The 54754-nt window shown below is 58.3% G+C and carries 60 protein-coding genes and 2 tRNA genes (1 of these 62 cut by a window edge); 33 read left to right on the top strand and 29 right to left on the bottom strand.

The window, feature by feature from the left end; translation table 11 throughout:
* The 3 genes from DI396_RS13660 to DI396_RS13650 form a co-directional block, all read right to left on the bottom strand.
* On the bottom strand, positions 1-1158 hold the 5' end (the start) of the coding sequence (locus DI396_RS13660) for a hypothetical protein (protein WP_110796763.1). Its footprint begins 1545 nt before the window's first position; 1158 of the gene's 2703 nt are visible here — the first part of the coding sequence; it begins with the start codon at positions 1156-1158; its stop codon lies beyond the left edge, outside the window.
* A gap of 143 nt (positions 1159-1301) precedes the next feature.
* Positions 1302-2582 carry an O-acetylhomoserine aminocarboxypropyltransferase/cysteine synthase family protein gene (locus DI396_RS13655; protein WP_110796762.1) on the bottom strand — a complete coding sequence of 427 codons (1281 nt, stop codon included), beginning with the start codon at positions 2580-2582 and terminating at the stop codon, positions 1302-1304.
* A gap of 492 nt (positions 2583-3074) precedes the next feature.
* Complete coding sequence (locus DI396_RS13650; RefSeq protein ID WP_110796761.1) at positions 3075-4082, bottom strand: hypothetical protein; 1008 nt, start codon at positions 4080-4082, stop codon at positions 3075-3077.
* 127 nt (positions 4083-4209) lie between these two features.
* Here DI396_RS13650 and DI396_RS13645 point away from each other — a divergent pair, with 127 nt between their 5' ends.
* Positions 4210-4656: a hypothetical protein gene (locus DI396_RS13645; protein WP_110796760.1), complete on the top strand. Its 447-nt coding sequence runs from the start codon at positions 4210-4212 to the stop codon at positions 4654-4656.
* 80 nt (positions 4657-4736) lie between these two features.
* Here DI396_RS13645 and DI396_RS16450 read toward each other — a convergent pair.
* A tRNA-Tyr gene (locus DI396_RS16450) sits at positions 4737-4820 on the bottom strand.
* Between the two features lie 153 nt (positions 4821-4973).
* On the opposite strand from DI396_RS16450, the gene rlmB reads away from it, so the two are divergent.
* Together rlmB and DI396_RS13635 are read left to right on the top strand one after the other, a co-directional pair.
* On the top strand, positions 4974-5750 hold the full coding sequence (rlmB, locus tag DI396_RS13640) for a 23S rRNA (guanosine(2251)-2'-O)-methyltransferase RlmB (RefSeq protein WP_110796759.1): 777 nt from the start codon (positions 4974-4976) through the stop codon (positions 5748-5750).
* A gap of 242 nt (positions 5751-5992) precedes the next feature.
* Positions 5993-6466, top strand: a complete 474-nt coding sequence (locus DI396_RS13635; RefSeq protein ID WP_110796758.1) for a CoA-binding protein — start codon at positions 5993-5995, stop codon at positions 6464-6466.
* Between the two features lies 1 nt (position 6467).
* On the opposite strand, the gene DI396_RS13630 is transcribed toward DI396_RS13635, so the two are convergent.
* Genes DI396_RS13630 through hisA form a run of 3 tightly spaced genes read right to left on the bottom strand, consistent with a single transcriptional unit; the run spans position 6468 to position 8312 of the window.
* Positions 6468-6779, bottom strand: coding sequence for a phosphoribosyl-ATP diphosphatase (locus tag DI396_RS13630; RefSeq protein ID WP_110796757.1), 312 nt, complete (start codon positions 6777-6779; stop codon positions 6468-6470).
* 10 nt (positions 6780-6789) lie between these two features.
* Positions 6790-7554, bottom strand: coding sequence for an imidazole glycerol phosphate synthase subunit HisF (gene hisF / locus DI396_RS13625; RefSeq protein ID WP_110796756.1), 765 nt, complete (start codon positions 7552-7554; stop codon positions 6790-6792).
* A 35-nt stretch (positions 7555-7589) separates the two neighbouring features.
* The gene (hisA, locus tag DI396_RS13620; RefSeq protein ID WP_110796824.1) at positions 7590-8312 is read right to left on the bottom strand and encodes a 1-(5-phosphoribosyl)-5-[(5-phosphoribosylamino)methylideneamino]imidazole-4-carboxamide isomerase; all 723 of its coding nucleotides are present in this window, start codon (positions 8310-8312) and stop codon (positions 7590-7592) included.
* 240 nt (positions 8313-8552) lie between these two features.
* On the opposite strand from hisA, the gene DI396_RS13615 reads away from it, so the two are divergent.
* Complete coding sequence (locus DI396_RS13615; protein ID WP_162617229.1) at positions 8553-8933, top strand: DUF2147 domain-containing protein; 381 nt, start codon at positions 8553-8555, stop codon at positions 8931-8933.
* A 76-nt stretch (positions 8934-9009) separates the two neighbouring features.
* Here DI396_RS13615 and hisH read toward each other — a convergent pair whose 3' ends face one another.
* The 5 genes from hisH to DI396_RS13590 all read right to left on the bottom strand — a co-directional run bounded on the left by hisH (position 9010) and on the right by DI396_RS13590 (position 12477).
* Positions 9010-9648 carry an imidazole glycerol phosphate synthase subunit HisH gene (gene hisH, locus DI396_RS13610; protein ID WP_110796755.1) on the bottom strand — a complete coding sequence of 213 codons (639 nt, stop codon included), beginning with the start codon at positions 9646-9648 and terminating at the stop codon, positions 9010-9012.
* Positions 9649-9669: 21 nt separating this feature from the next.
* The gene (gene hisB, locus DI396_RS13605) at positions 9670-10257 is read right to left on the bottom strand and encodes an imidazoleglycerol-phosphate dehydratase HisB (protein WP_110796754.1); all 588 of its coding nucleotides are present in this window, start codon (positions 10255-10257) and stop codon (positions 9670-9672) included.
* Positions 10258-10422: 165 nt separating this feature from the next.
* Positions 10423-11481, bottom strand: coding sequence for a YeeE/YedE family protein (locus DI396_RS13600; protein WP_110796753.1), 1059 nt, complete (start codon positions 11479-11481; stop codon positions 10423-10425).
* A gap of 56 nt (positions 11482-11537) precedes the next feature.
* On the bottom strand, positions 11538-11879 hold the full coding sequence (locus DI396_RS13595; RefSeq protein WP_110796822.1) for an ArsR/SmtB family transcription factor: 342 nt from the start codon (positions 11877-11879) through the stop codon (positions 11538-11540).
* 166 nt (positions 11880-12045) lie between these two features.
* Positions 12046-12477, bottom strand: a complete 432-nt coding sequence (locus DI396_RS13590) for a thioredoxin domain-containing protein (RefSeq protein ID WP_235851877.1) — start codon at positions 12475-12477, stop codon at positions 12046-12048.
* Positions 12478-12568: 91 nt separating this feature from the next.
* Between DI396_RS13590 and DI396_RS13585 the strand changes: the two genes are divergently transcribed.
* From DI396_RS13585 to DI396_RS13515, 15 genes are all read left to right on the top strand, one after another.
* On the top strand, positions 12569-13306 hold the full coding sequence (locus DI396_RS13585) for a cytochrome c biogenesis CcdA family protein (RefSeq protein WP_110796752.1): 738 nt from the start codon (positions 12569-12571) through the stop codon (positions 13304-13306).
* Between the two features lie 51 nt (positions 13307-13357).
* A complete protein-coding gene (locus DI396_RS13580; RefSeq protein ID WP_110796820.1) occupies positions 13358-13921 on the top strand; it encodes a thioredoxin family protein in 564 nt (187 codons plus the stop codon).
* 234 nt (positions 13922-14155) lie between these two features.
* On the top strand, positions 14156-14632 hold the full coding sequence (gene soxX, locus DI396_RS13575) for a sulfur oxidation c-type cytochrome SoxX (protein ID WP_110796751.1): 477 nt from the start codon (positions 14156-14158) through the stop codon (positions 14630-14632).
* A 29-nt stretch (positions 14633-14661) separates the two neighbouring features.
* Positions 14662-15078 (top strand): thiosulfate oxidation carrier protein SoxY, encoded by a 417-nt coding sequence (gene soxY / locus DI396_RS13570; protein ID WP_110796750.1) that lies wholly within the window; start codon positions 14662-14664, stop codon positions 15076-15078.
* An 18-nt stretch (positions 15079-15096) separates the two neighbouring features.
* Complete coding sequence (gene soxZ / locus DI396_RS13565) at positions 15097-15426, top strand: thiosulfate oxidation carrier complex protein SoxZ (protein WP_110796749.1); 330 nt, start codon at positions 15097-15099, stop codon at positions 15424-15426.
* Between the two features lie 25 nt (positions 15427-15451).
* The gene (gene soxA, locus DI396_RS13560; protein WP_110796748.1) at positions 15452-16321 is read left to right on the top strand and encodes a sulfur oxidation c-type cytochrome SoxA; all 870 of its coding nucleotides are present in this window, start codon (positions 15452-15454) and stop codon (positions 16319-16321) included.
* A gap of 188 nt (positions 16322-16509) precedes the next feature.
* Complete coding sequence (soxB, locus tag DI396_RS13555) at positions 16510-18207, top strand: thiosulfohydrolase SoxB (protein ID WP_110796819.1); 1698 nt, start codon at positions 16510-16512, stop codon at positions 18205-18207.
* Between the two features lie 92 nt (positions 18208-18299).
* Positions 18300-19580 (top strand): sulfite dehydrogenase, encoded by a 1281-nt coding sequence (soxC, locus tag DI396_RS13550; protein WP_110796747.1) that lies wholly within the window; start codon positions 18300-18302, stop codon positions 19578-19580.
* Positions 19564-20631, top strand: coding sequence for a c-type cytochrome (locus DI396_RS13545; protein WP_110796746.1), 1068 nt, complete (start codon positions 19564-19566; stop codon positions 20629-20631). Before soxC ends, DI396_RS13545 begins: the two co-directional genes overlap by 17 nt.
* A 271-nt stretch (positions 20632-20902) precedes the next feature.
* Positions 20903-21532, top strand: a complete 630-nt coding sequence (locus DI396_RS13540) for an ATP-dependent Clp protease proteolytic subunit (protein ID WP_110796745.1) — start codon at positions 20903-20905, stop codon at positions 21530-21532.
* A gap of 144 nt (positions 21533-21676) precedes the next feature.
* Positions 21677-22942, top strand: a complete 1266-nt coding sequence (gene clpX / locus DI396_RS13535; RefSeq protein ID WP_110796744.1) for an ATP-dependent Clp protease ATP-binding subunit ClpX — start codon at positions 21677-21679, stop codon at positions 22940-22942.
* Between the two features lie 169 nt (positions 22943-23111).
* A complete protein-coding gene (locus DI396_RS13530; protein ID WP_110796743.1) occupies positions 23112-23465 on the top strand; it encodes a RidA family protein in 354 nt (117 codons plus the stop codon).
* 90 nt (positions 23466-23555) lie between these two features.
* On the top strand, positions 23556-23939 hold the full coding sequence (locus DI396_RS13525) for an NADH:ubiquinone oxidoreductase subunit NDUFA12 (protein WP_110796742.1): 384 nt from the start codon (positions 23556-23558) through the stop codon (positions 23937-23939).
* Between the two features lie 54 nt (positions 23940-23993).
* The gene (gene mlaD, locus DI396_RS13520; RefSeq protein ID WP_110796818.1) at positions 23994-24461 is read left to right on the top strand and encodes an outer membrane lipid asymmetry maintenance protein MlaD; all 468 of its coding nucleotides are present in this window, start codon (positions 23994-23996) and stop codon (positions 24459-24461) included.
* On the top strand, positions 24458-24829 hold the full coding sequence (locus tag DI396_RS13515) for a DUF2155 domain-containing protein (RefSeq protein WP_110796741.1): 372 nt from the start codon (positions 24458-24460) through the stop codon (positions 24827-24829). Before mlaD ends, DI396_RS13515 begins: the two co-directional genes overlap by 4 nt.
* Here the strand turns inward: DI396_RS13515 and aat are convergent.
* Entirely contained in the window at positions 24793-25440 is a 648-nt protein-coding gene (aat, locus tag DI396_RS13510) for a leucyl/phenylalanyl-tRNA--protein transferase (protein ID WP_110796740.1), read from the bottom strand. The genes DI396_RS13515 and aat overlap by 37 nt on opposite strands.
* A gap of 105 nt (positions 25441-25545) precedes the next feature.
* On the opposite strand from aat, the gene DI396_RS13505 reads away from it, so the two are divergent.
* Positions 25546-26226, top strand: a complete 681-nt coding sequence (locus DI396_RS13505; protein WP_110796739.1) for a class I SAM-dependent methyltransferase — start codon at positions 25546-25548, stop codon at positions 26224-26226.
* A gap of 76 nt (positions 26227-26302) precedes the next feature.
* Here the strand turns inward: DI396_RS13505 and accC are convergent, their stop codons facing one another.
* From accC to DI396_RS13455, 10 genes are all read right to left on the bottom strand, one after another.
* The gene (accC, locus tag DI396_RS13500) at positions 26303-27655 is read right to left on the bottom strand and encodes an acetyl-CoA carboxylase biotin carboxylase subunit (RefSeq protein ID WP_110796738.1); all 1353 of its coding nucleotides are present in this window, start codon (positions 27653-27655) and stop codon (positions 26303-26305) included.
* 10 nt (positions 27656-27665) lie between these two features.
* Complete coding sequence (gene accB / locus DI396_RS13495) at positions 27666-28154, bottom strand: acetyl-CoA carboxylase biotin carboxyl carrier protein (RefSeq protein WP_110796737.1); 489 nt, start codon at positions 28152-28154, stop codon at positions 27666-27668.
* 179 nt (positions 28155-28333) lie between these two features.
* Positions 28334-28948 (bottom strand): LuxR C-terminal-related transcriptional regulator, encoded by a 615-nt coding sequence (locus DI396_RS13490; RefSeq protein ID WP_110796736.1) that lies wholly within the window; start codon positions 28946-28948, stop codon positions 28334-28336.
* A 79-nt stretch (positions 28949-29027) separates the two neighbouring features.
* Positions 29028-29864, bottom strand: a complete 837-nt coding sequence (locus tag DI396_RS13485) for a hypothetical protein (RefSeq protein ID WP_110796735.1) — start codon at positions 29862-29864, stop codon at positions 29028-29030.
* A gap of 328 nt (positions 29865-30192) precedes the next feature.
* Positions 30193-32142, bottom strand: a complete 1950-nt coding sequence (gene acs, locus DI396_RS13480) for an acetate--CoA ligase (RefSeq protein WP_110796734.1) — start codon at positions 32140-32142, stop codon at positions 30193-30195.
* A gap of 91 nt (positions 32143-32233) precedes the next feature.
* A complete protein-coding gene (locus DI396_RS13475; protein ID WP_110796733.1) occupies positions 32234-32989 on the bottom strand; it encodes an ABC transporter ATP-binding protein in 756 nt (251 codons plus the stop codon).
* Positions 32990-33003: 14 nt separating this feature from the next.
* The gene (locus tag DI396_RS13470) at positions 33004-33759 is read right to left on the bottom strand and encodes an ABC transporter ATP-binding protein (protein WP_110796732.1); all 756 of its coding nucleotides are present in this window, start codon (positions 33757-33759) and stop codon (positions 33004-33006) included.
* Between the two features lie 12 nt (positions 33760-33771).
* Positions 33772-34974: a branched-chain amino acid ABC transporter permease gene (locus DI396_RS13465; protein ID WP_110796731.1), complete on the bottom strand. Its 1203-nt coding sequence runs from the start codon at positions 34972-34974 to the stop codon at positions 33772-33774.
* Positions 34975-34977: 3 nt separating this feature from the next.
* Positions 34978-36009 carry a branched-chain amino acid ABC transporter permease gene (locus tag DI396_RS13460; protein WP_110796730.1) on the bottom strand — a complete coding sequence of 344 codons (1032 nt, stop codon included), beginning with the start codon at positions 36007-36009 and terminating at the stop codon, positions 34978-34980.
* A 140-nt stretch (positions 36010-36149) separates the two neighbouring features.
* Positions 36150-37496, bottom strand: coding sequence for a substrate-binding protein (locus DI396_RS13455; RefSeq protein WP_110796729.1), 1347 nt, complete (start codon positions 37494-37496; stop codon positions 36150-36152).
* A gap of 218 nt (positions 37497-37714) precedes the next feature.
* On the opposite strand from DI396_RS13455, the gene DI396_RS13450 reads away from it, so the two are divergent.
* The 5 genes from DI396_RS13450 to DI396_RS13430 all read left to right on the top strand — a co-directional run bounded on the left by DI396_RS13450 (position 37715) and on the right by DI396_RS13430 (position 43882).
* Positions 37715-39055: a helix-turn-helix transcriptional regulator gene (locus tag DI396_RS13450; RefSeq protein ID WP_110796728.1), complete on the top strand. Its 1341-nt coding sequence runs from the start codon at positions 37715-37717 to the stop codon at positions 39053-39055.
* 71 nt (positions 39056-39126) lie between these two features.
* Entirely contained in the window at positions 39127-39495 is a 369-nt protein-coding gene (locus tag DI396_RS13445) for a response regulator transcription factor (RefSeq protein WP_110796727.1), read from the top strand.
* Positions 39492-39872 carry a hypothetical protein gene (locus DI396_RS16785; RefSeq protein ID WP_235851876.1) on the top strand — a complete coding sequence of 127 codons (381 nt, stop codon included), beginning with the start codon at positions 39492-39494 and terminating at the stop codon, positions 39870-39872. Before DI396_RS13445 ends, DI396_RS16785 begins: the two co-directional genes overlap by 4 nt.
* Before the next feature lie 4 nt (positions 39873-39876).
* Positions 39877-42579: a sensor histidine kinase gene (locus DI396_RS13435; protein ID WP_110796726.1), complete on the top strand. Its 2703-nt coding sequence runs from the start codon at positions 39877-39879 to the stop codon at positions 42577-42579.
* A 67-nt stretch (positions 42580-42646) separates the two neighbouring features.
* Positions 42647-43882 carry a FliM/FliN family flagellar motor switch protein gene (locus tag DI396_RS13430; RefSeq protein WP_162617228.1) on the top strand — a complete coding sequence of 412 codons (1236 nt, stop codon included), beginning with the start codon at positions 42647-42649 and terminating at the stop codon, positions 43880-43882.
* A gap of 99 nt (positions 43883-43981) precedes the next feature.
* Here DI396_RS13430 and DI396_RS13425 read toward each other — a convergent pair whose 3' ends face one another.
* From DI396_RS13425 to DI396_RS13410, 4 genes are all read right to left on the bottom strand, one after another.
* The gene (locus DI396_RS13425) at positions 43982-44410 is read right to left on the bottom strand and encodes a protein tyrosine phosphatase family protein (protein ID WP_110796724.1); all 429 of its coding nucleotides are present in this window, start codon (positions 44408-44410) and stop codon (positions 43982-43984) included.
* Between the two features lie 9 nt (positions 44411-44419).
* Positions 44420-44851, bottom strand: a complete 432-nt coding sequence (locus DI396_RS13420; RefSeq protein WP_110796723.1) for a DUF6691 family protein — start codon at positions 44849-44851, stop codon at positions 44420-44422.
* Positions 44851-45276 carry a YeeE/YedE family protein gene (locus DI396_RS13415; protein ID WP_110796722.1) on the bottom strand — a complete coding sequence of 142 codons (426 nt, stop codon included), beginning with the start codon at positions 45274-45276 and terminating at the stop codon, positions 44851-44853. The genes DI396_RS13420 and DI396_RS13415 overlap by 1 nt, the downstream gene beginning before the upstream one ends.
* Positions 45277-45391: 115 nt before the next feature.
* Positions 45392-46255 carry an MBL fold metallo-hydrolase gene (locus tag DI396_RS13410; RefSeq protein ID WP_110796817.1) on the bottom strand — a complete coding sequence of 288 codons (864 nt, stop codon included), beginning with the start codon at positions 46253-46255 and terminating at the stop codon, positions 45392-45394.
* Between the two features lie 130 nt (positions 46256-46385).
* On the opposite strand from DI396_RS13410, the gene DI396_RS13405 reads away from it, so the two are divergent.
* The 3 genes from DI396_RS13405 (at position 46386) to DI396_RS13395 (ending at position 49567) form a co-directional block, all read left to right on the top strand.
* Positions 46386-46703: a TraR/DksA family transcriptional regulator gene (locus tag DI396_RS13405; protein WP_110796721.1), complete on the top strand. Its 318-nt coding sequence runs from the start codon at positions 46386-46388 to the stop codon at positions 46701-46703.
* Positions 46704-46866: 163 nt separating this feature from the next.
* Positions 46867-47082, top strand: a complete 216-nt coding sequence (locus DI396_RS13400) for a hypothetical protein (RefSeq protein WP_110796720.1) — start codon at positions 46867-46869, stop codon at positions 47080-47082.
* Positions 47083-47467: 385 nt separating this feature from the next.
* The gene (locus DI396_RS13395; protein WP_110796719.1) at positions 47468-49567 is read left to right on the top strand and encodes an enoyl-CoA hydratase/isomerase family protein; all 2100 of its coding nucleotides are present in this window, start codon (positions 47468-47470) and stop codon (positions 49565-49567) included.
* A 48-nt stretch (positions 49568-49615) separates the two neighbouring features.
* Here DI396_RS13395 and DI396_RS13390 read toward each other — a convergent pair whose 3' ends face one another.
* Positions 49616-49831, bottom strand: a complete 216-nt coding sequence (locus tag DI396_RS13390) for a hypothetical protein (RefSeq protein ID WP_110796718.1) — start codon at positions 49829-49831, stop codon at positions 49616-49618.
* 198 nt (positions 49832-50029) lie between these two features.
* Between DI396_RS13390 and DI396_RS13385 the strand changes: the two genes are divergently transcribed.
* Positions 50030-50290 carry a DUF2312 domain-containing protein gene (locus DI396_RS13385; RefSeq protein ID WP_110796717.1) on the top strand — a complete coding sequence of 87 codons (261 nt, stop codon included), beginning with the start codon at positions 50030-50032 and terminating at the stop codon, positions 50288-50290.
* Positions 50291-50445: 155 nt separating this feature from the next.
* Here DI396_RS13385 and DI396_RS13380 read toward each other — a convergent pair whose 3' ends face one another.
* Positions 50446-51321, bottom strand: coding sequence for a hypothetical protein (locus DI396_RS13380; protein WP_110796716.1), 876 nt, complete (start codon positions 51319-51321; stop codon positions 50446-50448).
* Positions 51322-51414: 93 nt separating this feature from the next.
* Here DI396_RS13380 and DI396_RS13375 point away from each other — a divergent pair, with 93 nt between their 5' ends.
* The 4 genes from DI396_RS13375 (at position 51415) to DI396_RS16950 (ending at position 54611) form a co-directional block, all read left to right on the top strand.
* Positions 51415-53058 carry an ABC transporter permease gene (locus tag DI396_RS13375; RefSeq protein WP_110796816.1) on the top strand — a complete coding sequence of 548 codons (1644 nt, stop codon included), beginning with the start codon at positions 51415-51417 and terminating at the stop codon, positions 53056-53058.
* A 61-nt stretch (positions 53059-53119) separates the two neighbouring features.
* Positions 53120-53195 (top strand) — tRNA-Thr (locus DI396_RS13370).
* A gap of 91 nt (positions 53196-53286) precedes the next feature.
* Entirely contained in the window at positions 53287-54318 is a 1032-nt protein-coding gene (locus tag DI396_RS13365) for a site-specific integrase (protein ID WP_110796715.1), read from the top strand.
* The gene (locus DI396_RS16950) at positions 54294-54611 is read left to right on the top strand and encodes a tyrosine-type recombinase/integrase (protein WP_110796714.1); all 318 of its coding nucleotides are present in this window, start codon (positions 54294-54296) and stop codon (positions 54609-54611) included. The genes DI396_RS13365 and DI396_RS16950 overlap by 25 nt, the downstream gene beginning before the upstream one ends.
* Positions 54612-54754 lie beyond the last annotated feature (143 nt).

Genomic DNA, 54754 nt, shown 5'->3' with positions numbered 1-54754 from the left:
GCCCAATGGGGGTACGGGTGTGCGTCCCTCTTCGGCGGTGGCGCTGCCGTCTTGGGATGCGGCGGCTGCTTCCGGCAAAGACAAATGCAACGGCCCGCGTTGCGGGCGCGGCGTGTCGGTTTGCGAGGCGGGGATCGGGATCGAGGCGGCCGTGGTGCCGCTGACGTCTCGGGAGACGCCTGAAAGTCGCGGCGCGGCGGAAATGCTGTCACGGGGTGTTTGCCCGTCGTCTGTGTGCCGTACGGTGGAAAAGGATACGGCAGGGGCGGTGCGCCGATCCTCTTTGTGGATGTCTTCGGAAGTTAAGGTCGGCTTTGCGGCTTTGCCGGTGTCGGTGCCCGTAGGCGCAGCACTCTGCCGCGCGTCGGCGGCGGAGGGATTTATATCCGGCGTCTCCGTGACCTGTACTGGCGCGCCGGGATCTGGTGCGGTGGTTGCTCCGGTGACGGGAACGTCATCGACAGGGGCGCGCGCGGGGTCGAGGCTGTGGACGGCCTTTGCAGATGGCTGTGCGGTCGGCGCGGTCTCCGGCTGTGGGGCGGGCGCCGTGTCGGCATGGGGCATGGCTTCGGCGGCGCGCGCAAGAGGCGGCGGCGTGGCGGTGCCGATGATGCGGATCGGGTTGGTGTCCCGGACAACCGTGTCCCCGTCATCAAGCAAAGCCGCCACGCGTGCAGGGGTGCCAAAGAACGGCTCGCCAAGGAAGGCGCTGGCAGGTGCGGTGGCGACAAAACTGAAGGGGGCAAACCCATGCATCTGCGCGAAACTTTCGGCCTCTTCCAAGGTCTCAAGCGCCACGGCGGCGATATGGGTCAATTCGCCTTCGGCCGACCAATCAAAAGCCAGTTCATCGACGGGATAGGGGGTTTGCCCGTCCAATGCATCGCGCGCCAAATTGGCCCGTTGAAATCCGGGCACCTCGCCGGTCTGGATGGTTTGATAGCGGATTTGCTCGTTGGGCAGCACCAGCTTGCACGCGATGTCGCCCGCCGGCTCCGCACCCAGCGCGGCGGCCATATCACGCAGCTCACGCAGCGCATCTGCAAGATCGGGTCTCTCCAAGGACACGGTTTCGCCCACGCGCAACCAGCCGGGGAAACTGCGCTGAAGCAGTCCGATCCCGTCAAATGACAGCGTAAGGGCAAAATTGGGTTTCATCGCAGCGGTTCTACCATCCCGTCGCCGCCCACGGAAAACATTTGGCAGCGCATCTACGATTTTACAGCAGCTTCCCGCCGAGGGGAAGGAAAACACGCCGCCACCCGCAGATGGCGACGTGAAGTTTGCATTCTAACGATACGTTATGCCGAGGCTTTTTCGAAGGCTTGTTCCAGATCGGCGATCAAGTCTTTGACATCCTCGATCCCGATGGAAATGCGCACCACATCGGGGCCTGCGCCTGCGGCGACTTGTTGATCCTCGGACAATTGCCGGTGGGTGGTCGAGGCCGGATGAATCACCAAGCTGCGCGTGTCGCCAAGGTTGGCCACATGTGAGAAAATCTCAAGGGATTCGACGAATTTGACGCATGCATCATAGCCGCCCTTGAGCGCGATGGTGAACAACCCGCCGGTGCCTTTGGGGAACAACTCCTTGGCGCGATCAAAATAGGGCGAAGAGGCCAGACCCGCATAGGTGACTTTTGCCACGGCGTCATGGCCTTCGAGCCATTCGGCCACGGTTTGCGCATTGGTGCAATGGCGTTCCATCCGCAAGGACAGGGTTTCGATCCCCATAAGCGTGTAATGCGCCGCTTGCGGGTTCAACGTCATGCCCAGATCGCGCAGGCCAATGGCAATGCCGTGAAAGGTAAAGGCCAACGGGCCAAAGGTTTCATGGAACTTGAGGCCGTGGTAGGCGGGCTCTGGTTCGCTGAGCGAAGGGAATTTATCCGATGCCGACCAATCAAAATTGCCACTGTCGACCACAACGCCGCCGGTGACGGTGCCATTGCCGGTGAGGTATTTGGTCATCGAATGCACCACGAGGGTCGCCCCCATGGCGATGGGGTTGCATAGGTAGGGCGTTGCCGAGGTGTTGTCGACGATAAGCGGCAGGCCGGCCGCATCGGCGATTTTGGCCAGCGCCGGAATGTCGCTTACGTAGCCGCCCGGATTGGCGATGCTTTCGCAGAACACCGCGCGGGTGTCGTCATCGATGGCGGCTTTGACCGCGTCCAGATCATCTGTGTCGACGAATTTGGCGGACCATCCAAAGCGGGTGATTGTTTGGCTGAACTGGGTGATCGAGCCGCCATAAAGACGCGTGGAGACAACAACATTGCGCCCCGGTGCCATGATCGGGAACAGCGCCATGATCTGCGCCGCATGTCCCGACGAACAGCACACCGCACCGGCGCCGCCCTCGAGCGTGGCAATGCGTTCTTGCAGCACGGCAACGGTGGGATTGGTGAGGCGCGAATAAATGTAACCGACCTCTTGCAGGTTGAACAACGCCGCCGCGTGATCGGCATCGCGGAACACATAGGCGGTGGTTTGATAAATCGGTGTTTGCCGCGCGCCGGTGGCCGGATCGGGGCGTGCGCCCGCGTGGATTTGCAGCGTGTCGAAACCATGTGTCATATCGTTTTTCTCCCTATTCCGCGGTCGCGGCTTGCGTAGATTGGCCCATGCAGGTGATGGTCGCCGCACTCTCGTCAAAAATACCGGAAATGCCAAGGTGCCACGCAAAAACTTTGTACCTTTTGCTTTCGGTCAGCGTTGATGATCTGCGGTGGATATTGCTGCAGAGGAGCGGCAAGACACCGGGGTGGATTTCAAGGGTTTCAGGTCTCCGCTTCACATGCATTCGGGGCATGTGATGAGGCCGGTATAGGCGGGGCATGCGGGTAGGTAACTTGCTCCGATGCCGCATCTCGGGACGGTTTGCCGCGTGCCGCATGGCGGGGTTTGGCGGATCGCCTGATGGCATCGGGGCGTGGGGGGAGAGCTGCGCCCTATATCACCGGTGTGGTTTGAGGGGCCGCCGGTCGTGCCATGGGGGGCTCCACCCATACATCTTGAAATTCGTTTTTAATCAAATGCTTGCAAGGGTCTGTAGGGGCGGCTTTTCGATCAGCGCATCCAAAATCCGGCGCGTTTGATTTGATTGCGCAGGGCCTGTTCGCGGCGCGGCAGGTGATCGCGGTCAAACATGGCCCGCACCTTATGGCCGCGCCCTTGATAAATCAGCCGCTTATAAGGTTCGAAGGTTTTCAGGACCTTCTTTATTTTGTTCGGTTGGGTGATCGTTTCGAGCACCTCGACCACATGGTCGCTTTCGCGGGCATAGAGCAGCGGTATGACACGGTAATGGCAACTCACCGCGCCATCGATCAATCCGTCTGGCAATGTGTCGCGCCCGCCGCCAAGAGCATGGATCACAAGGGGCAGGGCGATCTGATCCAACCAAGGATCAAAGCTTTGTGCGCAAAGTTCGACCGGCGGGTTGTCACGGATGTCCAAAGCATAGCGCAAGAAGAGGTCGCCAAAGACGCGCGGGCATTTGTAAAAGAAAAAACCGGCGTTGAAATAAAGATAGCGCCGCCAGTATTCGTCTGGCTGGCTCAGATCGAGCGAGCCTTCGAAGTCGAGATCAAAGCGGTCATAAAGCGATTTCCACAGGCCGGTGTAACCCGGGCCGTAAAGCTCCGGCTTTGGCCATGTGCCTTCGCGGCGTAAGGAGGCGCTTGGGCGGTCAAAATCAAACGGCACTTGCGTCACATCACCGGTGATCAATGTATCGGTATCGAAAAAGACAAATGCTTCGCCCTCGGGTAGAGCGGACAGCGCTTCGATTTTATTGCCATAGGGGTAGGTGGCGCCGAAATGCTTGCTTTCAAACGGTAGTATTTCGGCGTCGAGTTCTTTCAGCTGTGCGAGAACATCATCGTTGCGAATGGCGGGATCATGATCCCCCCAAAGCGGACCGGCCTGCGGCACCGCCACCAGCAATCGCCCCGAAAACGCAGGGCTTTGCGCACGCAATGAGGCGGCAAACAGCACGGCCTCATACATCAAACGGCCCTGTTGGCCGATGATCACAATATTGAATGGTTGATCTGTGCCGCTTTGCTCTGCCATGCTGTCCGCATTCTCCGCCGAGGTTTTCGGGCAGTATAGGAGAGGAAGCGCCTGCGGTAAAAGAGCCGATTGCCCCCTCTGATGCGGGGCGGAGCAGGATGATTTTTGATATGATAAGGATTGTGCGATGAAATGGATTATACGTTGCGTATTTATGTGCAGTTTCGCGGCAAGCGGCGCGGCGCAGGAGGCGATGGTCGCAGAGGATCAAACCCCCAGCGGCGCGTTCACCACTGCGGGCGAGGTCAAGCCGATCTTGCAAGCAACTCAGGCCAATTGGGTCGCGCTGCGTGATTTTAACGGGCAGGATTTACTTTATGTGACGCATTTGTGGTCGTGGCGTTGCGGGTTGAAGCAGTTGAAAGTTTCGATCAATGGCGGCGCATTCGAGGATTGGTCCTTGCCGCCTTGCCATTTGAACTCTGCCACGCCGAATGCGATTACCGAGGCGGATGGCTTGCCGTATCGCGCCTTTGCCGCAGGATCGGTGGTCAGCGTCGCAGTCGAGGTAACCTATGACGATCTGAGCAAGGGCAGCGGTCAATGGGTGCGCGGCGAAATCATGATGCCCTGATCGATATTCCACCGGCACCGATCGGTAATCGCAGGGCCGGTTACGACGCTATCGCAAGGTAAGTATGTCGAAGGAGTAAATGGTGGGCGACCCTGGAATCGAACCAGGCGTGCGTCTCCGCGAGGGAGTTACAGTCCCCTGCCACACCTTGCGGCCTGTCGCCCACTTACCGATCAACGGCAGCGCCGCGTTTCGAGTAGGGGGTGATTACAAGCGCGACTTTGGGTCGTCAACAGGAAAATCCCATGCTAAGGCCCGTTGGACATGAGAATTTCACGCACCGCTGCGGCGGCGCGCGCGCATAGGGGCATTGCACCATGAAAAAACCCAAATGGGTCGTTGAGAAAGAGCAATCAAAACGGGCCGCTGCGGCGGAGACCGTATGGCTGTTCGGGTTGCATGCGGTGCGTGATGCGCTTGAAAACCCGGCACGTAAAAAATTGCAGCTCATGGTCACGCCGAATGCGCAGGCGAAATTGGAAGAGGCCATCGCGGCGTCGGGCATGGAACCCGAGATCGTCGATCCGCGCAAATTCAAACCGCCGCTTGATCCGCAATCGGTGCATCAAGGCGCCGTTCTGGAAGTGAAGCCTTTGGATTGGGGGCCGGTGGCGGAATGTTGTTTGGGCCGCGAAGGCGTGGTCCCGCGTGTGGTTCTGCTCGACCGGGTGACCGATCCGCATAACGTCGGGGCGATCTTGCGGTCGGCCGAAGTGTTCGGCGCCTCGGCGGTGATCGGGATGCGCCACCACAGCGCCCCCGAAACCGGTGCTTTGGCGAAAACCGCCAGCGGCGCATTAGAGCGGCAACCCTATCTGCGGGTGCGCAATCTGGCCGATACGATGACCGAATTGAAAAACATGGGATATTTGGTTTTGGGACTGGATGGCGAGGCCGAGGTGACAATCGATGCCGCACTTGAGGGAAAACGCGACCGGCCCGTGGCTTTGGTATTAGGGGCCGAGGGGCCAGGTTTGCGGCAAAAGACCAAAGAGACCTGCGATGCCTTGGTGCGGATCGATTATGCGGCCGGATTCGGGTCGCTCAACGTGTCGAATGCGGCGGCTGTGGCGCTCTATGCGGCCAAACCCTAGAGCAGGGGTGGGCGGAATATTGCCGGCTTGAGCCTGCGCCGCGTTCACAGATTTATTACATCCTCTTTTTTTATAAGGCGTGTTGCCTAAGTGATATAGCACGGGCGCAAGATGGAACCCTGCGCTCTTCTTCACTGTCCCTCGTTCCGCAACTGAATGCCCAAGGCTGCGTGCCTTGGGCCTTTTTCTACCAAGGCAGTATATCGTTTGCCCAAGTTTAAATGCCGTTTTAGGGTGGTTGCATGAGCCAGACATATTCAGACGATTATCTCAAATCTATCCTGACACGGGTCAACCGCATTGCGGTTGTTGGCGTGTCATTGAATTCGGTGCGCCCCTCTTACTATGTGGCGCGCTATCTGTCGCTCAAGGGTTACACCGTGATCCCCGTAAATCCCGGCCATGTCGGAAAAATGCTCTTTGGGCAGAAGGTTGTCGGCAGCCTTTCAGAGATCAACGGTGGAGTGGATATGGTTGATATTTTCCGCCGCTCCGAACACGTGCCGCCGATTGTCGAGGAGGCTTTGGCCTCATTTCCTGACCTTTCAGCCATCTGGATGCAAATAGGTGTGGTCAATGATGAGGCCGCAGAAATGGCGCGTGCACGCGGGGTGGATGTGGTGATGAACCGTTGCCCGAAGATTGAGCATCAACGGCTTTTTGGCGAATTGCGCATGGGCGGGTTTAATACCGGTGTGATTTCGTCGAAGCTGTGATCTAGCGCGCAGCTTTTTCTGCGATGCCGGATTGTCCCTGACGGGCCTCCAATACGGCCATCACATCGGCCAGAGGCACATCGCGCGATTTCAGCATCACCAGCAGGTGAAACAACACATCCGCCGCTTCCGATGTCAGCTTCTCTCGGTCGTTTTTCACCGCCTCGATGATCGCCTCGACCGCCTCTTCCCCAAATTTTTCGGCGCATTTTTCCGGCCCTTTGGCGAGCAGTTTCGCGGTCCAGCTTTCGTCGGTTGATGCCGATGCGCGCGCTGCGACGACGGCCTCCAAGTCATTCAATGTAAATGCCATTTTCTACGCCTCAGCTTTCAATACGCATCGGGATACCGGCGGCGGCCATATGCGCTTTGGCCTCGCCAATGGTGAATTCGCCAAAATGAAAGATCGAAGCGGCCAAGACCGCAGAGGCGCCGCCTTTGGTGACGCCTTCGACCAAATGCTCCAACGTGCCAACCCCGCCGGAGGCAATGACCGGCACGTCCACCGCATCGGAAATTGCCCGGGTCAACGGCAGGTTAAATCCCGATTTCGTGCCGTCGCGGTCCATCGAGGTGAGCAAAATTTCCCCTGCGCCCTTGGCCGCCACGATCCGCGCAAATTCTACCGCGTCAATGCCCGTGGGTTTGCGCCCGCCATGGGTGAAAATCTCCCAGCGGCCCTCTTCGACGGTTTTGGCATCAATGGCGCACACGATGCATTGGCTGCCGAATTGATCGGCCGAGGCGGCAATCACATCGGGGTCGGCCACGGCGGCGGAATTGAACGAGACTTTATCGGCCCCCGCCAGCAAAAGCGCGCGCACATCGGCAGGGGTGCGCACGCCGCCGCCCACGGTCAGCGGGATATAGCATTGTTCGGCGGTGCGGCTGACCACATCGAACATCGTGCCGCGGTTTTCATGGGTGGCGTGGATGTCGAGGAAACACAATTCATCGGCCCCCGCCGCATCATAGGCGCGCGCCGCATCCACCGGATCACCGGCATCGCGCAAGCCGACGAAATTCACGCCTTTGACCACACGGCCATCGGCCACATCAAGGCAGGGGATGATACGGGTTTTCAGCATGTTATCGGTTTCGCCTTTGGTAAGATGGGCAGAGATTACGCTTTGAGTAGGGCCAAAGCCTCGCCAAGGTCAATCGCCCCGTCATACAGCGCGCGGCCCGAGATCGCCCCGTTCAGCGATGCACCGCAATTTCTGAGGTTGCGTAGATCGTCCAAGGAGGACACGCCGCCCGAGGCAATCACGGGGATCGACACGGCGCGGGCCAAATCGGCAGTGGCCTCGACGTTGGGGCCTTTCATCGCGCCGTCGCGCATGATGTCGGTATAGATGATCGCGGCAACGCCGGCGTCTTCAAAGGATTTGGCCAGATCTGTGACCATGATATCGGTTTCCGTCGCCCATCCTTTGGTCGCTACGCGGCCATTGCGCGCATCGATACCAACGGCCACATGCCCCGGAAAGGCGCGGGCAGCGTCGCGTACCAGATCGGGGTTTTCCACAGCGATCGTGCCGAGAATCACACGTTGCAATCCTTTTTCGAGCCAACGCTCGATGGTCGCCATATCGCGGATGCCGCCGCCCAATTGTGCCGGCACCTTGCATTGCTTGAGGATTTCCTCGACCGGCGCGGCATTGACGGGTTCGCCCGCAAAGGCGCCGTTGAGATCGACCAAATGCAACCATTCGCAGCCAGCTTCGACGAACTCCAACGCCTGTGCAGCGGGGTTTTCGTTGAACACGGTTTCTTGTTCCATGTCGCCATGCACGAGGCGCACGGCATTGCCGTCTTTGAGGTCAATGGCGGGGTAGAGGATCATGATTTCGGCCTTTCGCATCGTGTTGGGCTGCTTTTGCATGATTGGGGGGCAAAAGCAAAGAGGCGCTATGATATCCGCATCGGCGCGGCGGGCGGCCTAAGGTGACGTGGCGCGAGGTTCAGGTTCACTTGCGAAGATCTTCTTGATTTGCGGCACCGCGCCGCGCAGGATTTGACGATCTGTTGCCATGAGGAGCGATGCTTTGCGCTGCGACGCGTGAAGGTTGTTGGGAGGAAAATAGTGAGAAACTTTGCACTTGGTCTGGTGTTGAGCCTTTTTGCAGGCACGGCGATGGCCGATCCGGTTGAAGGCATTTGGAAAACCGCAGTCGATGACGGGGCCTATGCCCATGTAAACATCGCCCCATGCGGCGCTGCGCTATGCGGTCATATCACGCGCACATTCAATTCGGGCGGCGAATTTAAATCGGACAGCATCGGCAAGAAACTTGTCTGGGACATGCAAGCCAAAGGTAGCGGCGCCTATTCGGGCGGCAAAATCTGGCAGCCCTCGTCGGGTAAGGTCTATAAATCCAAAATGTCGATGAAGGGCAATGTGCTCAATGTGTCCGGCTGTGTCGGTCCGATTTGCAAAAAGCAAGTCTGGACGCGTGCAAAGTAAGCAGTCATGCGGCACGGCACATCCTTAGATATATAGGTTTTGACGGGGCGCCTCGGGTGCCCTGTTTCATGCCGGGTTATGGGGCCCATCCGAGGAAATTCGCAATCAACCGCAGGCCGGTTTTTTGGCTTTTCTCGGGGTGGAATTGCATGCCGATCATATTATCGCGGCCGATCATGGCAGTGATGTCACCGCCATAGTCCACATAGGCCAACCGTTCGGCGGTATCCGCCACATGCATATGATAGGAATGGACAAAATAGGCGTGATCGCCGGTTTTGATGCCGTCGAAAATCGGGTGCGGATGGTCGATGATCAAATCATTCCACCCCATATGCGGCACTTTGAGCGCGGGATCTTTGGGGGTGATTTTCTCAACCGTGCCCTTGATCCAATCGAACCCTGCGGTTTCGCGGTATTCGAGGCCACGGGTGGCCATCATTTGCATGCCGATGCAAATCCCCAGAAAGGGCTTTCCGCCCGCAATCACCGCCTCTTGGGTGGCTTCGAACAATCCCGAATGGTCGAACAACTGATCGCGGCAGGCCGGAAAAGCCCCGTCACCGGGCAACACGATCCGGTCGGCGCGCCGCACCGCATCAGGGTCCGAGGTGACGATGACATCACCATGCCCGCCTTCGCGGGCCATCCGTTCAAATGCCTTTTGCGCCGAGTGCAGGTTGCCGCTCTCGTAGTCCACAATTGCCGTGGTCATGGGGTCTCTCCGGTCTGCGGCTCAGAGCGCGCCTTTGGTCGAGGGAATGGCATCTGCTTTGCGCGGATCGGTTTCCAACGCATCGCGCAGGGCGCGGGCGACGGCCTTGAATGCGGCTTCGGCGATGTGGTGGCTGTTGATTCCGTGCAATTGGTCGATGTGCAAGGTGATGCCGCCATGGGTCGAGAAGGCTTGGAAAAACTCGCGGACCAACTCGGTATCGAAGGCGCCGATTTTCGCGGTGGGCAGATCAACATTCCAAACCAGAAATGGCCGCGCCGACAGGTCAAGCGCCGCCCGCACCAAGGCGTCATCCATTGGCAAAAGGCACGCGCCATAGCGCACGATGCCCTTTTTATCGCCGAGCGCTTTGGTCAATGCTTGGCCCAATGCGATGCCGGTGTCTTCGACGGTGTGGTGATCATCGATGTGATAATCGCCCTTGGCGCGCACGGTCATATCCATCAAGGAGTGGCGCGCCAATTGATCGAGCATATGGTCGAAAAACCCAACGCCGGTTTGGTTGTCATAGACGCCGGTGCCGTCAAGATTAATCTCGACGGTGATCTCGGTTTCGGCGGTGGTCCGCGTGATCTTTGCGCTGCGCATATCGCCATCCTTTGACTTGAGCGGGCGCGGGAGGCCGCGCTTTTGCGGGTGTTATAGGCAAGGGGCGGGGCCGCGCCAAGGGGGCGCGACGCGCGGCTGTGAATTGCTGCGCGGCCGTGGCGAAATTATCGAATATCGCCTTGCGGTTATGTCGTGTCCTTCGCGTTATTGGGCGGGTTGAAATCCGGTGATGAGTTGCCGCAATCCCAACGCTGCGCCCGCGAAAATCGCGGCAAAGGTCAACGGCGCGGAGAAGGCCAACACCGAAAAGGCCGAAAGCCCCTGACCGATGGTGCAGCCCATCGCCAGAACCGCACCGATGCCCATCAACGTTGCGCCGATGATCTGGCGGCGCAATTCGCGCGGATCATCGCAGGCCTCCCATCGGAAGTGGCCTTTGATGAGGGAGCCGATGAAGGCGCCAAGCGCCACGCCTATAACCGAGCCGACCGCGAAAGAGGGCGCGCGGGCGCTGCCGGTCATGACGTAGAGCAGGCTTTCGCCAACCGGGGCGGAGAAGCTGTGCGAGACAACGGGCAGGTCGCTAAATCCGGTGGTGGCGACGTGAAAACTGCCGGCCCACCCCGACACGATGGCGGCGCTGACGACGAGGGACCAAAAAATGCCTTTAGGATCGCGCAGAAAGCCGCGATTGGCGAGGGCGCCGATACAGATCACCAGTCCCAAAAACAGTCCGATCACCGGCACAGGTAGTCCCAACATTTCGGAGAACAGATGCGCCAGCCCCGGCGGTAAGTCCGATGTCACATCCTCTTGTATAAACAACCGGTTGCGCAGGATGGCCAGCGGGCCCATCAGCGTCCAGTAGGCCGACACACCGATGACCAGAACGATAACAAAAGCGCGTAGGTCGCCGCCGCCCAATCGGGCGATACATCCGTATCCGCAGTTCCCCGCCAAGGCCATGCCATAGCCGAACAACAGCCCGCCGATAATCGCGGCCAGTGGCATGAAGCGGATCGATAGGTAATAGGAGCCGGTGGGGTCAAAAAGCCCCAAAGATTGCAGTGCGAAACTGCCGGTGATCGCGCCGCCGATGGCGAGGATATACATGCGCATTCGCCGGTCCGATCCACCGTACAGCAGATCTTCGATCGCGCCCATCGTGCAAAACCGGCCCAATCGCGCCGCAAGCCCCAACAGGATGCCGCCGAAAAGGCCGACCAATGTCACCATCAGCGCGTCGCTCGCGGGTTCAAGCATGGCAGATCCTCCCCAGTCAATGCCTTGCGGTCATGTGTCTCGTGCTGCGGCGGCGATCACTTGTCGCCGGTGTCGCAAAATAGCTCATACACCAATTCCAGTATGCGTTTGGGGCGGTCATCCGCCAAGCGATAATAGATCGCCTTTCCCTCGCGGCGCGGGATGACCAGACCTTCAAGACGCAAGCGCGAGAGCTGTTGGCTGACAGCAGCCTGCCGCGCCGAGAGCAGCTCTTCGAGCTCGGTCACGGATTTTTCGCCGGTGACCAAATGGCACAGAATCATCAAGCGGCCTTCATGGCTCACCGCTTTGAGGAAATTCGAAGCGTCAGTGGCGCTTTCGACGATGCGGTCCATTTCCGCTTCGGTGATGGTGTCGTTGATGATGGGCAATCCCATGATCCGGTCCTCGTTGGTTTGCGGCGGCATCGGTGTGGGCCGTTTGCCGCGGCGCTCTCTTTGGTGCGTTTTGCGCCATTATGGGGCCTTTGGGCCATGTTGTTAACGTCTGCGGCTCAATTTCGTGCGCAGTCTGCAATGTTACGGCGCCTTTAGGGTGCAGGTGTCACCCGTCAAAATCCGTTTCCTCCCGCAACATTTTTTCGAGCAGGCCCCAAAAAAAATCCTCGCCGGGGTAGCCTTCGATGCGGCCGATTTCACGTGCATCCTCGATCAATAGAAAGGTCGGGGTGAAGGCGACGCTGCGGGTAAGTGTGATGTCTTTCGGTGGTAGATCCGAGATGTCGATATGACGCAGCGGCGCGAATATTCCGGCCGCTGATTTGGGATAGATCGGACCGATTTTATCCTCCCATTCGATGCAATAGGGGCATCCGGGACGATCCACCATCAGCAGTTCCGCCGCGTCTGCCGTTGCGCCGCCGCCCCATAGGAAGGCCGCCGCGACCGCCGCGATGCCGTGGCGCAAGAGCCTGCGCAGCCCCCCGGACAGGGGCTGCGGCGGTGGTGTCTTGGCAAGGTAAAGGGCGGCGCGCATAAGGGCTGTGGTCTTTGCGATGTCGTGTTGTGATTGACTGTCAGTTTACGCACAACATAATGTGAATGTGTGAATGACTCAAGGAGGCTCCATGCTCGAAATCACTTATGCCGGTGCGGCGCTCGCGGGGCTTTTGTCGTTTTTCACCCCCTGTATCTTGCCGATGGTGCCGTTTTACCTGTGCTATATGGCGGGCACGTCGATGGCAGAACTGCGCAGCGAAGGCGGGGTGTCGCCGCGCACGCAACGGCGATTGATCGCGTCGTCGGTTTTCTTCGCCTTTGGGGTGACGACGATTTTTGTGCTGCTCGGCCTCGGTGCGACCGCTTTGGGGCAGGCTTTTGCGCAGTGGAAGCAACCGTTGAGCTATGTTGCGGCGGCGGTGTTGCTGTTGTTCGGGCTGCATTTTTTGGGCGTTTTTAAGATCGGGTTGTTTTACCGCGAGGCGCGGATCGAGAGTAAATCCGAACCGACCACGGTGTTGGGCGCCTATGTGATGGGCTTGGCCTTTGGATTCGGTTGGACCCCCTGCGTCGGGCCGGCCTTGGCGTCGATCTTGATGGTGGCCTCGGGGATGGGGGATTTGTGGCGCGGCGGGACGTTGTTGTTGGTCTACGGCTTGGCGATGACCGCGCCGTTTGTGGTGGCGGCGATGTTTGCCAAACCGTTCCTGAATTGGCTGGCGCGTAACCGGCGTTATATGGCCTATGTGGAAAAGGCGATGGGGGTGATGCTGATTGTGTTTGCCCTGCTGATTGCCACCAATAGCGTGAACTATATCGCGCAGAAAATGATTGAGTGGTTTCCGAGCTTTGGCACTCTTGGTTAGACCCCGTTGGGGCAGGACGTAGGCGCGCGGCGCGCAGGAGGAGGGAAGATGATGAAACGGATAATGATGACGGGCGCGGCGCTTATGCTGTCGGCGCTGCCGGTGCTGGCGGGCACGCTTGGCGACGACGGGTTGCACAAAACCGATTGGATGCGCGACACCTTCAAGGATCTGCGCGAGGATCTGGCAGAGGCCAATGCCGAAGGCAAGCGCCTCGCTTTGATCGTCGAGCAGCGCGGGTGTATTTACTGCACTCAAATGCATGAAGAGGTCTTTCCAATTCCTGCGATTGATTCTTACATCAAAGAAAATTTCTTCTTCATCCAGATCAATATGTATGGCGATGTCGAGGTGACCGATTTCGATGGCGAGACGTTGTCGGAAAAGGACATGGTGCGCAAATGGGGATTGATGTTCACCCCGACGATGATGTTTTTTCCCGAAGAGGTGGGCGAGGGCGCGGCGCCGCAGGTCGCGGTTGCACAGGTGCCGGGCGCCTTTGGCAAGCATACCACGCTTAATTTGCTGACATGGGTGAAGGAAAAAGGCTATGCGGGCGAGGAGACCTTCCAGAAATATCATGCGCGTAAACTGGCGGAAACCGGCGGCGAATAGAACGTGCGGGCGGATGGATCCAGTGTCTTTGGGGGTTGCGAGGGGCGCCCGCAGTGAGGGTGTTTGACCAAGGGTAAAGGGACCCCGCATGCCGCCGCAGCATGTTGCTGAAGATGCGGGGCGGTAAATATAAGTAAATTCAATATTGTGAATTTGTAGTTGTCATGGGGACATGATGTGGACTACGGTATACGGAGCTATCCTAGCCGAGAAACGATAGCCATGGGAGGAAACATGAGGCTTTCTACAGTTACACTGGTGGCAACGCTGGTTGCATCGGGGGCGGCATTTGCCAACCCGGTCGCGCCCGCAGATGTCACCTTCGACGAGGGTGCGGTCGGCGTATCCTTGACCGGCGCGCCGGGCGATCCGGCCAATGGTGCCGCGATTATGAAGGACAAAGGTCAGGGCAATTGCATCGCCTGCCATGAGGTGACGGCGCTTAAGGACGCGCCATTCCACGGCGAGGTCGGGCCACTGCTTGACGGGGTCGGGGATCGTTATTCCGAGGCCGAGCTGCGCGGGATTTTGGTGAATGCCAAAATGCCGTTCGAAGGCTCGGTGATGCCGGCCTATTATAAGGTCGACGGGTTTAATCGCCCGGGCAATGCCTACACCGGCAAGGCCGCCGAGGGACCGCTTGATCCGCTGCTCAGCGCGGCGCAGATCGAAGATGTTATTGCCTTCCTGATGACGCTCAAAGACGAGTGATCAGGGCAGGGAACCTTAAGGAGATAAATATGGAATTCTCACGACGCGAAACACTGGCCCTTGGGCTTGGTGCTGCTGCGCTGACGGTTTTGCCAATGCGCGCGATGGCGGCGGCAGACGAGGCGATTGCAGCCTTTACCGGCGGGGCAGACGTGGCCGAAGGCGGTGTCACATTGACCGCACCGGAAATCGCAGAAAACGGCAATACGGTTCCGGTTTCGGTATCCGCCGAAGGCGCGGTATCGATCATGATCCTGGCGGCGGGCAACCCCACGCCGGGCGTGGCGACGTTCAATTTCGGCCCCCTCGCAGGCAGCCGGTCGGCCAGCACACGCATCCGCCTTGCCGGTACGCAAGACGTTGTTGCGATTGCGAAAATGGAAGATGGCAGCTTTGCGCGCGCAAGCTCGACCGTGAAAGTCACCATCGGCGGCTGCGGCGGCTAATTCAGGAGAGATAAGACCATGGCATCTGGTGTAAAACCCCGCGTCAAAGCCCCCAAAACGGCGGCGGCTGGCGAAACTGTCACAATCAAGACCCTGATCAGCCACAAGATGGAATCGGGTCAACGCAAGAACAAGGACGGCTCCGCCATTCCGCGTTCGATCATCAACCGCTTCACCTGTGAGTTCAACGGCCAGTCGGTGATTGATATCAAAATGGAACCGGCGATTTCGACCAACCCCTATTTCGAATTCGAGGCCGTCGTGCCCGAAGCGGGGGACTTCAAATTCACATGGTATGACGACGATGGGTCGGTCTATGAGGATATGAAATCGGTGGCGATTGCCTAATGGGCGGCCTTCAGGGAGGAAGACTATGACCAAGCAAACAAGCACCAAGGCGCTTTTGGCTTTGACCCTTGCAGGCGGGGCCCTTTGGGGCGCTGCGGCGCAGGCGGATGAAGACGCGCAATTGGTGATCAATGGCGAGATCGAGATCGTCACCAAGGCCCCGCTTCCTGCGCATATGGAAGAGGCCAACATGGATGCGATTTATTCCGGTTGGTTGTTTCGTGCCGATGAAACCCAGCAAACCCAAATGGACGACTTCGATAACCCGGGGATGATTTTTGTCGATCAAGGCATGGATCAGTGGAACGCTGTTGACGGATCCGAGGGCAAATCTTGTGCATCGTGCCACGAGGACGTCGAAACATCGATGAAGGGCGTGCGCGCGGAATATCCCAAGTGGAATGACAATGCCGAAGAAGTGCGCACATTGGTGATGCAAATCAACGATTGCCGCACGGAACAAATGGGCGCCGAACCCTATGGGTACACATCGGGAAAAATGGCCAATATGGAGGCTTTGATTTCGTTGCAATCGCGCGGGATGCCGGTCGATGTGGCGATTGATGGCCCGGCCGAAAGCATGTGGGCGCAGGGCAAAGAGCTTTATTATACCCGCACGGGTCAACTCGACCTGTCTTGTGCGTCTTGCCACGAAGAGAACTATGGCAACATGATCCGTGCGGATCATTTGAGCCAAGGTCAGATCAATGGCTTTCCGGTTTACCGTTTGAAGAATACCAAGCTGAACACAGCCCATGCGCGGTTCAAAGGTTGCGTGCGCGATACCCGCGCCGAGACGTTCAAACCCGGAAGCCCCGAGTTTGTGGCGCTTGAGCTTTATGTCGCCTCGCGTGGCAACGGATTGTCGGTCGAAGCACCCTCGGTGCGGAACTAAATCATAAGAGCGCGTGGGGGCGTCATTGTACGCCCTCACGCGGCACACCCGCGCAAGTGTATTGCGCGGACGGGACGGAAATATGACATCGGGGCGATGCTCCACCACCATGGGCCATGTCGGCCAAGGCTGCACGCATATCCACGCGGGCGGTTCAGGATATTCTTAACCTTTCGGAGTCGGTCGATATGATTTCACGCCGCGATTTTCTTCAAGTCGGAATGGCTGCATCGGCGCTTGTGGGCGCGTCGGGGTTTGGCAATTGGGGCCGTTTGGCGGCGCAGCAGGCGCTCACCCAAGATCAACTTCTCGACTTTGACACCTACGGAAATGTCAGCCTGATCCACGTCACCGACATTCACGCGCAGCTCAAACCGATTTATTTTCGCGAGCCGGAGATCAACATCGGCGTTGGCGCGGCCAAGGGTCAGATGCCGCATGTCACCGGTGCGGATTTCCGCCGTGCCTATGGTATCGAGGATGGATCGCCGTCGCATTATGCGTTGACTTACAATGACTTCACCGCGTTGGCGGGCACCTATGGACGCGTCGGGGGCATGGACCGCGTGGCCACCGTGATCAACCAAATTCGTGCGGCGCGCCCGGATGCGCTGCTCTTGGATGGCGGTGATACGTGGCACGGCTCCTACACCTGCCACCACACCGAAGGCCAGGATATGGTCAATGTGATGAACGCGCTCAAACCCGATGCGATGACTTTCCATTGGGAATTCACGCTGGGATCGGAGCGGGTGAACGAGATTGTTGAGGGGCTGCCCTTTGCGGCGTTGGGGCAGAATATTTTCGATGCGGAATGGGATGAGCCGGCGGAATTGTTCAAACCCTATAAAATGTTCGAACGTGGCGGCGTGAAAATTGCCGTGATCGGGCAGGCCTTCCCCTACATGCCCATCGCCAACCCCGGTTGGATGTTCCCTGAATACAGCTTTGGCATCCGCGACGCGCATATGCAAAGCATGGTGGACGAGGTGCGCGCTGCAGGCGCCGAATTGGTGGTTTGCCTGTCGCATAACGGCTTTGACGTGGACAAGAAAATGGCCGGAAAAGTCACCGGCATTGACGTGATCTTGTCGGGGCACACCCATGACGCATTGCCCGAACCGGTTCTGGTGGGCGAGACAATTATCATTGCGTCGGGCTCGAACGGCAAATTCGTAAGCCGCGTCGATCTGGATGTGCGCGACGGGCGGATGATGGGGTTCAAACATAAATTGATCCCGATTTTTTCCGATGTCATCGAACCGGATAAAGAGGTGGCCGCATTGATTGATGCACAGCGCGCGCCCTATGCGGATCAACTCTCTGAAGTGATCGGGCAGACCGACAGCCTTTTGTACCGGCGTGGGAATTTTAACGGCTCTTGGGATGATCTGATCTGTGATGCGCTTTTGTCCGAACGCGAGGCCGATATCGCCATGTCGCCGGGGGTGCGTTGGGGGCCGTCGATCCTACCGGGGCAGGATATCACCCGCGAGGACATTTGGAACGTGACATCAATGTCTTATGGTAAGGCCTACCGTAGCGAAATGACCGGCGAATTCATCCATGTGATCCTCGAAGACGTGGCGGATAACCTTTTTAACACCGATCCCTATTACCAGCAGGGCGGCGATATGGTGCGGATCGGCGGCATGGGGTACCGCATTGATATCTCTAAGAAACAAGGCGAACGGATTTCCGAGATGACCCTGCTCAAAACAGGCGAATTGATTGATCCGGCCAAGACTTACCAAGTCGCCGGTTGGGCCAGCGTCAATGAGGGCACCGAAGGTCCGCAAATTTGGGATGTGGTGGAAAGCCATATCCGCAAACAGGGTACGGTGTCCGTCGCCCCGAACAATAGCGTCACGGTGGTGGGGGCCTGAGGCCTCCGCCCCGTCGGCAAACCGAGAGCAAATTTTTTTATCCATTGAATTCATACAGATGAATTTAATGTTATGAAGGGAGCAAGAAGCATATGACAGTCAGCTTCAAAGGCAAATCCCCATCGCGGCGCGCATTCCTCAAAGGTGCGGCCACGGCGGCGGGTGCGCTTGCCACGGCGGGCGCGGCGCGTGCGGCGGGCGATCCGTTGATCACCGAAGTGCAACCATGGGCAAGCGGGTTCGGAGATGGGGTGGATGAGACGCCTTACGGACTGCCGATCAAATTCGAAAGCGATGTTGTGCGGCGTAACGTGGAATGGCTCACGGCTGATACGATTTCTTCGATTAACTTCACGCCGATCCATGCGCTGGACGGGACGATCACGCCGCAAGGTTGTGCGTTCGAGCGGCACCATTCCGGTGCGATTGAATTGGCAAAGGAAGATTACCGGTTGATGATCAACGGGTTGGTCGATCGTGAATTGATCTTTACCTATGCCGATCTCGAACGCTTTCCGCGGGTCAATCAGGTGAATTTCCTCGAATGCGCCGCCAATACCGGCATGGAATGGGCCGGTGCGCAATTGAATGGCGCACAGTTCACCCATGGTATGATCCACAATATGGAATATTCCGGCGTGAGCCTGCGCACGATTCTGGAGGAGGCGGGCCTGACCAAGGCGGGCGATCTCAAGGATAAGTGGATCTATGTGGAAGGGGCCGATGCTTCATCGAACGGGCGTTCGATCCCGATGGAAAAGGCTTTGGATGATTGTATCCTTGCGTTCAAAGCCAATGGCGAAGCCCTGCGCAAGGAACATGGTTATCCTGTGCGCCTTGTGGTGCCCGGATGGGAAGGCAACATGTGGATCAAATGGATCCGCCGCATCGAGGTCACGGACGCGCCGGTCGAAAGCCGCGAGGAGACGTCAAAATATACCGATACTTTGGCCGACGGCACCTCGCGCAAATGGACATGGGTGATGGATGCGAAATCCGTCGTGACATCGCCCAGCCCGCAATCGCCGATCACCCATGGCAAGGGGCCATTGGTCATCACCGGCCTTGCGTGGTCCGGCAACGGAGCGATCAAACGGGTCGATGTGTCGCGTGATGGCGGGAAGACATGGGCCGAGGCGCGGTTGGCGGCGCCGGGACAAAAAATGGCGCTGACGCGCTTTTATCTTGATATCGATTGGGACGGTTCGGAGATGCTGTTGCAAAGCCGGGCGATGGACGAGACCGGATATGTCCAGCCGACCAAAACCCAATTGCGCGCAGTGCGTGGTTTGAATTCGATCTATCACAATAACTGCATCCAGACCTGGTGGGTCAAGGAGAGCGGGGAGGCCGAAAATGTTGAAGTATCTTAATTCTCTGACGGCCATAACTTTGGCGACGATGGCGATCGCGACGGCCGCAGATGCCGGCCCGTTCGGGCTTGGCCGGGCGGCGACGTCTGACGAGGTTGCGGCGTGGAATTTGGACGTGCGTCCCGATGGCAGCGGCCTTCCGGTGGGGGCGGGCAATGTCGAGGATGGTGATGTTCTTTTTGCTGACAATTGCGCCTCCTGTCACGGGGATTTTGCCGAAGGGCGGGGCAATTGGCCGAAGCTGGCCGGCGGGGTGGATACGCTTGATCACGACGACCCGTTGAAAACGGTTGGCTCTTATTGGCCATATCTTTCAACCACTTGGGATTATGTGAACCGCTCGATGCCATTCGGCAATGCGCAAAGCCTCAGCGCCGATGAAGTCTATGCTGTCGTTGCTTATATCCTCTATTCGAATGATATGGTGGAAGATGATTTCATTCTGTCGAACGAGACATTTTTGGACGTAGAGATGCGCAACGCAGACGGGTTCATCATCGATGATCGGGCCGAAACTGAATATGCGCAATTCTCTGCGGCGCCTTGCATGGAAAACTGCAAGGCGGAGGTGGAAATCACCATGCGGGCATTGGTTTTGGATGTGACGCCCGAAGAAGAAGACGCTGAGGCCGCAGCGCAAGAACAGAGCGCACCTGTCTCAAAGACCAAAGCCGAGGCGCCTGCCGCCGCTGCACCGGTTGTGGTACCGGTTCAGGAATCGGCGCTCGATCCGGGGTTGGTTGCCGAGGGCGCCAAGGTTTTCAAGAAGTGTAAGGCTTGCCATCAGGTGGGCGAGGGCGCGAAAAACAAAACCGGTCCGCTGCTGAACGGGATTGCCGGACGTGCCGTTGGCACGATCGAGGGGTTCCGGTATTCCAAGTCTTTCCAAGAGTTAAGCGCCGAAGGTGCGGTTTGGGACGACGCGGCTTTGGCGGCATTTTTGGCCAAACCCAAGGCCTATGCCCCGAAAACCAAAATGTCGTTTGCCGGTTTGAAGAAGGACAGCGATATCGCCGCGATGATCGCTTACCTTAAATCGGTCTCGCCATAGGCGCGCAAATCATCGGACTTGCGGGGATTAAAGGCGGGGGGCGCTTGCGGGCGCGCCCCGTTTTACTGTGCGGCATATGTTGCTGTTAGGAGACACGATGGGCGCAGGTAAAACTTTACCTTTCATCAACCAATACCTGAAATTCAGGAAGAAACCTCGCACGGTGGGTAGAGAAATCTCCCGCTGCCCTTGCAGCCCCTTGGGCGCGAGACTAAGACTCCATTAGCATCTGACGCGTAATGATGCCCCGGACAGCAGAAGGCAGGCGGATATGAAAGACCCAATCGATACCTATATGAACACCCTTGTTCCCATGGTCGTTGAACAAACGAGCCGGGGCGAGCGGGCCTATGATATTTTCTCGCGGCTTTTGAAAGAGCGGATTATTTTCCTTTCGGGGCCGGTGCATGACGGCATGAGCTCGCTCATTGTCGCGCAATTGTTGCACCTTGAGGCCGAAAATCCCTCCAAAGAAATATCGATGTATATCAACTCGCCCGGTGGTGTTGTGACCAGCGGATTGTCGATCTACGACACGATGCAATACATCAAACCCAAAGTGTCGACCCTTGTGATCGGCCAAGCCGCCTCGATGGGCTCGCTTTTGCTTACGGCGGGTGAGGCGGGCATGCGGTTCTCGTTGCCCAACAGCCGCGTGATGGTGCACCAGCCCTCCGGCGGGTATCAAGGTCAAGCAACGGACATCATGATCCACGCACAAGAGACGCAAAAACTCAAAACGCGTCTTAATGAAATTTATGTGCGTCATACGGGGCAGACCCTGAAAAAAGTCGAAGCGGCGCTTGAGCGCGATAATTTCATGTCGCCCGAAGAAGCCAAAGACTGGGGTCTCATCGACGAGATCGTTGAAAGCCGCGCCAAAGGCGATGACGCGGAATAAGTAATCACGTCTGCGTGCCCCCTTGGCGCGCAGGCATTTTCAGATTGTAGAGCCTCTTTGGCTGTCCTAAGCTATCCTTGAATGAAGGGCGCCGGACGACCAGAATGGTCACACGATGCAGACACGGGGCCTGAAAGGGACGACATGGCGAATACATCCAACGGTGACAGCAAAAACACCCTCTATTGCAGCTTTTGCGGCAAGAGCCAGCATGAGGTGCGAAAGCTGATTGCCGGCCCGACTGTTTTCATCTGTGATGAATGTGTCGAGCTTTGCATGGATATCATCCGCGAAGAGACCAAAACATCCGGTTTGAAGTCCTCCGAAGGCGTGCCCGCGCCGCAAGAAATCTGCGACGTGCTCGACGATTATGTGATTGGTCAGATGATGGCCAAACGTGTGTTGTCGGTCGCGGTTCACAACCATTACAAACGCCTTAATCATTCGGCCAAAGGGTCGGACATCGAATTGGCGAAGTCCAACATTATGCTGATTGGTCCGACGGGTTGCGGTAAAACGCTTCTGGCGCAGACCTTGGCGCGGATTTTGGATGTGCCGTTCACGATGGCGGATGCCACCACTTTGACCGAGGCCGGTTATGTGGGCGAGGACGTTGAAAACATCATTCTGAAATTGCTCCAGGCTTCGGAATATAATGTCGAGCGCGCACAGCGCGGCATCGTATACATCGACGAAGTTGATAAGATCACGCGCAAATCCGAAAACCCGTCGATCACCCGCGATGTTTCGGGTGAGGGCGTGCAGCAGGCTTTGTTGAAACTGATGGAAGGCACGGTTGCCTCGGTGCCGCCGCAGGGCGGACGCAAACACCCGCAACAAGAATTCTTGCAAGTCGACACGACCAACATCCTGTTTATCTGTGGCGGTGCCTTTGCCGGTTTGGACCGGATCATTGCGCAGCGTGGCAAAGGGTCGGCCATGGGCTTTGGCGCAGATGTGCGCGACAATGATGCGCGCGGCGTGGGCGAGATCTTCACCGATCTGGAGCCGGAAGATCTGCTTAAATTCGGTTTGATCCCTGAATTCGTTGGCCGTTTGCCGGTGATTGCAACGCTTGAAGATCTCGACGAAGATGCGCTGATTACCATTTTGACCAAACCGAAGAATGCGCTTGTGAAGCAATATCAGCGTCTGTTCGAGTTGGAAGATGCCAAGCTGAGCTTTACCGATGATGCGCTGTCGGCCATCGCCAAACGTGCGATCGAGCGGAAAACCGGTGCGCGTGGCCTGCGGTCAATTCTCGAAGATATCTTGCTCAACACCATGTTCGAACTGCCGTCGATGGACAATGTCGAAGAAGTGGTTGTGAACGAAGAAGCGGTGACATCGGATGCAGCGCCTTTGATGATCTTTGCCGAAAGCAAAGAAAAGGGCGCCACCGCAGGATAGCATTTGCCTGTGCCCGTCCGGCCGAGATTTTGAGGAATGCCCGCTATTGAGCGGGCATTTTTTGTTTGGTTGGGGCCGAAGCTTTTGGCCAAGATGCACCGCTCGATTGCGCCGATATGGTCGGGGCTGTATTTGTTGGCGCAGATGGAATCTTTTGAAGAGGCAGGACATGCAACGGATCTTCTCCGGCGGCGAATTCGAGGCCAAGATCGGGTATTGTCGCGCAGTTGTGGCAAGCGGATTCGTTCATGTCGCGGGCACGGTCGGGCAGGGCGATACCGTGGTTGCGCAATGCCGTGCGGCATTGGAGACAATCGGCAAGGCGCTGGCCGAGGCGGGCAGCGGTTTCGACCGCGTGGTCCGCGTGACATACTACCTCCCGGATCGGGCCGAATTCGAACCCTGTTGGCCGGTCCTGCGCGAGGTGTTTGGCGATGCGCCCCCTGCCGCGACGATGGTGGAATGCGGGTTGATTGACGAGAGATACCGGATCGAGATCGAGGTCACGGCCTTGGCGGCGTAATAACCGCCGGTGCAGGTGCGCGATGGCATCGGCACTGGACCTTCGGCCTGATATGGTTCATATGAAACAAGACCAGTTGCGGAGAGACCGATGGGTATTCTGAACAATGTTATGCGTGTATTCACCTGGTGGAATGGCCAGACGTTGAACACACAGCTTTACACATGGCGCAAGGGCGTCAAAGTGGGTGAAGATGAGCAGGGAAACCGGTATTATCGCACCGTAGATGGCAAGCGCCGTTGGGTGATCTTTAATGGCGAAGCCGAGGCCAGCCGCGTAGACGCGGATTGGCATGGGTGGCTGCATCATACCTATAAAGAGGCGCCGACAGATCGCCCGCTGGCCCATAAAACATGGGAAAAACCACATCAGCCGAATTTGAGTGGCACGGCTATGGCTTATGCGCCTGCCGGGTCGATTCGCCGCGCGGTGCCTGCCGAGCGTAGCGATTATGAGGCTTGGACGCCGGAGTAATCCGGCGCGAGACCTGCGGCGGGACAGATGCCCGCGCAAGACGGAAGCGACCCAATGTCGGAAAATATCACTGAAACTCTGGTTGGCGGTGCCGTTTTGGCGGCTGCGGTAGGATTTTTGTTCTACGCGGGACAAGCCACGGGCTTTTCTGCGGGCAATAGCGGCTATCCGTTGACTGCGTCCTTCCGGTCGTTGGAAGGGATCAGCGTTGGCACGGATGTGCGCCTTGCCGGTGTGAAAATCGGCACGGTGACAGAGGTGGCCTTGGACACCGAGACCTATCGCGCCTCGGCCGAGTTTACCGTCGCAAGCGGCATTGATATCCCCGATGACAGTGCTGTCGCGATTTCCTCCGAAGGTCTTCTGGGCGGTAACTTTGTCGAGGTGATGCCAGGGGGGTCGCCCTTCTATCTTGCGTCGGGCGATGAAATTGAATTCACCCAAGGTTCGATCAGCCTGATTTCTCTTTTGATGAAATTTGTCTCCGGGGATGACAGCAGCGACAGCGCCGCGGGCCAATGACACGTTTCGTCGGGATTTTAATGATGGTTTTTACGCTTGCGGTGGCAGGGCCGGTCGCCGCACAGCAAAAAACAACCACGGCCTCCGGTGCGATTTTACGCACGCTCGACAAGGTGTCGGGGCAGGTCTTTGATCATACGATGCAATCGGGGACCGGGTTTGACATGGGGCGGCTGCGGGTCGATCTTCTTGAGTGCCGTTATCCTTCGGACAACCCCGCAGCGGACGCTTTTGCCCATGTGACGGTGCGCGATGCTGGGGAAGATGCGCCGGTTTACGATGGTTGGATGGTCGCGTCTTCGCCGGCGTTGAGCGCGTTGGATCATTCGCGTTATGACGTTTGGGTCATCCGCTGCAAGACTTCCTGAGGGTCGCGCTCAAGCGGACAGGCCATGATATCCGCAGGCCGCGCCACGGCTTCATTTAACATCATGTGATAGTCTTTGCGCGGCACCTCCACCGCGCCGAGGCGGATCAAATGTGGTGTGGTGAACTGCGTGTCAAACAACCTGAATCCGCAACGCCGCAAGTGATCAACCAGATGCGTCAGCGCCAGTTTTGACGCATCACTACGCGTCGAGAACATGCTTTCGCCAAAGAAGGCGGCGCCACAGGTGACCCCATAAACCCCACCGCAGAGCATTCCGTCTTGCCAAACTTCGATCGAATGGGCTGCGCCGCGCAGGTGCAGCGCGCGATATAGCCGTGCGATGTCGGCGCTGATCCATGTTTCTGCGCGGTCGGCGCAATGGGCCAGAACCCCGTCGAAATCTTGGTTGAGCGTGACGCCATAGCCGCCGCGCCGCATCCGGCGGCCAAGGCTGCGCGAAACGTGAAACCCGTCCATCGGGAAAATGCCGCGCCGACGTGGGTCAACCCAGAATACTTCGGGGTCGTTTTCATGCTCGGCCATCGGAAAGACCCCGATGCGGTAGGCTTCAAGCAGGATCTCGGGGGTGATGTGTGCAGCAAGGGTCATTCAAATACGGTGAAACTCGTTCGGATTTTCAAGGCGGCGGTTAACGGGCCGGTTTTCTCCACCATTTACGCTTATCTGACGTGAAGTTTCCAGTGAGGTCTTGGAATGAGTGGAATTGGTAATGGGCCGGGCAATTCGGCGATGATGATGGTGAACCGTATGCATGCACGTCACCGCCTGCTTTTGGATGCCTATCGGGATGTGATTGTGGATAGCAACGTGCTGCATCTCGGGGCGGAAGACGGGCGTTGGTGTTATGCATTTGCGTCGGCGGGGGCCGCGCGGGTGGTCGGTGTCGAGCAGAACGCCGAACCGGTGAGCAAATTCAGCCGCCATCCTGACATCGGCCTGCGCGAGCGGATTGATTTACGGTGTGCCGATCCGATGAAGGAACTGGCCGCCGAAGTGCAGGCCGAGCGGCGCTATGACGTGGTGGCGATGTTTGATTTGCTCGAAAACGTTGCGGATCTGTTTTTGCTTTTCTCACATATCCGGGCGCTGGCGCCGCGTTTGGTGATTCTCGACGGGGTATTCTTGATCTCGGATGATCCGGTGTTGCGCATGGTCAACCACCCGGTGCCAAGCGGCGAAGGAGAGGGGCCATTGCGCCCGCGCGCAGTGCCGGGGCCGCGTGCCTTGCAAGTGATCGCCGAGGCGCTGGATTACGAGTTGGAGTGGGTCGACTGGACGCAGGTGCCAGAGAATCAACGCGTCGGTTTGTCAGATTATTTCGTCACCGACGGCCAGAAACGCGCCAGTTGCACCATGGTGCCGCGCGGCCTGTGACCGCCCGGATCACGCAAAACGCCCGCCGGTCGCACAGCGGGCGTTTTGTATTCTGTTGTCGCAGGCTGCCCGAAGCCTATTTTCCGGCGAACTTCTGTTCAAGCCAATGCTCGAGCCAATGAATGTTGTAGGTGCCTTCGTGGATGTCGTCCTCTTGCAAGAGCGCATCGAAAAGCGGCACGGTCGTGTCGACCCCATCAACAATCAATTCCCCCAAAGCCCGGTTTAGACGCGCCAGAGCCTCAGCACGGTCGCGGCCATGGACGATCAATTTGCCAATCAAGCTGTCGTAATAAGGCGGGATCGTGTAGCCGTCATAAAGCGCCGAATCCATCCGCACGCCAAGCCCACCAGGCGCATGAAAGGCAGAGATCGTACCGGGGCAGGGCGAGAAGTTCGGAAGCTTTTCCGCATTGATCCGCACTTCAATCGCATGGCCATTGATGGTGAGCGCATCCTGATCGAAGGTCATCGGCAGGCCTTCGGCGACGCGGATTTGTTCGCGCACCAGATCCACGCCGAAAATCGCTTCGGTGACGGGGTGCTCGACCTGCAGGCGGGTGTTCATTTCGATGAAATAGAACTCGCCGTTTTCATAGAGAAACTCGATCGTGCCGGCGCCAATATAATTGATTTTGGCCACGGCATCGGCACAGACTTTGCCGATGCGCGCACGTTCTTCGGGGGTGATGCAGGGGCCGGGGGCTTCTTCGAATACCTTTTGGTGGCGCCGTTGCAGTGAACAATCGCGTTCGCCCAAATGCACGGCGCGGCCTTTACCATCGCCGAACACCTGTATCTCGATGTGGCGCGGTGTGGTCAGGTATTTTTCGATATAGACCTCGTCATTGCCAAAGGCGGCTTTGCCTTCGGCGCGCGCGGTGTGAAATGCGCTTTCCATATCTGCTGCGGTTTGCGCGACTTTCATACCGCGTCCGCCGCCGCCAGCGGTGGCCTTAATGATCACCGGATAGCCGATTTCCTCGCCCAGCTTTTTTGCCGTGGCCAAATCCGGTACGCCGCCGCCCGAACCGGGCACACAGGGCACGCCGAGTGCTTTCATCGTGTCGATCGCGGTGATTTTATCACCCATGACGCGGATATGTTCCGCCGTGGGGCCGATAAAGGTCAGCCCGTGGTCCTCGACGATCTGCACGAAATTCGCGTTTTCAGAGAGGAATCCATAGCCCGGGTGCACTGCCTGCGCGCCGGTGACTTCACAGGCGGCGATGATCGCGGGGATCGACAGGTAACTTTCGGTGGAGGAGGGCGGGCCGATACAAATGCTTTCGTCGGCCATGCGCACATGCATTGCATCGGCGTCGGCGGTGGAATGCACAGCGACCGATTTAATGCCCATTTCGCGGGCGGCGCGGATCACCCGCAAGGCAATTTCGCCTCTGTTGGCGATTAGGATTTTATCGAACATATGCTGCGCCTTATTCGATAACAACGAGCGGCGAGCCATATTCGACCGCTTCGCCGTCGGCGACGAGAATACGCTTCACGGTGCCCGATTTCGGCGCTGGAATGTGGTTCATGGTTTTCATCGCTTCAACGATCAGCAGCGTGTCACCTTCGCTGACTTGCTGGCCGGTGGCGATGAAAGCGGGCGCGCCCGGTTCGGCTTGTAGATAAATCGTGCCGACCATCGGCGAGGTGACGGCGCCGGGGTGGCTTGCGGGGTCGTCTTCGATAGGTGCACTTACTGCTGGTGCTGCTGCGGCGGGCGCGGGGGCCGGTGCGGCAGCGGCAGGGGCCGCTGCGACCTGGGTGATGATTTCCTTTTTGCGGCTGACGCGCACGTTGAGGCTGTCATCTTCGCCATAGTCGCGCTTGACCTGCAATTCGGTCAAATCGTTTTCGCGCAGAAGTTCTGCCAGTGCCTGAATAAAGGCGACATCGGCGTCATGGGTGTTTTTTGTCATATCGTCCTCAAACGGTCAGATGCGCCCATCTTGGCGTGGGCCCTGCCAAATCTGGTCCGCTTATAGGCCATGCTGGGGTGCTAATAAAGCGGGCAATTTCATCCTATATGGGGTGCCGGTGGTCGAAATGCGAGGCGAACGGCGCTCTATGGCGTCAAAGTGGCCAAAGCGCGGCGGGATCACAATGGCGTACCCGCGAGTTTCGCGACCAATTCGGCCAGTTTACGTGCCTTGAATTTCTTCAAAAGACGGGCGCGATACACTTCGATAGTGCGATAGCTCAGGTCCAGTTCCTTGCCAATTTCTTTGCAGGTCAACCCACGACAGGTCAAAATCGCCACATCGCGTTCGCGGCGGGTGAGTTCGACCAACGGGCGTTCGTCGGAGAGATCGGCAAATGACCATATGCCTTGGCGGAACGGATCTTCGGGGGTGAGTGATTGGCCGCGTGCCCGACACCAGAACAACGTGCCATCCCGGCGGCGCATGACACGCTCGTCTTGGTAGCGGCCTGTGGTGCGCAGAGCCTTGCGCCAGCGTGCGCCGATGGCCTCGAACTCCTGTATGGATGGATAAAGCTTTGAGAATTGCGTGTTCTGATAGCTGTCGGGCGTGCCGCCAAACATGCGTGCGAAATGTTGGTTGCATCGTCGGACGACCCGGTTCTCCAATACCACAAGTCCGGTTGGCGCAAAATCGAAGGCCAGATCGGCGAGGGTATCCTCGGATCTGGCCGCATGGGGCGCGTTGGCGGGTGAGGCTATAGGAACGGGGCGTGCGGTGGTGGGGGGCATGGAGGGGATATTGCACCCACGCGCGGGCGGGCGCAAAGGAATTCCATGCACTGCGCCGACGGCCAAGTCTCAAGAGCCGTCAGGCGGCGCGGCTGGCAACAATCGCGGCATCATAGGTGGCCAGAACCTGACTGGCGGCAAAGCGCTGGTCGGGGGTCGGGACATCAATCGAACCGACATCCTCGCCCTGACGCGCGGCGGCGATGGCGCTTTGTTTGGCGGATCGGGCGGCGGCTTCGATCTCGCGTACGAGGTATTGCGCGCGCAGCTCGGCTTGCAACGCAAGGCTCAGCGCATGGCTTTCGGCATTGGCAATCTCGGCCTGCCGGCGCATTTGATCATTGTTGACGTCGGATTGGGGCGCTTGAGGTGCAACAGCCGGGCGGGTGTCCACAACGGCGATTTCGCGCGGTGTGGCGGCGATGGGGGCCGCCTCCTCATCAAGGGCGCGGGCGTCAGGCTGACGCACGGCGTCTTGGGGGGCTTGCGCAGCGCGCAGTCCGGTTTCGATGACTTGCGCGCGAACCTCGTCATCCGCCGCTCCAAACATCGCTTCGGCCGTGGCCACACGGGTTTTGTGGTCTTGAACCGGTGGGGCTTCGACGGCGACGCGGGCCGCGCTTTCCTTTGAGGTCGGGTTGGCGCTGCGGCGGACAACATCCGCGGCGGCTTGGGTGGCCTGATCTTGCGTGCTGCCGGTTTTTTCCGCAGCGGCTGGATTGGCCAATACCGTTGCCGGATTGATCGCGGACGGCGGCGAGAGCGCCCCAGCCGCTGGCGCTGCACCGGGGACAAACCCGCGGCCCCCTGTTCCTGCCGACGATGTGTCGGTCATAGGTGTTTGGTGATTTTGTTTTTGCGTGCCGTCTTGCAGCACGCTGGACATCGCCCATCCGACAATCCGCATTGCAAGCATTTGTTACATCCTTTGAATTACCCACACGACTCAGAGGTTAAGACGTAAATGTTTATAGACGATTAATACTTGTTAAATTCTGGTGTCTGCGTCCGATCCAAACTCGCTGCGGTGCATGAAAATAGGGGTGCCGTGGGGCGGGCGGCGCCTTGGTACTGTGGATATCGTTGCACGGCGAGGGCGGTAAAACCTTAACGGCTTCATACATGTGAAGAGAACTTAAGATGTGCGGCGCGGATGCGGCTTGGCAGGCGCGCCAAAGGACAAGGGCCGGAACAGTGCTCCGGCCCTTGTCATGGTAAGGTCATCGTGAGGGCGCGCGCCCGGCTTAGCTGCGGTTCATGCGGTTCTCGATCAACTCGTCAACAACGGCGGGTTCGGCCAATGTCGAAGTGTCGCCAAGCGCGCCGAAATCGTCTTCGGCAATCTTGCGCAGGATGCGCCGCATAATTTTGCCGGAACGGGTTTTCGGCAGGCCGGGGGCCCATTGAATGAGGTCCGGTTTGGCGATGGGGCCGATTTCGGTGCGCACCCATGTTTCCAATTCTTTGCGCAGCGCGTCCGACGGTTCGATCCCGTTCATCAAAGTGACATAGGCATAGATGCCTTGCCCTTTGATATCATGGGGGTAGCCGACAACGGCGGCCTCGGCCACCTTGGGGTGGGCGACCAATGCGCTTTCGACTTCGGCGGTGCCCATACGGTGTCCGGAGACGTTGATCACGTCATCGACGCGGCCGGTGATCCAGTAATAGCCATCCTTGTCGCGGCGGCATCCGTCACCGGCAAAATAATAGCCTTTGTAGTCGGAGAAATAGGTTTTCTCGAACCGCTCGTGATCACCGTAGACCGTGCGCATTTGCCCGGGCCAGCTGTCTTTGATCGCCAAGACACCTTCGCATTCGGTGTCGTGGATTTCTTCGCCGGTCTGAGCGTCGAGCACGACGGGTTGAACCCCGAAGAAGGGCAGGGTGGCCGATCCGGGTTTGGTCGCCGTGGCGCCGGGCAGCGGGGTGAGCATGTGGCCACCGGTTTCGGTCTGCCACCAAGTGTCGACGATCGGGCATTTGCCCTTGCCGACAACATCATTGTACCAATTCCACGCTTCGGGGTTGATCGGTTCCCCGACGGTGCCCAGCAGTTTCAGATCGCTGAGGTCATATTTCTCGACCCAATCGTTGCCCTGACCCATCAGGGCGCGAATCGCGGTGGGGGCGGTATAGAATTGGTTTACTTTGTGCTTTTCGCACACGGCCCAGAACCGGCCCGCATCGGGATAGGTCGGCACGCCTTCGAACATGATGGTGGTGGCGCCATTGGCCAATGGCCCATAGATGATATAGCTGTGGCCCGTCACCCAACCCACATCGGCCGTGCACCAGAACACATCGCCATCGTGGTAATCAAACGTGTATTGATGCGTCATTGCGGCATAGACCATATAGCCGCCGGTGCTGTGCACCACGCCTTTGGGTTGGCCGGTGGACCCAGAGGTATAGAGCACAAACAGCGGGTCTTCGGCGTTCATTTCGGCGGGCTTGCAATAATCATCCGCCTCCATCGCCATCTCATTATAGTCGTAATCGCGCCCCTCGGTCCATGTGGTTTGCCCGCCGGTGCGTTTCACCACGAGGCATTTCACCGTGTCTTTACAGTGCAAAAGCGCCGCATCGGCGTTGGATTTGAGCGCGGTGACACGCCCGCCGCGCGGGGCTTCATCGGAGGTGATGACAACCTTGGCATCGCTGCCGTTGATCCGCGATCCCAAAGCATCGGGCGAGAAACCGGCAAAAACGATGGAATGGATCGCGCCGATCCGCGCACAGGCGAGCATCGCATAGGCGGCTTCGGGAATCATCGGAAGATAGATGATCACACGGTCGCCTTTGCGCACGCCCATATCTTCGAGGATATTGGCCATGCGGCAGGTGCGGCGGTGCAATTCATTATAGGTGATATGCAGCGCCTCGTCATCGGGGCTGTCGGGTTCCCAAATGATCGCGGTTTGATCGCCACGGGTTTCCAAATGACGATCGATGCAGTTGTAGGAGGCATTCAATGTGCCGTCCTCGAACCATTTGATATCGACCTGTCCTAGGGTGAAATCGGATGATTTCACTTTGCTGAAGGGCTTGATCCAATCGATCCGCTTGCCATGCTCGGCCCAGAAGGCCTCGGGGTCATTGATCGAGGCCGCATACATTTTGTCATAGGTTGCCTTATCGGCGTGGGACGATTTGCTGAATGCGGCGGAGGGCGGGTAAGATTGATCGGACATGGGGCTGGCCTTCACTACTATTTTGGTTGGGGCTGGGTATCCGTCCGCCCCATGAGTTGCAATCGGGACCAAAGGCGAACGGAGTATAGCGTTAAATCGCCAAGTATTCGGCGCGCAATTCTTCGTTGCCAAGGACCTCGGCGGCCGAACCATCAAAGACGATGCCGCCCGTGTCGAGAATAACCGCACGGTCGGCCAATTCCAATGCACGCACAGCGTTTTGTTCGACGATCACGGTGGTGATGCCCTGTTCCTTGATGATGCGCAGTGTTTTTTCAATTTCGTCCACGATGACGGGGGCGAGGCCCTCGTAGGGTTCGTCCAGCAAAAGTACCTTGATGTCGCGGGCCAAGGCGCGGGCAATCGCCAACATCTGTTGTTCGCCGCCGGACAAGGTCACGCCCTCTTGCTTGCGGCGTTCGCCCAGGCGGGGGAACAATTCATAAAGCCGCTCGATCGACCATCCGATCGGCGGGGCGATCTGTGCCAGTTGCAGGTTTTCCTCGACCGTTAGGCCGGGGATGATGCAGCGGTCTTCAGGCACCAAGGCGATGCCGAGCGAGGATGCCTGATGGGAGACCATCGTGTGCAAGGGTTGGTGATCGAGCCAGATCTCGCCGTGGGTGACTTGTGGGCTATCCATACGGGCGATGGAGCGCAGGGTTGAGGTTTTGCCTGCGCCGTTGCGGCCCAAAAGCGCAAGGATCTCGCCCTCATGCACGTTGAACGAAATGTTCTGCACGATGTAGCTTTCGCCGTAATAGCTTTCCATTTCCCAGATCGACAGGAAAGCCGGGGCGGTTTCGGCAAGGTTCTTGCCCTTTGAAAAATCGGGTTTGACGTTCATATCGCGTCCTCCGCTTAGGCCGTCTCGCCAAGGTATGCTTCGCGCACCTTGGGATGGCCTTTGATGTTGTCGGGCGTGTCTTCGACCAAAGGCGTGCCTTGGGCCAAAACGGTGATCCGCTCGGCCAAGGAGAACACAACATGCATGTCATGTTCAATGATCGCGATGGTGATATCGCGTTCGTCCTTGATCTGTTTGAGCAGGTCGATGGTGTTGTTGGTATCGGCGCGCGCCATGCCCGCCGTCGGCTCGTCGAGCAGCAAAAGCCGCGGCTCTTGCGCCAGACACATACCAATTTCGAGCCGCCGCTTGTCGCCGCGCGACATCGACGCCGCCGGCATGTGGCGTTTACCGGCCATGTTCATATCCTCAAGCATGCGCTCGGCTTTCTCGACGATCTCTTTTTCGTCGTCGGTCGGCGCAATGGCATGCAGGCGGAAGGCACCGTCGCGTTTGGCAAAACAGGGGATCATCATGTTTTCCATCACCGTGAGATCGCCAAAGATCTCGGGTGTTTGAAAGACGCGGCTGATGCCCATTTGGTTGATCTCATAGGGCGTGCGCCCCAAAACCGATTGCCCGTCGAACATCACCGATCCGGTGTCGGGGATCAACTTGCCGACGAGGCAGTTGAGAAGGGTAGATTTCCCCGCCCCGTTCGGCCCGATGATCGCATGCACCGAATTCTCGGCAACCGACAAGTTCACATCGCCTAGGGCCTGCAACCCGCCGAAGCGCTTGTTGACGTTTTTGACTTCTAGAATACCCATTCTACCGTCTCCTTATTCTGCAGGGGTGGATTGAGCGTTGTCGCCAGCGTCATCCGGTTTTTTGCGGCGGAACAATTTGGCAATGCGTTGACCGCCTTCGACCAGACCGCCGGGCAAGAAGATCACCACCAGCATGAACAACAGGCCAAGCGTCAGATGCCATCCTTTGCCGATGAACGGGTGCAAAATGCCCACAATGAGGTTTTCCAAACCGTCGGGCATGAATTCAAACCAACCGTGCAGAACCGTATCGTTGATCTTCGAGAAGATGTTCTCGAAATACTTGATGAAACCTGCACCCAAAACCGGACCGATCAAAGTGCCCGCACCGCCAAGGATGGTCATCAAAACCACTTCGCCCGATGCGGTCCATTGCATGCGTTCGGCGCCCGCAAGAGGATCCATCGACGCCATCAAGGCACCGGCCAAACCGGCATACATCCCCGAGATAACAAAGGCTGCCAATGTGTAAGGGCGCGCATTCAAGCCCGTGTAATTCAACCGCGTCTGGTTCGATTTGATCGCCCGCAGCATCAAGCCGAACGGCGAGCGAAAGATGCGGATCGACAAATAGAAGCTGAGCAGCAGGATCAGCGCGCAGAGGTAGTAACCTGCGTTGAACTGAAACAGCCATGGGCCGAGGGTCATCTCGAATGTCGAGCGCATTTCAAGTCCGAACAGCGAGGTCACAGGGATCGACCCATCCGCTGTCGCAGATTGACCAAGAACGCGCGGATCATTGAGCGTCAATTGCAAACCGGTTTCGCCATTGGTGATCGGAGTGAGCACCGAATAGGCGAGGTTGAACGACATCTGCGCAAAGGCCAGCGTCAGGATCGAGAAGTAGATCCCCGAGCGGCGCAGGCTGATAAACCCGATAACAAGGGCAAAGAGGCCCGAGACAACCACCGCCAACAGGATCGCGGGGATGACGTTCATGGACAGCAGTTTGAACATCCACACCGCCGAGTAAGAGCCGACACCGAGGAAAGCGGCGTGACCGAAGCTGAGGTAACCGGTCAGGCCAAGCAGGATGTTGAACCCGATGGCAAAGATGCCAAAGATTACGAACCGCTGCATCAAATCGGGATAGCCCGCGTTGAATTGCGCCATGCCAGAGCCTTCAGGGAAGGGGTTGAGAATGAAGGGCGCGAAAAGCGTCAAAGCCGCCACGACCAGAAGAAGCGAGAAGTCTTTTTTGTTCAGACCCAGCATGGATTAGTCCTCCATCACGCCTTTGCGACCCATAAGGCCACGCGGACGTGTAAGTAGAATGATAATGGCGACGACGTAGATGATGATCTGGTCGATACCGGGGATGAGCGATTTGACTTCGTTCATTGAGGCGAAGCTTTCCAAGATACCCAAAAGGAAGCCAGCCAACACAGCGCCCGGAAGCGAACCCATGCCGCCGACAACCACCACGACGAAGCTGAGCACCAGAAAATCCATACCCATGTGGTAATTGGGCGAGTTGATCGGCGCATACATCACACCCGCAACACCGGCCACCGCAGCGGCAAGCCCGAACATGAAGGTAAAGCGTTTGTCGATGTTGAGACCCAAAAGACCCACGGTTTCGCGGTCGGCCATACCGGCACGTACAACCATGCCAAAGGTGGTAAAGCGCAAAAAGGCAAAGACACCCGAAATGATCAGCGCCGAGAAGGCGAAGTACACCAGACGCCAGTAGGGATAGATGATCGCATTTGGCTCAAACCCGAGCAGCGTGCCGAAATCAAAGCTGCCTTTGAACACATCGGGGGCAGGGGTCGGGATCGGGTTGGCACCGTAAAACGCCTTGATGATCTCTTGCAACACAATGGCGAGGCCGTAGGTGACAAGGATTTGGTCCGCGTGGGGACGCTTATAAAAGTGTTTGATCAATCCGCGCTCGACGATGAAACCGAACAGGATCATGATCGGGATCGAAAACAGGATCGCAAGCGGCACAGCCCAATCAATGATCGTCGCACCGAAATCCGCGCCGAACCAATGCTCCACATAGGTGGTTTTGATCTTGGCCGGATTGCCGAGGAAATCGGTTTTGGTGGGGTCGATGGTCTCGAAGCTGAAGTTCAGAATTCTGCTCAAGGTGACCGCACAGAAAGCACCGATCATGAACAGCGCGCCATGGGCGAAATTCACCACGCCGAGCGTGCCGAAAATCAGTGTAAGCCCAAGCGCGATGAGCGCATAGGCCGAGCCTTTATCAAGCCCGTTTAGAATTTGCAGTATGATTGCGTCCATTGTTCCCACCCGTGGGTTTTTTTATTTGGTGGTTAAAAGAGGCTCCGCAGCGGACGAAAGGGCCGTGTTCTATGGCCGCATTGGCAGGCTGGCGGAAAGAAGCCGGCCGCGCGCGGGGCGCGACCGGTCTTTGGCGTATTTTACGCGCCGGGGTTACAGTTGCCCAATGCACCGCCCGCAAACATGGGGTGGTCGGGGGCATAGGTAACCTGTTCTGCCGGTGTGACTTCGACCACTTCAAGAATGTCGAATTCGGATGTCGGGTTTTCTTTACCGCGCACAACCAGAACGTCCTTGAAGCACTGGTGGTCGTCGGCACGGTATAGTGTTTTACCGTTGCCCAACCCGTCGAATTCAAAGCCTTCGAGCGCCTCGCCAATACCGCAAGGGTTAAAGGTGCCCGCGCGTTCGGCGGCATCCGCATAGAGCAGGGTTTGGCAATAGACCGTATGGGCGGCCTGCGACGGCGGGAAGCCGTATTTGGTGCCAAAGGATTTGACAAAGGCTTTGGAGCCCTCGTCTTGCAGCGACCAATGCCAGTTGGTGGACCCAAGGATGCCCTTGATGTTTTCACCCGCACCGCGCGCCATCAGACGCGAGAAGAGCGGCACAACAATCTCAAAGTTCTTGCCGTTGACAACTTTCTCACGCAGGCCGAATTGAACCGCGTTGGTCAGCGAGTTGACCATGTTCCCACCGTAGTGGTTCAGAACCAGAACATCGGCGCCGGAGTTCAAAACCGGTGCGATATAAGACGAGAAATCGGTCTGTGCCAGCGGGGTCTTCACGGCGTTGATGGTTTCCCAACCCAGGGCTTCGCTTGCGGCTTTGATCGACTCTTCTTGGGTCCAACCCCATGTATAGTCCGCCGTCAGGTGATAGGCTTTGCGGTCATTGCCATAGAGTTTGGACAGCACCGGCGCGAGCGCCGCAGCAGACATATAGGCGTTAAAGAAGTGCCGGAAACCGTTGGCTTTTTTGTCTTTGCCGGTGGTGTCGTTCGAGTGGGTCAAACCCGCCATGAAGATGACGCCAGCCTCTTGGCACAGACCTTGAACCGCAACAGCAACGCCCGAGGACGAACCGCCGGTGATCATGATGGCGCCGTCTTTCTCGATCATCGATTTGGCCGAGGCGCGCGCCGCGTCCGATTTGGTTTGGGTGTCACCCGTAACAAATTCGACCTTATTCCCGAGAATGCCGTTGCCCTTGAGGGATTTGGACGAGAAGGTGTTCATCATGCCGCCGTCGCCGTTGCCATTGAGGTGCTCGACAGCCAACTCATAGGCGCGCAACTCGTCGGCGCCTTCGTCTGCGTAGGGGCCGGTTTGCGGAACGTTAAAGCCAAAGGTGACTGATCCACCGGTGGGCTCGTTCGTGTAAGCTGCGGCCGAAGAGGCCGTGAAAATCGTCGGCAGAGCGACACCAGCACCGGCAATTGCGCCGGATTTGATCACGCCGCGGCGCGTGAAATTACTATTGGACATTATATCCTCCCGTTACATTTTCATGCGGGGTTCGCTCTCCTCTGCGCCTCCCGCACGCACGTTTGTGCAAATGCAGTATCGCGCGTGAATAGAAAATTTTGCAACAAGAGCCTTGAATTGCACGATTTTTTTGTAAAAAACTGTACAATGACGCGGCGTGATTTGTAAAAAAGTTTTTCCGCGCCGCAGAAACGTGTTGAAAGCGCAGGGAAAATGCCATGTCGATGTCGACCCTTACCGGAAGCCGTATTCGCGAACGACGATTGATGTTGGGGGTGCGGCAAACGCAACTTGCGGCCTCGGTGAATATCTCGGCGTCTTATCTGAACCTGATTGAACACAACCGCCGCAGAATCGGCGGAAAATTGCTGCGTGATCTGGCGGCGGCTTTGGGCGTCGAACAGGCGCTCTTGTCCGAAGGTGCCGAGGCGGCGTTGATTGCCACATTGCGCGAAGCGGCGGCCACGCCTTTGGGGGCCGCGGCCGAGCGGGATCGCGCCGATGAATTCGCGGGGCGCTTTCCCGGATGGGCGCAATTGGTGATGGGCGCGCATCGGCGGATTGGTGAGTTGGAGCATATCGTCGAAACTCTGACCGACCGATTGGCGCATGATCCGCATTTGGCCGCGTCGATGCATGAGGTGTTGTCGATGGTGACGGCGATCCGGTCGACCGCCGGCATTCTGGCCGACACCCGCGAAATCGAACCGGAATGGCGCGACCGCTTCCATCGGAACCTGAATGAGGATGCGGTGCGATTGGCCGAGGGCGCACAGTCTCTGGTGGCCTATCTCGACCGTGCCGAAGGCGATGAGGCGCGGGCCAGTTCTCCGCAAGATGAAATCGAGGCGTTTTTGCGGGCCCATGATTTTCACTTTTCGGCATTGGAGGCACCGGGCGACCCGCAAGCGACGATTTCCATGTTGATCGACGCCGGGAATTTTGCCTCGGCCTCGCCCCGGGTGATGATGCGGGCGCTTCTGGAGCGCTATGCAGCAGATGCGCAGCGGATGCCGCTCGGCGCGGTTCTGGCCGAGGTTGCGGCAGTGCCACAGATTGATCCGGCGGGCATGGCGCGGCGGTTCGATGTGGATTTGGGCACGGCCATGCGGCGTCTGGCGATGTTGGCGCCGGATCATCTGCCGGTGCCATTGGGCTTGGTGATCTGTGATGCCTCTGGATCGACAACCTTTCGCAAACCGATAGAAGGTTTTCCGTTACCGCGGTTCGGGGGCGCGTGCCCGCTCTGGCCGTTATATTCTGCTTTGGGGCGTCCGATGGCCGCCTTGCATATGCAGGTCCGGCAAAGCGGTCGCGGCGCCGGACAATTTGACACCTATGCGATTGCGCAGCCCATCGGGCCGCAACAGTTTGATGCGCCGATGCTGGTTGAGGCGCATATGTTGATCGTGCCCGAAAAAACGGCGCAAACCGATGTGCCCACGACCGATGCGGGGCAGGTGGAGGGCGTGCGGCAGATCGGGGTCACGTGCCGGATCTGCCCGAGAAAAGACTGTATCGGACGCCGCGAGCCATCCATCATGAGCGAAGAGTTTTGACTTGGTCGCAAAATGTAGTGTTAAGTGAGGATCACAGTTTGAGTTTCACCAAGTTGGGGAGGGGGCGTGAAATGGGCAAACATGTCCTTCTGATTGAAGACGAGCCGAACATCATCGAAGCGATCAGTTTTTTGCTCAACCGCGACGGGTGGCGTGTCGACACCCATTCCAACGGCATAGATGCGGTCGAGGTGGTGCAGGCGAAATCCCCCGATCTTGTCGTGCTTGATGTGATGCTTCCGGGCAAAAGCGGTTACGATATCTTGCGCGAATTGCGTGAAGGGGCCGCGACCTCTGATCTGCCGGTGTTGGTGCTTACGGCCCGCGGGCAAAGCCGCGACCGTGAAATGGCCGAACGCTTCGGGGCCAGCCGGTTTATGACCAAACCCTTCTCGAATGCGGAGGTGTTGGAGGTGGTGCGCGAATTGGTGACCCCGTGAGGCCGCCTTCTGCGCCCCCAGAGGGCCGAGGGCCGGTCTTTTTAGAACGTAAAACCTATCGCGCGCGGCGCTTGATGGACGGGGCGCGGGTGCTTCCGGTGCTCGGGATGGTGTTGTTTCTGTTGCCGGCGCTTTGGCCGCAACCGGTTGCCGAAATTGCGACCTCTGGCGGTGATGCGGCGGCGGGGGGCGGCCTGTCCGCAGGGCCGGTCGAAACCTCGGCGGCGATGCTTTATGTCTTTGGAATTTGGGCGCTCCTGATCCTTGTCTCTGTCGTAATGGCACGCGGATTGGCACGGGCAGAGTTCATCGGAGCGGCGCAGGCCGGCAAGACAGGCAGCGGCGCGGGCGCGGTTCGCGCAGGGCAAGAGGACTGAGGTGATGCTCAATCTGTTGGTGGCGGTCTGCCTTGCCTATGTGGCGTTTCTGTTTCTTGTGGCCTTTGGCGCAGAACGCGCGGCGGAACGCGGGCGCAGTGCGTTTTTGCGCTCGCCCTGGGTCTATACTTTGTCGCTTTCGATCTATTGTTCCGCATGGACGTTTTACGGCGCGGTGGGATCGGCGGCACGCAACGGATTGGAATATGTGGCAATCTATATCGGCCCGACCATCGTTATGGTGGGATGGTGGTGGGTGCTGCGCAAAATCGTGCGGATCGGACGGCAGCAAAGGATCACCTCGGTCGCGGATCTGATTTCTTCACGGTATGGCAAATCCAATCTGTTGGCGGTGTTTGTGACTCTTTTGTCGGTGATCGGCACCACGCCTTATATTGCGCTGCAATTGCAATCCGTGACGTTGAGTTTCGCCAGCTTCGCCGGTGAGGACAGCGCTGCGGCCCTGCCCAGTGAGCAATCGACGGCCTTTTGGGTGGCATTGGGATTGTCGTTGTTCACCGTGGTTTTCGGCACCCGCAATTTGGATGCGAACGAGCGCCACCACGGCGTGGTGATGGCGATTGCGGTTGAGGCGGTGGTCAAGCTATGCGCGCTTTTGGCGGTCGGGATTTTCGTGGTTTGGGGATTGGGCGGTGGCATTGGTCCCGTGATGGCACGGATCAACGCGTCAGAGATCGGCGTGTGGCAGGTCAATAGCGGACGTTGGACCGGGTTGATCTTGGTGTCGGCTGCGGCGTTTTTGTGCCTGCCCCGGATGTTTCAGGTACTCGTGGTCGAGAATGAGGACGAAAGCTACCTGCGTCTCGCCTCATGGGCGTTTCCGACCTATTTGATGTTGATGAGCCTCTTTGTTCTGCCAATTGCGGTGATCGGATTGGAGGTGGTGCCGAAGGGGTCGAATCCAGATCTTTTCGTGCTGACGCTGCCCTTGGCCGAAGGGCGCGATGGGCTGGCGCTCTTGTCGTTTTTAGGGGGGTTCTCATCGGCCACCTCGATGGTGATTGTCGCCTCGATTGCCCTGTCGACGATGGTGTCGAACCATGTGGTGATGCCGATTTGGTTGATGATGACAGGGGGCGGTGCGACCGTATCCGGCGACGTGCGCCATGTGGTGTTGTTGGCCCGGCGGATTTCGATCGTGGGCGTGGTTTTCCTTGGCTATCTGTATTTCCGCATGTCCGGCGGCGGCACGGCCTTGGCGGCCATCGGCATCGTGTCCTTTGCGGGGGTGGCGCAGTTTTTGCCGGCGCTTTTGGGCGGCATTTTCTGGCGCGGGGCGACGCGGATCGGCGCGATGATCGGCATTTCCGTTGGCTTTTTTGTGTGGGCCTATGTGATGTTCTTGCCCAGCTTCGGGGTCGGCGTGGCGCTCAGCGAGACGATTTTCAACGAGGGGCTGTTTGGCCTGTCTTGGCTGCGGCCCTATGCGCTATTCGGCATCGAGGGATTGGATCCATTGGTGCATGCGGTGATGTGGTCGATGGGGCTGAATTTGACCGGCTTTGTGATCGGATCTCTGGTCAGCTTCCCGCAGCCGTTGGAACGGCTGCAAGGTATGCAATTTGTCAATGCCCTGGACGATGCGCAAAACAACCGTGGTTGGTCGGTTGGCGCGGCGCAAAGTGAAGACCTCATGGTCATGTCACAACGTATTCTGGGCGCGACCCAGGCGCAAAAATTGTTCCAAGAGCAGGCCGAAGGGCAAGGTCTGGCGGGGTATCTTCCTGAACCCACATCAGAATTCCTGCAACATCTGGAACGCGAATTGTCCGGATCGGTTGGCGCGGCAACGGCGCATGCGATGGTGGCACAGATCGTCGGCGGTGCGATGGTTTCGGTCGAAGATCTGATGGCCGTGGCAGATGAAACCGCGCAGATGATGGAATATTCCAGCCAACTGGAGGCGAAATCAGGCGAGCTGACCCGCACGGCGCGGCAATTGCGCCAAGCCAATGACAAGCTGACCCAGCTTTCGGTGCAAAAGGACGCATTCTTGAGCCAGATCAGCCATGAATTACGCACTCCGATGACCTCGATCCGTGCCTTTTCGGAAATCCTGCGGGACACTGAGGGGCTGACCGAGGCCGAGAAGGCAAAATATTCCTCGATCATCCATGACGAGACGCTTCGTTTGACGCGGCTGTTGGATGATCTCCTTGATCTAAGCGTGTTGGAAAATGGTTTGGGGAGCCTTAATCTGGCGCATGGGCGGCTTGGTGATGTGATTGACCATGCGCTCGTGGCGGCGGGAGTGAATGGGGCGGGCCAAGGCGCGCGCCTGCGCGTCACGCGCAGCTTGGCGCAGGAAAGCGTGATGATCGAAACCGATCTGGATCGTTTGGCACAGGTGTTCATCAACCTGATCGCCAATGTCCAAAAATATTGCGACGCGGAGGCCCCGCATCTGGATATCCGCACGGAACGCAGCGGCGATAGCGTCGTGGTGGATTTCATCGACAATGGCAGTGGTATCCCCCGCGAGGTGCAAGCGATCATTTTTGAAAAATTTTGGCGCCTTGCAGAGCAAAAAGCCGGCGGCGCCGGGCTTGGATTGGCGATTTGCCGCAAGATCATGGTGCGGTTGGGCGGCACGATCTTCTATCTGCCGGGGCAGGGCGGGGCGGCCTTTCGTGTGACGGTGCCGTTGGAAAATGTTGAAGTTGGCGGGATTTCTGCACTGCAATAAAGGCCAAGTTAACCAAATCAACGATAGGTTGCTTACAAATGGATCCGCGAAAGGCGGTGTGAGGGGTATGGCAGAAGCTCGTTCAAATGCAGTTTTACGGCGCAAGGCAAGCGCAGCGCGCGAGGTGTATCAATCTCGTGCGATGTCGCTTGGCAAGGCGATCCGTATGGCTTTGGCAAAATCGGCGGACGAGTTGTTTGATATGCCTTTGGCTGTGACGGGCGTCGAACATCAGGTGTTCCAGCAAGATGCCCTGCCAGCAGCAATGTCGAACGAATCGCTTTTGGTCTTGCTCGACGGGCCTGATGGCGCGCGCGGCGTGGTCAGCTTTGATGTTCAAACGCTTGCCGCCTTGATCGAGGTGCAAACCACCGGACGCGTGGTGCCCAAACCTGCCGATCCGCGCGCCCCAACGCCAACCGACGCAGCGATGGTTGCGCCTTTGGTTGATGATGTGCTTGACCGGTTTGCCGAGAACCTCGCCGAAGAGGAGCAAGGCTATTGGACCTGCGGGTATCGTTTCGGCGTAAGGTTGGAAAATTTAAGGATGATGGAATTGGCGTTGGAAGCGCCGGATTTCAATTTGATCCGTCTGAATCTGGATTTGTTTTCCGGCGCCAAACAAGGTGAGATGGTCATCGTATTGCCGGTCGTGGAAAAACCGCGCATCCCCTTGGCCGAGGGCGAGAAAATGCCTGACATCGGCGCGCTGTTGAGCGAAGCTTTGATGAAGATTCCGGCGCAGATTGATGCTGTCCTATGCCGTGTGACCCTGCCCCTGTCGGCGGTGGGCAAGCTTAAAGTGGGGGATTGTTTGCCGATCGAGCGCGATGCGCTCAGCGATACGATTCTCGAAGTCGGCAAAAAACATAAGCTGGCCGAAAGCCGGTTGGGGCAGATGAACGGTTTTCGTGCGGTGCGATTGATGATGGATGTGCCGGAAGGGGTGCAGTTGTCGGTGCCGGAAGATGTCGTGGCGATGGCGGGTGAGTTCGAGAAAAGCGTCGCGGCCCCTGTGGCGGCGAAGGCGTCCTTACCTGACATGGCGGGCGGAACTGACAGGGGGAATGGTGGGGGTGGTCGCGAACCGGCGGGCGATGATTTGCCCGACCTGAGCGATCTCCCTGATCTCAGTGGCGGTGATTTGCCGGACCTCAGCGATCTTGGCGGTCTTGATATGCAACCGCAGAGCGACGCGCCGGATCTGGGAGAGTTGCCGGATCTGGGCGATCTACCTGATCTGGGTGACCTGCCGGATTTCAGTGATTTGCCGGATCTGGCGGATTTGCCTGCTTTGGATTAACGCAACACGTGAACACCCCGCCATAAGGTTCTGTATATAAAAGAAACACGCGCATTTTATCTGCGCGTGTTTCTGTGTCTCTACCGTTGTTGTCGGGGCTCATTTACCTGCGGCGATTGCCTCAAGCGTTGGGCGTAGCCCTTCGAGTTGATATCCGGCCTTGGCGGTGGCGGCGAGGATGTCATCGGTGCTCATTTCGCCCGCCTGCATCAACGACCAAATCACCGAACAGCGGGTGCCAGACGCGCAATAGGCCAACACGGGACCTTCGGAGTTTGTCATCGCATTTTTTTGCGCCGCGATGTTGTCGGGGGTCATGGTTTGATGCGTCAAGGGGATGACATGGAAGGCCAGCCCGGCCGCAGCGGCGGCCTTGGCCATTGCATCGGTTTGCAGCGCCGGCGGGTTTTCCGCATCGGGCCGGTTGCAGATAACGGCGGTATAACCGGCCGCCTTGAGCGTGGCAAAATCTTGCGGCTCGATCTGCGGCGCGACGGAATAGCGGGGGGTGATGTTGCGAATATCCATAGACATGCTTTATTCCGCCGCGCCCATGCTGTCCAGACGTGCGCGTAGCATCGGGGCCAATGCCATACCGCCGAGCATCGCAACGACAAAGACCACGCCAGCGGTGCCGTTATAGCTCAGCGAGGCGATGGCCGGACCGGGGCACAGCCCCGCCAATCCCCACCCGAGGCCAAAGAGCACAGAGCCAATCGCAAGATTGCGGTCGACTTCGGCAACGGGCGGCGGCGGGAATGTCCCTCCGGTCAGTGGCCGCGATCCACGGGTGAGGCGCCATGCGACCATCATCGGCAAGATTGCCCCGCCCATCACGAAGGCGAGCGTCGGATCCCATGCACCAAAGACATCCAGCCATCCCTGCACCTTTGCGGTGTCGGTCATGCCGGAGATAAACAAGCCAGAGCCAAAGAGGCCACCGGCAATCAATGCGACCAGAAGTTTCATCAGATTACTCCCAATATGTGGCGGAAGAACACGACGGACAGGCCGCCTGCGAGGATGTAGAAAACCGTGGCGGTGATGCCGCGCAGCGACAATCGCGAGATGCCGCACACCCCGTGGCCCGAGGTGCAGCCATTGGCAATGCGGGTGCCGATCCCGACCAGGAGTCCCGCAGCGATCAACACAATATAGTTGTTGGTGACGTGGGTGTCGGTGTCGGAAAAGAAGGGCATAAGCACCAGCGGCATCACCAGAACACCGATCAAAAAGGCAATGCGTTCCTTCCCGGTGGACCAGCCGGATTTATCGACCAACCCGCCGATGATGCCGCTGGCCCCCATGATGCGCCCGTTGCCCAAAAGGTAGGTCGCCCCGCCCAGCCCGATGAGCAAGCCACCGGCCAGCCCCCAGATCCAATCCATTTCCATATCGTGTTTCCTGTTTTTGTTTGTCCGACCGCAACAGCATGGCAGGGCGGAAGAGGGGTCATTCCCACCCTTGCATATCAGGCAGGAGGCGGGAGCGACGATGGCGCAGGGCCTGTCAAAGTTTGTTCACCGGCACCTTGAGAAATACGTCACCTTTTTCATCCGGTTCGGGCATATTGCCGGCCCGCATATTCACCTGCAGTGACGGAATGATCAGCTTGGGCATGTCCAAAGTGGCGTCGCGCGCATCGCGCATTTTGACAAATGCCTCTTTGCTTTTGCCTGCACCGACGTGAATGTTGGCGGCTTTTTGTTCCCCCACGGTGGTTTCCCATGCGTATTGGTCGCGGCCCGGCGCTTTGTAATCATGGCCAACGAAAATACGGGTTTCGTCCGGCAGGGAGAGGATCTTTTGCACCGAATTATACAGCGTCTCGGACGAACCGCCGGGAAAATCACAGCGCGCGGTGCCGAAGTCCGGCATGAACAAAGTATCGCCAACAAAGGCCGCATCGCCCACCACATAGGTTAGGCAAGCGGGCGTGTGGCCCGGGGTATGGAGCACGTCGCCGCGCAACTGCCCGATGTGAAAGCTGTCGCCTTCGACAAAAAGCTGATCAAATTGCGAGCCATCGCGTTGAAACTCCGTGCCTTCGTTGAACACTTTGCCGAAGGTGTCTTGCACGATGGTGATGCGGTCGCCGATGCCGATCTTGCCGCCGAGATGCTCTTGCAGATAGGGCGCGGCCGAGAGGTGGTCGGCGTGCACATGGCTTTCCAAAAGCCACTGCACTTCAAGATTATGCTGCTTCACATAGTCGATGATCGCATCGGCCGACCGGGTGTCGGTCCGGCCAGAGGAGTAATCAAAATCGAGCACACTGTCGACCACCGCGCAGGCGCTGCCTTCTGGATCCTTGACCACATAGGAAATTGTGTTCGTGGCTTCATCGAAAAACGCTATAACGTCAGGTTTCATGGGATAATCCTCCGTTTCAACAGACATATATTGTTAATTGCATGTGTTGCAAGCCCTGATCCATTGATGTGGGTCAAAGTTTCGCTGTCGCGGTTGTGTCATACTATTTTTGTATCGAGGAGAGATAGCTATGAATGCCATTCAACACCCGAAAGCGCGTCTTTTGGCCCGACTTAAAGAGCTGGACGGACGCTTGCATGCGGTCGAGGCCGAACTGGAAGAACCGCATTCCAAAGACTGGGATGACATGGCCATCGAACGCGAGGGCGATGAGGTGCTTGAGGGGCTTGGCGAGGCGGGCGCGCAAGAGATCTTGCGTATTCGGGCGGCGTTGCAGCGGCTCCGCGACGGCACGTTTGGTGAATGTGTGCGCTGCGGTGAGCAGATTTCCGCTGCGCGTCTGGAGGTGTTGCCCGACACGCCATACTGTAAAAACTGTGCCGCATAAAGCGGGCGAGGTGATGGGCGCGGCGGCCGATGGCGATCTTTCTGATCGGTTCGGGTGCCCAATGACATAGTGACGGGCCGTGCAACAGGTCCAGCATCGGCTTGCGGCGGCGTGTTCTGTTGCCAGAGCCAAATTCAAGGCCATATCCAAAAAGGAGAGACCCATGAAGACCCCTACATTTGACGCGCAAATCGAGACGTTGGAAGCTGCTGTGGAGGCTGCGGATGCGCAAACCCGCGTGGCGCTGCAGTCCAAGGTGCATGCCTTGGTTTGCGAGATGAGGCGTCAGGGCGTCGAGGTGCCCGCGCATCTCAGTCATATCGATTGCGAATTGACCGACGAGGCCGTCGAAGCCCAATTTGATAACCTGCCGGTCTGATCGGTCGAAGCGCCGGTGTCCGGAACCCTGCGCGGAACGTGCAAAGACCGGCCCCGTTGTTAGGGGGCCGGTTTCGCCATGGAGGGGGGCAGCCGCATCCGTGGCCCAAAATCCATTCGCGGCGCCCGGCGTTTTTGCAAAACACGCGCCCCGATCCTCGTTTCGACACAGGATTTGCCTGTGTCGCCGCCTGTTTTGGCCCAGAACTGTTGCATTAACGATTCCTTTCTCTGTTGATTTCAGGGCGGGGGGCTACGTGCGCTTGCCTTGATTTATCGTCTGCGTAGACTTGCCGGAAAATGTCGCAAGCCGCAAAAGAAGCGGTGGGCAGCACGCGCCGCTTTTGATCGGGCCGCGTCAATGATGCTGCCGGTCAGGAGGGGAAATGTCGGGTCTGTTGTCCTATCAATGCCGCGATGGGGTGGCGATTTTGACCATTCAGAATCCGCCGGTGAATGCGCTTACCCTCGGGGTGCGCAAGGGGCTGATGCTTGGGGTTGAACATGCGCTGGGCGATGAGACGGCGCGCGCGGTTGTGATCCACGGAAACAGCGCGGGGGGCGAAGGGCAATTCAGCGCCGGTATCGATCTGTCCGAATATGACCATCCGCTCCGTGCCCCTTGGTTGGCCGGGGTTTGCAGCCTGATCGAGCAAAGCTCCAAGCCGGTTGTTGCGGTTCTGGAAGGGCGCGTGTTGGGCGCGGCGTTTGAATTGGCGCTGGCCTGTCACGGGCGGGTGGCCGGGGCGCAGGCGCGCATCGGCTTGCCCGATATTGCGCTTGGATTGTCGACCGGATCGGGGGGGGCAACGCGTGCGGCGCGTCTGGCGGGCGCCGGAGCGGCGCTTGATCTGTTGTTGACCGGCGGTGTGATTGGGGCGGCCTCTCCCGAGGCACAGCCGTTTGTGGATCAGGTGACCAAAACCGATCCAATGGAGGCCGCGATTGAGTTTGCCAAAACACTCGCGGCGACCGGCGGCTTTGTTGCGGCCAGCGCGCGCGAGGATGGCGTTGCCGATCCGGCAGGGTATATCGCGGCGGTGCGGGGCGCGCGCGCCGGATTTGACAGCGCAGGCGAGGATGACCCCGCTGCCGGGGCGTTGATCGCGGCGGTGGAGGCGGCACAGCTTTTGCCGTCCGAGGCGGCGCTGGCGTTTGAAGCGGCGCAATTCGACGATGTTGTGAGCGGGGCGCGCTCTGCCAGTTTGCGACACCTATATGCCGCCGAGCGCCGCGCTGCGGGCCACATTTCCCATACCACAGGACCGACCATCACCACGTTGTCCATTGTCGGGCGTGGTGCGGCGGCGGCCGGGGTGGCGGTGGCGGCTCTGGATGCGGGCATGCAGGTGATCCTGGTTGACCCTGGCCGTGCGGCGCAAGAGGTGCAAAAAACCGGCGGCGACATTACCCGCATTTATGGCGCCGCCGTGCAAGCCGGGCGATTGGCCTCGCAGGCGCGCCAAGACCGGCTTGAACGGCTCAAGATATCGGATGATCCGGCGGTGATGCGCGCTGGGGACATCGCCGTGTTGATCCCGATTGGCGGCGATGACGGCGCAGCATTGGTGACGGAGGCTTGCCAGCATATGCCTGAAGGGCGGACCATCGTGACGCTTGGCCGAACCCCCGACGGGTTTGGCGATGCGGTCGGCGCGCGGTCGGCGGATCTGGTCGGGGTGTTGTTTGACCGCGCCGCGCATCTTTGCATGATGGGAGAACTGGCCGTTCCGCAGGGCACTGCGCCCGATGCCGAAGCCGGTGCGGTTGGGCTTTTACGCCGTATGCATAAGATCGCGGTGGGCACGCGGGGGGACTTGTTCTTGAGCCAGGCTTTGCTGCTTGGGTTGCGCCGCGCGGGTGATGAAATGTTGGCGCTTGGTGTCTCGCCCTATGCCATCGATACCGCGCTGCGCGCGGCGGGCATCGGGCAGGGGATCTACGCCGGACTCGACGCGGCAGGATTGCGGGCGGCGGCCTATCTGGCCGAGAGCGCAGCAGAAGAGGGCGGCGCGCAGGCGGCCGTCAGCCCGCTTCAGAACGCATTGATTGCCGCCGACCGTTTGGGGCATTCAACCGGTGCCGGGTTTTACCGCTATGAAGGCGGCATGGCGCAACCCGACGGAGAGGTGCTTGATCTGCACCGGGCACTGTTGGCGCAAGACGATGCGGCGCCGACACAGATGCCCGCAGCGCAGATCGTGGCCCGCGCCGAGGCGGCTTTGGTGCTCACCGCCGCGCGGCTGTTGCAAAGTGGTGCGGCTTTGGCAGCGGGGGATTTGGATGTGGTATCGGTGCGCGCGCTTGGCTATCGCCGCGCGTTGGGCGGGCCGTTGCATCATGCCAATACACGCGGTGTCTACCGGGTCGCTGCTGACATGCGCCGTTTTGCCAAAATGGCCCGCCGCCCGCAGGATCAAGCGTTCTGGGCGCCCTGCGATCTCTTGGTGGATATGGTCAAAAACGGCCGCCGTTTCGAGGCATGAGATTGCCAAGCTAACCGGCAGCATTGCTATGCTTTCGGGACCGATGTGTCAGGCGAGGAAAATCCCGATCACCACCATCATCAACCCGATAACAGAGAGGAACAAAGCCCCGAGGTTGAGCGGGATGACCCGCTGGATGGCATTGCGCAACTCTTCGTCTGACAGATTGGCGCGACGGGCGGCGCTGACCCGCAAGATGCTGGCCACAAGCCCGACCAATCCCACCAATGAGACAGCTGCCCCGATCCAGATCAATGCTCCCATGAGATGTGCCTTTCCTGATGCCTGTGCGTCGCCTTAAGTCGGTCTGCTTTCGCTTTGCCTGCGGTAATCCAAGCCCGCTTGAGTTGCAAGGCGCAGGGGCGCGATTTTGAGCCTGCGCGGCAATGCGGGCCTTGCAGGGCGCGGGCGGCGGCGCTACTGAGGGGACCGAAACCGGTCGAACCTGACGGAGCCCCTGATATGAATGATATGAATTCCGACGCCAGCTACCGCGTCACCGCCGATGAGCTACGCCAGTTTATCGAGCGCATCGAACGCCTTGATGCCGAAAAAAAAGACCTCGCCGAGCAGCAAAAAGAAGTGATGGCCGAAGCCAAAGGGCGCGGTTACGACACCAAAGTCATGCGCAAGGTTATCGCATTGCGCAAGCGCGAACCCGATGACATCGCCGAAGAAGAAGCCGTCCTTGAGATGTACAAGGAAGCGCTGGGCATGTCCTGAACGGAGACGGCATGATATCTGCTGGAACGCGCTCCATCGGGGCGCGTTTTCTTTTGGGGTAACGAAGTGCAGGGCTCTCTTGCGCATCTTGGAATGCGAGCCGCTGCCTTTCTGCTTTCCCGAAATATCCTCGCCGAAGGCATGAAGCCAGCCCGTCAGGGCAAAATCACCTCGACGCCCGGGATACGCTGGATGGCAAAAAGATCGTCTTCATATTGCTCGGTCAATTGCGCGATCAGATCCGCGTCAAATCCGGGAAGATCGACGACCTCTTCAATGGCGTCTTCCTTGGCGAATTTGTCCAAAAACGCCGAAATCACCCGGCGGATTTGAATTTCGCTCATGTCAGGATGGTCCTTGAGGTAGGCGCGAAACCTTAGCAGCCCTTCTTTGGACATGATCGAGGCCAAAATCTCGTAACCACCCTTGATCCCTTGAGAGGGTGCAAGCCCGGCAATATCGCGGATCACTTGTGACCAGATCAGCGGCGTATCCTCGTTGCACCAAACCGTTACCGGGATATTGGGCAAAGCCTCGCGGATATCGCCGATCAGGTCGGACCAGAACAGCACGCGCGGATCGGTGCCTTCGAGAAAATCGTTAAAATCCGTGTTTTTGGAGCGTTCGAATGCCGCCGGAAGAAAGGTGGCCGGGTTGCATATCGCGAGGAAGAGTTCCACGTCGTCACTGGCGAATAGCTCTTGCAGACGCTCCAGTTTGCGCACGGCATGGGGATAAAAATGACCGCCAGAGACCGCCATTGTCGGCACGCCGAAGAAATTTTCATTCGACAGGATCACGCGGTTGGCGACCTCATCGTCCAAAATTGCATCGAGCAGGATGTCGCGCGCATCCGCCGAGGCCCGCCCCATGGGAACGGCGGCACTGGCTTCGCGTAAAAGCTTGCGATACAGGCTGGGTTTCGGCGCTACGGACCCCACGGACGCGAGCGTGTCACGATTGCGGATCAGGCATTTCACCAGCCGGTTGCCATCGGTGCAATGTGCGCCAGCATGAATGACGAGCTGCATAGGGGGATCTGTTCCGTTTCATTGTTTACCGGTAGGATAATATACGCTCTTTTCTGGACAGTTAAACCGGTTTCGGGCAGGGATAAGATAATGATGAAAACCCTATCTATTTTACCTGCGCTGCGCGCGCCAAGCCCGTGGTCTATCGGTGCCTTTGCCATTGCGACCGTGGTTTTGGCCCCGATCCTATCGGTGGTGTGGATTGCGCTGAACCCGACCGAAAATATTTGGCCGCATTTGTTGTCGACGACCTTGCCGCGGTATCTTTGGACGACCTTGCAATTGATGTGCGGCGTGGGGGTGTTGGCGGGGACCGTCGGCACCGGAGCCGCGTGGCTCATCGCGCGCTATGAGTTTCCCTTGTCACGCTGGCTGGAATGGCTGTTGCTGTTGCCCTTGGCGATCCCTGCCTATGTGGGGGCCTATGCTTTGGTGGATTTTCTTGAATATGCCGGTCCGGTGCAAAGCGGGCTGCGGGCCATCTTTGGGTGGCAATCGGCGCGCGATTATGCCTTTCCTGAAATCCGTTCGCTTGGGGCGGCGGTGATTGTTTTGGCGGCCTCGCTCTATCCCTATGTTTATCTTTTGGCACGCGCGGCGTTTCGCGAACAATCTGCCACCGGTGAAGAGGTCGCCATGTCCTTGGGTCAAAACGCGCCGCAACGGTTCTGGCGCGTGGCGTTGCCTTTGGCGCGGCCGGCGATCGCGGCGGGTTTGGCGATCGTGATGATGGAGACGGTAAATGATTTCGGCACGGTGGATTACTTCGCGGTGCAAACCCTGACAGCAGGGATTTTCTCGGTCTGGTTGGATGGCAACAATGCCGGCGGTGCGGCGCAAATCGCCTCTGTGGTATTGGTCCTGGTGGTGTTTCTTGTCGGTTTGGAGAAAGCATCGCGCCGAAAAAGCCGGTTTTTCTCGACCACCTCTAAACACCGCCCGCTGGGCAAATTGCGCCTGACGGGCGGGGCAGGGATGATTGCGATGCTGGCCTGTTTGCTGCCCTTCGCGGTTGGTTTTGTTCTGCCGGCCGGGGTGATTTTAAGCCATGCATTGAGCAATGCCGCCCGTTGGGCCGATCCGGCCTTGATCTCTGCCCTGCGCAATACGGTCTTTGTGGGGGGCGTTGCCGCGAGCCTCACAGTCCTGGCGGGGGTGTTCATGGTCTATGGCGTGCGCCTGTCCGGGCGGCGGTTGCCGCGACTTTTGTTGCCGGTGACCACCATCGGATATGCCGCCCCCGGCGCAGTTTTGGGGGTCGGGATATTGGTCCCGCTGGCGGTCATCGACAACCGGCTTGCGGATGCGATCGAGGCACTGACCGGCGTTGACATCGGCCTTGTGCTGACCGGCTCTGCCTTTGCTTTGGTTTTGGCCTATTGCGTGCGGTTCTTTGCCATCGCTCAAGGCGCGGCCGATGCCGCCATGGGCCGGGTGCCCCCGAGCCTGCCGATGGCAGCGCGTAGCCTTGGCCGCAGTCAGGGCGCGACTCTGCGCGAGGTATATTACCCGCTGATCCGGGGGTCGGTCGCCTCGGCGCTTTTGCTGGTCTTTGTCGATTGTGTGAAGGAATTGCCCGCAACGCTTCTGCTGCGCCCGTTCAACTATGATACATTGGCGACCCGTGTGCATGATCAAGCCAGCCTCGAGAACCTCGGAGACGCTGCTCCGGCTGCTATCTTGGTGATCCTCGTCGGTCTCGCCGCCGTGGGTTTTCTGGCGCGTGCGAACCGTTAAGATGGTCTGCTTGAAAAAGAGGCTTGCCAGCCCCGAATACAGGCAGTAAATGACCCCTCAAGCCCCTATAGCTCAGCTGGTAGAGCAACTGATTTGTAATCAGTAGGTCCGCGGTTCGAGTCCGTGTGGGGGCACCATTTCACTCTAAGAAACCCTTTATTTCCTTGATTGTAAGGCGTTACGCTGTCTATCACGACACACGCAGCGACACACTTCGAGGACACAAAGATGGCCCTAAGCACCAAAATCAAACATGTAGATAAGCGGCCCAACGGGGTTTTGCGGTTCAGAAGGCGATTCCCGAAAGATGTTGCTGAGGCACTCGGTGAACCTGCATTGCAGGTGCATATTAAGAACCGCGAGGGCCTTGCCTTTCACCGAGAGTATCAGGCCATCATACAGGAGTTTGATCGGATAGTGTCTGAGGTCCGCAGTCGCATCGCAGGCAAGGACACGAGATCACCAATCGAAAGATGGCATGAAGCACTTCTTAAGCGTGAAGAGTTGGTGTCTGAGACCGTAGGCCTTGAGGACGACCCAGAGTTTGCAGCAAGGGAGATCGCTAGGGGCCTCTCTGAGCAGTCCAATACCGACCCCCTGCTTTTGAAAGCACTCGTGAACCCGAATGCTGATGCGCCTAAGCTGTCATTGCAGGACGCCAAGAATATGTATGCTCGTGATAAGCGCATGGCTGACAATGAGGTTGTCCGCCTTGACCGCATTACACGTCGCCTCGAGAAAGCCATTGGGGCGCTCGATAAGGTAGCCCTCGAGGAGCTGCGAAGAGATCACGGTAGGCGCTACATGGACCTGATGCTTAAGGAGACCAAAATAGATGGTCAGTCACTGTCCGTCGCCACATGCGCTAAGGAGAGCAAGATCATCGCTGCCATGGTCAACCATGCAATGCGTGAAGGCGACATTGATACCAAGAACCCTTTTGTTGGTTTGCCTTGGCCCAAAGACAATGGCCCCAAAGTGAACAAGAAGCTGCCCCTGCCAGATGATTTGATCATAACCGTCGAAAAGCGGCTCAAGGAAGGTCGAACCAAAGAGCTTCCAGTGATGTGGCGATTGTTGAAAGGGACGGGTATGCGGCTCGGTGAAGTCGCTGGGCTTGCACATGAAGACATAATTCTCGACGCAGAGATGCCTCACATTCTTGTCCGCCCCAATAGCATCCGCGATCTCAAGACAGCTTCCAGCAATCGCTCAGTTCCTCTTACGGGGATGCCCTGTATGCCGCTGAGGAAGCTCTGAAGAGTGCTCGCGTTGGAGACCCAGTCTTTACTCGTTATGCTCGTGTTAGGGGCGCTGACGCGGCCTCTGCTGCCTTAATGAAGGCTGTCCGTGCGGAAACCAAAGACAAGCGCCTTACTGTGCATGGTCTGAGACACCGCGTATCGGACAAACTGAGAGATGCAGGGGCACCTGTAGAGGTCCGCCATGGCTTTTTAGGGCATTCGTCGACGGCCATCGCCGAGAGCACCTATGGGTCTCCTAGAGCGCGACTGATTGAGTTCGCAAAGTGGGCTGAGAAGGCCGAACTTTAACGTGCTTTCTACCAACTGGACCTGTCACGCTTTTGTGCCGCTCCAAGTGCTCGTTTAAGCCACTTTCCGTTCAAAAGCGACCGGGCTTTTCCAGCCTAATGCTGAGTGTCGGCGGCGCGGATTGTAGAACCCGTTAATGCATT

It is taken from the genome of Litorivita pollutaquae, assembly GCF_003205515.1.
Classification (GTDB): domain Bacteria; phylum Pseudomonadota; class Alphaproteobacteria; order Rhodobacterales; family Rhodobacteraceae; genus Litorivita; species Litorivita pollutaquae.
The sequence above is the reverse complement of the archived record's forward strand: the minus strand, read 5'-3'. Positions and strand labels throughout refer to the sequence as shown.

What these genes read in the sequence shown, in the direction of transcription:
- DI396_RS13655 (WP_110796762.1), bottom strand. Translation starts at nt 2,582, where the DNA reads ATGACACATGGTTTCGACACGCTGCAAATCCACGCGGGCGCACGCCCC.
- DI396_RS13650 (WP_110796761.1), bottom strand. Translation starts at nt 4,082, where the DNA reads ATGGCAGAGCAAAGCGGCACAGATCAACCATTCAATATTGTGATCATC.
- DI396_RS13645 (WP_110796760.1), top strand. Translation starts at nt 4,210, where the DNA reads ATGAAATGGATTATACGTTGCGTATTTATGTGCAGTTTCGCGGCAAGC.
- rlmB (WP_110796759.1), top strand. Translation starts at nt 4,974, where the DNA reads ATGAAAAAACCCAAATGGGTCGTTGAGAAAGAGCAATCAAAACGGGCC.
- DI396_RS13635 (WP_110796758.1), top strand. Translation starts at nt 5,993, where the DNA reads ATGAGCCAGACATATTCAGACGATTATCTCAAATCTATCCTGACACGG.
- DI396_RS13630 (WP_110796757.1), bottom strand. Translation starts at nt 6,779, where the DNA reads ATGGCATTTACATTGAATGACTTGGAGGCCGTCGTCGCAGCGCGCGCA.
- hisF (WP_110796756.1), bottom strand. Translation starts at nt 7,554, where the DNA reads ATGCTGAAAACCCGTATCATCCCCTGCCTTGATGTGGCCGATGGCCGT.
- hisA (WP_110796824.1), bottom strand. Translation starts at nt 8,312, where the DNA reads ATGATCCTCTACCCCGCCATTGACCTCAAAGACGGCAATGCCGTGCGC.
- hisH (WP_110796755.1), bottom strand. Translation starts at nt 9,648, where the DNA reads ATGACCACGGCAATTGTGGACTACGAGAGCGGCAACCTGCACTCGGCG.
- hisB (WP_110796754.1), bottom strand. Translation starts at nt 10,257, where the DNA reads ATGCGCAGCGCAAAGATCACGCGGACCACCGCCGAAACCGAGATCACC.
- DI396_RS13600 (WP_110796753.1), bottom strand. Translation starts at nt 11,481, where the DNA reads ATGCTTGAACCCGCGAGCGACGCGCTGATGGTGACATTGGTCGGCCTT.
- DI396_RS13595 (WP_110796822.1), bottom strand. Translation starts at nt 11,879, where the DNA reads ATGGGATTGCCCATCATCAACGACACCATCACCGAAGCGGAAATGGAC.
- DI396_RS13590 (WP_235851877.1), bottom strand. Translation starts at nt 12,477, where the DNA reads ATGCGCGCCGCCCTTTACCTTGCCAAGACACCACCGCCGCAGCCCCTG.
- DI396_RS13585 (WP_110796752.1), top strand. Translation starts at nt 12,569, where the DNA reads ATGCTCGAAATCACTTATGCCGGTGCGGCGCTCGCGGGGCTTTTGTCG.
- DI396_RS13580 (WP_110796820.1), top strand. Translation starts at nt 13,358, where the DNA reads ATGAAACGGATAATGATGACGGGCGCGGCGCTTATGCTGTCGGCGCTG.
- soxX (WP_110796751.1), top strand. Translation starts at nt 14,156, where the DNA reads ATGAGGCTTTCTACAGTTACACTGGTGGCAACGCTGGTTGCATCGGGG.
- soxY (WP_110796750.1), top strand. Translation starts at nt 14,662, where the DNA reads ATGGAATTCTCACGACGCGAAACACTGGCCCTTGGGCTTGGTGCTGCT.
- soxZ (WP_110796749.1), top strand. Translation starts at nt 15,097, where the DNA reads ATGGCATCTGGTGTAAAACCCCGCGTCAAAGCCCCCAAAACGGCGGCG.
- soxA (WP_110796748.1), top strand. Translation starts at nt 15,452, where the DNA reads ATGACCAAGCAAACAAGCACCAAGGCGCTTTTGGCTTTGACCCTTGCA.
- soxB (WP_110796819.1), top strand. Translation starts at nt 16,510, where the DNA reads ATGATTTCACGCCGCGATTTTCTTCAAGTCGGAATGGCTGCATCGGCG.
- soxC (WP_110796747.1), top strand. Translation starts at nt 18,300, where the DNA reads ATGACAGTCAGCTTCAAAGGCAAATCCCCATCGCGGCGCGCATTCCTC.
- DI396_RS13545 (WP_110796746.1), top strand. Translation starts at nt 19,564, where the DNA reads ATGTTGAAGTATCTTAATTCTCTGACGGCCATAACTTTGGCGACGATG.
- DI396_RS13540 (WP_110796745.1), top strand. Translation starts at nt 20,903, where the DNA reads ATGAAAGACCCAATCGATACCTATATGAACACCCTTGTTCCCATGGTC.
- clpX (WP_110796744.1), top strand. Translation starts at nt 21,677, where the DNA reads ATGGCGAATACATCCAACGGTGACAGCAAAAACACCCTCTATTGCAGC.
- DI396_RS13530 (WP_110796743.1), top strand. Translation starts at nt 23,112, where the DNA reads ATGCAACGGATCTTCTCCGGCGGCGAATTCGAGGCCAAGATCGGGTAT.
- DI396_RS13525 (WP_110796742.1), top strand. Translation starts at nt 23,556, where the DNA reads ATGGGTATTCTGAACAATGTTATGCGTGTATTCACCTGGTGGAATGGC.
- mlaD (WP_110796818.1), top strand. Translation starts at nt 23,994, where the DNA reads ATGTCGGAAAATATCACTGAAACTCTGGTTGGCGGTGCCGTTTTGGCG.
- DI396_RS13515 (WP_110796741.1), top strand. Translation starts at nt 24,458, where the DNA reads ATGACACGTTTCGTCGGGATTTTAATGATGGTTTTTACGCTTGCGGTG.
- aat (WP_110796740.1), bottom strand. Translation starts at nt 25,440, where the DNA reads ATGACCCTTGCTGCACACATCACCCCCGAGATCCTGCTTGAAGCCTAC.
- DI396_RS13505 (WP_110796739.1), top strand. Translation starts at nt 25,546, where the DNA reads ATGAGTGGAATTGGTAATGGGCCGGGCAATTCGGCGATGATGATGGTG.
- accC (WP_110796738.1), bottom strand. Translation starts at nt 27,655, where the DNA reads ATGTTCGATAAAATCCTAATCGCCAACAGAGGCGAAATTGCCTTGCGG.
- accB (WP_110796737.1), bottom strand. Translation starts at nt 28,154, where the DNA reads ATGACAAAAAACACCCATGACGCCGATGTCGCCTTTATTCAGGCACTG.
- DI396_RS13490 (WP_110796736.1), bottom strand. Translation starts at nt 28,948, where the DNA reads ATGCCCCCCACCACCGCACGCCCCGTTCCTATAGCCTCACCCGCCAAC.
- DI396_RS13485 (WP_110796735.1), bottom strand. Translation starts at nt 29,864, where the DNA reads ATGCTTGCAATGCGGATTGTCGGATGGGCGATGTCCAGCGTGCTGCAA.
- acs (WP_110796734.1), bottom strand. Translation starts at nt 32,142, where the DNA reads ATGTCCGATCAATCTTACCCGCCCTCCGCCGCATTCAGCAAATCGTCC.
- DI396_RS13475 (WP_110796733.1), bottom strand. Translation starts at nt 32,989, where the DNA reads ATGAACGTCAAACCCGATTTTTCAAAGGGCAAGAACCTTGCCGAAACC.
- DI396_RS13470 (WP_110796732.1), bottom strand. Translation starts at nt 33,759, where the DNA reads ATGGGTATTCTAGAAGTCAAAAACGTCAACAAGCGCTTCGGCGGGTTG.
- DI396_RS13465 (WP_110796731.1), bottom strand. Translation starts at nt 34,974, where the DNA reads ATGCTGGGTCTGAACAAAAAAGACTTCTCGCTTCTTCTGGTCGTGGCG.
- DI396_RS13460 (WP_110796730.1), bottom strand. Translation starts at nt 36,009, where the DNA reads ATGGACGCAATCATACTGCAAATTCTAAACGGGCTTGATAAAGGCTCG.
- DI396_RS13455 (WP_110796729.1), bottom strand. Translation starts at nt 37,496, where the DNA reads ATGTCCAATAGTAATTTCACGCGCCGCGGCGTGATCAAATCCGGCGCA.
- DI396_RS13450 (WP_110796728.1), top strand. Translation starts at nt 37,715, where the DNA reads ATGTCGATGTCGACCCTTACCGGAAGCCGTATTCGCGAACGACGATTG.
- DI396_RS13445 (WP_110796727.1), top strand. Translation starts at nt 39,127, where the DNA reads ATGGGCAAACATGTCCTTCTGATTGAAGACGAGCCGAACATCATCGAA.
- DI396_RS13435 (WP_110796726.1), top strand. Translation starts at nt 39,877, where the DNA reads ATGCTCAATCTGTTGGTGGCGGTCTGCCTTGCCTATGTGGCGTTTCTG.
- DI396_RS13430 (WP_162617228.1), top strand. Translation starts at nt 42,647, where the DNA reads ATGGCAGAAGCTCGTTCAAATGCAGTTTTACGGCGCAAGGCAAGCGCA.
- DI396_RS13425 (WP_110796724.1), bottom strand. Translation starts at nt 44,410, where the DNA reads ATGGATATTCGCAACATCACCCCCCGCTATTCCGTCGCGCCGCAGATC.
- DI396_RS13420 (WP_110796723.1), bottom strand. Translation starts at nt 44,851, where the DNA reads ATGAAACTTCTGGTCGCATTGATTGCCGGTGGCCTCTTTGGCTCTGGC.
- DI396_RS13415 (WP_110796722.1), bottom strand. Translation starts at nt 45,276, where the DNA reads ATGGAAATGGATTGGATCTGGGGGCTGGCCGGTGGCTTGCTCATCGGG.
- DI396_RS13410 (WP_110796817.1), bottom strand. Translation starts at nt 46,255, where the DNA reads ATGAAACCTGACGTTATAGCGTTTTTCGATGAAGCCACGAACACAATT.
- DI396_RS13405 (WP_110796721.1), top strand. Translation starts at nt 46,386, where the DNA reads ATGAATGCCATTCAACACCCGAAAGCGCGTCTTTTGGCCCGACTTAAA.
- DI396_RS13400 (WP_110796720.1), top strand. Translation starts at nt 46,867, where the DNA reads ATGAAGACCCCTACATTTGACGCGCAAATCGAGACGTTGGAAGCTGCT.
- DI396_RS13395 (WP_110796719.1), top strand. Translation starts at nt 47,468, where the DNA reads ATGTCGGGTCTGTTGTCCTATCAATGCCGCGATGGGGTGGCGATTTTG.
- DI396_RS13390 (WP_110796718.1), bottom strand. Translation starts at nt 49,831, where the DNA reads ATGGGAGCATTGATCTGGATCGGGGCAGCTGTCTCATTGGTGGGATTG.
- DI396_RS13385 (WP_110796717.1), top strand. Translation starts at nt 50,030, where the DNA reads ATGAATGATATGAATTCCGACGCCAGCTACCGCGTCACCGCCGATGAG.
- DI396_RS13380 (WP_110796716.1), bottom strand. Translation starts at nt 51,321, where the DNA reads ATGCAGCTCGTCATTCATGCTGGCGCACATTGCACCGATGGCAACCGG.
- DI396_RS13375 (WP_110796816.1), top strand. Translation starts at nt 51,415, where the DNA reads ATGAAAACCCTATCTATTTTACCTGCGCTGCGCGCGCCAAGCCCGTGG.
- DI396_RS13365 (WP_110796715.1), top strand. Translation starts at nt 53,287, where the DNA reads ATGGCCCTAAGCACCAAAATCAAACATGTAGATAAGCGGCCCAACGGG.